General features: G+C 64.6%; 28 protein-coding genes (2 of these 28 cut by a window edge). 9 read left to right on the top strand and 19 right to left on the bottom strand.

All coding sequences use genetic code 11. The annotated features are described in order from the left end of the window. The 7 genes from KF688_16215 to KF688_16245 all read right to left on the bottom strand — a co-directional run. A protein-coding gene (locus KF688_16215; protein MBX3427224.1) for a metallophosphoesterase crosses the window boundary here: on the bottom strand, positions 1 to 264 show its start. Its footprint begins 777 nt before the window's first position; 264 of the gene's 1,041 nt are visible here — the first part of the coding sequence; the start codon lies at positions 262 to 264; its stop codon lies beyond the left edge, outside the window. Between the two features lie 142 nt (positions 265 to 406). Next, on the bottom strand, positions 407 to 835 hold the full coding sequence (locus tag KF688_16220; protein ID MBX3427225.1) for a hypothetical protein: 429 nt from the start codon (positions 833 to 835) through the stop codon (positions 407 to 409). Between the two features lie 47 nt (positions 836 to 882). Then, the gene (locus KF688_16225; GenBank protein MBX3427226.1) at positions 883 to 1,986 is read right to left on the bottom strand and encodes a DUF1559 domain-containing protein; all 1,104 of its coding nucleotides are present in this window, start codon (positions 1,984 to 1,986) and stop codon (positions 883 to 885) included. 102 nt (positions 1,987 to 2,088) lie between these two features. Next, positions 2,089 to 3,729, bottom strand: coding sequence for a hypothetical protein (locus KF688_16230; protein ID MBX3427227.1), 1,641 nt, complete (start codon positions 3,727 to 3,729; stop codon positions 2,089 to 2,091). 256 nt (positions 3,730 to 3,985) lie between these two features. Beyond that, positions 3,986 to 4,759: a PEP-CTERM sorting domain-containing protein gene (locus tag KF688_16235; GenBank protein ID MBX3427228.1), complete on the bottom strand. Its 774-nt coding sequence runs from the start codon at positions 4,757 to 4,759 to the stop codon at positions 3,986 to 3,988. Between the two features lie 829 nt (positions 4,760 to 5,588). Continuing rightward, the gene (locus tag KF688_16240; GenBank protein ID MBX3427229.1) at positions 5,589 to 9,635 is read right to left on the bottom strand and encodes a lamin tail domain-containing protein; all 4,047 of its coding nucleotides are present in this window, start codon (positions 9,633 to 9,635) and stop codon (positions 5,589 to 5,591) included. A gap of 334 nt (positions 9,636 to 9,969) precedes the next feature. Next, positions 9,970 to 11,559 (bottom strand): undecaprenyl/decaprenyl-phosphate alpha-N-acetylglucosaminyl 1-phosphate transferase, encoded by a 1,590-nt coding sequence (locus tag KF688_16245; GenBank protein MBX3427230.1) that lies wholly within the window; start codon positions 11,557 to 11,559, stop codon positions 9,970 to 9,972. A gap of 615 nt (positions 11,560 to 12,174) precedes the next feature. Here KF688_16245 and KF688_16250 point away from each other — a divergent pair. Together KF688_16250 and KF688_16255 are read left to right on the top strand one after the other, a co-directional pair. Next, positions 12,175 to 13,080, top strand: coding sequence for a hypothetical protein (locus tag KF688_16250; protein MBX3427231.1), 906 nt, complete (start codon positions 12,175 to 12,177; stop codon positions 13,078 to 13,080). Between the two features lie 93 nt (positions 13,081 to 13,173). After that, the gene (locus tag KF688_16255; protein MBX3427232.1) at positions 13,174 to 13,641 is read left to right on the top strand and encodes a hypothetical protein; all 468 of its coding nucleotides are present in this window, start codon (positions 13,174 to 13,176) and stop codon (positions 13,639 to 13,641) included. 155 nt (positions 13,642 to 13,796) lie between these two features. Here KF688_16255 and KF688_16260 read toward each other — a convergent pair whose 3' ends face one another. From KF688_16260 to KF688_16270, 3 genes are all read right to left on the bottom strand, one after another. After that, a complete protein-coding gene (locus KF688_16260; GenBank protein ID MBX3427233.1) occupies positions 13,797 to 15,188 on the bottom strand; it encodes a BNR-4 repeat-containing protein in 1,392 nt (463 codons plus the stop codon). 241 nt (positions 15,189 to 15,429) lie between these two features. Next, entirely contained in the window at positions 15,430 to 16,017 is a 588-nt protein-coding gene (locus KF688_16265; protein ID MBX3427234.1) for a hypothetical protein, read from the bottom strand. Next, a complete protein-coding gene (locus tag KF688_16270; protein MBX3427235.1) occupies positions 16,014 to 17,207 on the bottom strand; it encodes a hypothetical protein in 1,194 nt (397 codons plus the stop codon). The genes KF688_16265 and KF688_16270 overlap by 4 nt, the downstream gene beginning before the upstream one ends. A 1,364-nt stretch (positions 17,208 to 18,571) precedes the next feature. On the opposite strand from KF688_16270, the gene KF688_16275 reads away from it, so the two are divergent. Further along, the gene (locus tag KF688_16275; GenBank protein ID MBX3427236.1) at positions 18,572 to 20,467 is read left to right on the top strand and encodes a TonB-dependent receptor; all 1,896 of its coding nucleotides are present in this window, start codon (positions 18,572 to 18,574) and stop codon (positions 20,465 to 20,467) included. Between the two features lie 231 nt (positions 20,468 to 20,698). Here KF688_16275 and KF688_16280 read toward each other — a convergent pair whose 3' ends face one another. Both KF688_16280 and KF688_16285 read right to left on the bottom strand, forming a co-directional pair. Continuing rightward, positions 20,699 to 20,836 (bottom strand): hypothetical protein, encoded by a 138-nt coding sequence (locus KF688_16280; protein ID MBX3427237.1) that lies wholly within the window; start codon positions 20,834 to 20,836, stop codon positions 20,699 to 20,701. 11 nt (positions 20,837 to 20,847) lie between these two features. Then, a complete protein-coding gene (locus KF688_16285; GenBank protein ID MBX3427238.1) occupies positions 20,848 to 23,973 on the bottom strand; it encodes a serine/threonine protein kinase in 3,126 nt (1,041 codons plus the stop codon). A gap of 1,044 nt (positions 23,974 to 25,017) precedes the next feature. Here KF688_16285 and KF688_16290 point away from each other — a divergent pair. Then, the gene (locus KF688_16290) at positions 25,018 to 34,158 is read left to right on the top strand and encodes a S8 family serine peptidase (protein ID MBX3427239.1); all 9,141 of its coding nucleotides are present in this window, start codon (positions 25,018 to 25,020) and stop codon (positions 34,156 to 34,158) included. Between the two features lie 102 nt (positions 34,159 to 34,260). Here KF688_16290 and KF688_16295 read toward each other — a convergent pair whose 3' ends face one another. The 5 genes from KF688_16295 to KF688_16315 form a co-directional block, all read right to left on the bottom strand. Continuing rightward, a complete protein-coding gene (locus KF688_16295) occupies positions 34,261 to 38,073 on the bottom strand; it encodes a hypothetical protein (protein ID MBX3427240.1) in 3,813 nt (1,270 codons plus the stop codon). Positions 38,074 to 39,101: 1,028 nt separating this feature from the next. Then, a complete protein-coding gene (locus KF688_16300; protein MBX3427241.1) occupies positions 39,102 to 39,920 on the bottom strand; it encodes a sulfite exporter TauE/SafE family protein in 819 nt (272 codons plus the stop codon). A gap of 56 nt (positions 39,921 to 39,976) precedes the next feature. Continuing rightward, positions 39,977 to 41,398, bottom strand: coding sequence for an MBL fold metallo-hydrolase (locus KF688_16305; GenBank protein MBX3427242.1), 1,422 nt, complete (start codon positions 41,396 to 41,398; stop codon positions 39,977 to 39,979). A 710-nt stretch (positions 41,399 to 42,108) separates the two neighbouring features. Next, positions 42,109 to 43,203 (bottom strand): DUF1559 domain-containing protein, encoded by a 1,095-nt coding sequence (locus KF688_16310; protein MBX3427243.1) that lies wholly within the window; start codon positions 43,201 to 43,203, stop codon positions 42,109 to 42,111. A 404-nt stretch (positions 43,204 to 43,607) separates the two neighbouring features. After that, entirely contained in the window at positions 43,608 to 46,319 is a 2,712-nt protein-coding gene (locus KF688_16315; GenBank protein MBX3427244.1) for a DEAD/DEAH box helicase, read from the bottom strand. 126 nt (positions 46,320 to 46,445) lie between these two features. Between KF688_16315 and KF688_16320 the strand changes: the two genes are divergently transcribed. Together KF688_16320 and gyrA are read left to right on the top strand one after the other, a co-directional pair. After that, positions 46,446 to 48,260, top strand: a complete 1,815-nt coding sequence (locus KF688_16320) for an ATP-binding protein (GenBank protein ID MBX3427245.1) — start codon at positions 46,446 to 46,448, stop codon at positions 48,258 to 48,260. 552 nt (positions 48,261 to 48,812) lie between these two features. Continuing rightward, the gene (gene gyrA, locus KF688_16325; protein ID MBX3427246.1) at positions 48,813 to 51,419 is read left to right on the top strand and encodes a DNA gyrase subunit A; all 2,607 of its coding nucleotides are present in this window, start codon (positions 48,813 to 48,815) and stop codon (positions 51,417 to 51,419) included. Between the two features lie 47 nt (positions 51,420 to 51,466). Here gyrA and KF688_16330 read toward each other — a convergent pair whose 3' ends face one another. Beyond that, positions 51,467 to 53,341: a hypothetical protein gene (locus tag KF688_16330; GenBank protein ID MBX3427247.1), complete on the bottom strand. Its 1,875-nt coding sequence runs from the start codon at positions 53,339 to 53,341 to the stop codon at positions 51,467 to 51,469. A 115-nt stretch (positions 53,342 to 53,456) separates the two neighbouring features. Continuing rightward, on the bottom strand, positions 53,457 to 54,650 hold the full coding sequence (locus KF688_16335) for a DNA-binding transcriptional regulator (protein ID MBX3427248.1): 1,194 nt from the start codon (positions 54,648 to 54,650) through the stop codon (positions 53,457 to 53,459). A 311-nt stretch (positions 54,651 to 54,961) separates the two neighbouring features. Between KF688_16335 and KF688_16340 the strand changes: the two genes are divergently transcribed. The 3 genes in view from KF688_16340 to KF688_16350 are tightly spaced (at most 34 nt apart) and all read left to right on the top strand, a layout consistent with a single transcriptional unit that may run on beyond the window. Beyond that, complete coding sequence (locus KF688_16340) at positions 54,962 to 56,044, top strand: anhydro-N-acetylmuramic acid kinase (GenBank protein ID MBX3427249.1); 1,083 nt, start codon at positions 54,962 to 54,964, stop codon at positions 56,042 to 56,044. A gap of 34 nt (positions 56,045 to 56,078) precedes the next feature. Then, entirely contained in the window at positions 56,079 to 56,972 is an 894-nt protein-coding gene (locus tag KF688_16345; GenBank protein MBX3427250.1) for a hypothetical protein, read from the top strand. Positions 56,973 to 57,003: 31 nt separating this feature from the next. Then, positions 57,004 to 57,671, top strand: partial view of a Gfo/Idh/MocA family oxidoreductase gene (locus KF688_16350; GenBank protein MBX3427251.1) — the 5' portion only. The gene runs 382 nt beyond the window's last position; 668 of the gene's 1,050 nt are visible here — the first part of the coding sequence; the start codon lies at positions 57,004 to 57,006; the stop codon falls past the right edge of the window.

Genomic DNA, 57,671 nt, shown 5'->3' on the forward strand with positions numbered 1-57,671 from the left:
CTCGTGAATCACGTACTTGATGTTCAGCCGCTCGGCGTTCTCGGCGATCCACCGGGTTTGATTGAAGAAGTGCCGATGCCACTCGGGCCGCGTCGTGTAGATCTGCGTGTCCGGCAACACGGCCAGCATGAACGAATCGGGATGCGTAAGCTCGACGGTCTCGCCGCGATCCGCCGCGTCGGACTCGCCGCGACAGATTCCGCCGACCAGCGGGGCCGCCAGAGGGACGGTCGCCGCGTAGCCGAGAAAGCGCCTGCGATTCATGGTCGTTTCTCCGTCGTTGCGAGTATTCGAACCAAGACGAAACGCCCGACCTGCGGTCGCAACTCGACGACGGCCATTCTGGCGCGGCGGCCGGTCGACGCCAATCGCTGTTCGACGACGTCGAGTCGCGAGCGAGCCGGTCTTATTCGCCCGGCGCTTGCTTTTCCGTCGGCCGGGGCACCTTGATTTCAATCGGCAGGACGTCGGTCGAGACGACCAGCGGCGTGGTCGACGCGTGGGCGTAATCCTTGGGAACGAGCAGCTTACCCTGGGCGTCGGTCGCGTAGTAAATGGCGACTTTGTGTTTTCCCGGGATGAGGCCGTCGCCGGGGCGGTAACTGGTGGCGCTCGAAAAGTCGCCCGCAGCGTTGACCACGGCCTCGGCCGGCCGCGGATGGGCGCCGTTCCGCGGTTCGACGTCCTGAACGGCAAACCCCAGGCGAATGCCGCTGGCGGGGATCGGCTGCCCGTCCTCGTAAGTCAGCCGACCGCTGACCGGGATGTATTGGAACGGCGCCTGGGGACCGCAGCCCAGGGCGGCCAGAACGCACACAAGACTCAAACGATGCATCACGCCTTCCAGACGAGTAGCGGGGCGGAGCGCGGAGCGGCTCACGATCAGGGGACTTCGAACGTCATGCCGTCGGCGGAGATGTTCAGCCGCTGCCAAACTCCCAACGAGCTGGGGGACGGGGGGGCCGTTCTGCCGACGAAGGCTTCGTACACGATCGGCCCCGAGTCGACGAAGTCAGTGATGAAGCGTACGCTTGCGTCGGCCAATGCGACGAAAGCCCCGCCCACGTGGACGCTGCGAATCACCGACTGGCCGCTGTCGACGGAGGCGGCGTCCATGCATTCGTTGATCAAAGTCGCGGCGCCCAGCTCGTCTTTCACGGCCTGGATTCCGTACGTGTCGTCGACGCCGGTCTTGCAGTCGTTGGGCTGAGTGGCGCCGTTCCAAGCATGCCGGCAGTGGAAATTCGAGCCGCACATTCCCATCGCCCAGACGCCGCGGCGGTCGAATCGGTGCAAGCCGACGCGCATTTCGCCGAGCATGATCGTGTTGGTGGTCCCGTCGGAGATCCGCCTCAGGCTCCACTTGGTCGTCGTCGGGCTGGAGACGATTCCCATGCCGACGTTGAAGTCGATCATCGTCGGCAGATCGTTCCCGCCGGAGCCCGCCCGCACGCCGGCGGCCTGCCGGTTCAGGTCCGAGTTCGGCCAGAACTGGAAGCCGTTGAGTCCGTAGTTGCCCCGGGCCCAATTCGTCCCTTCGATCGCGCCCTCGAACGGTTCGTTGAACCCCGCGTCGCTCGGGCATCGCATCACCGCCAGCGGCGTGCCGCGCGGCACGGCGTTCACCGCGTCCGAAAGGCGGGTCGTCGCGTTGATCATGAACGAGTCGAACAGGGCCTGTTGCTCCAGGTACGGCAAGACGTCGACGGCCCAGGAGCCGAAGAGCCGCTGCGGATAGAGGGGCTCCATCGCCAAGTCAGGCAACGTCACCGGCGGAGGGAGATGCCCCTTGGCGTCGTTGAAATGGACGACCGCCAGGGCGACGTTCTTCAAGTTGACCATGCACTGGGAACGCCGCGCCGCCTCGCGGGCCGATTGAATCGCCGGCAGGAGCAACGCCACCAGCGTGCCGATGATCGCGATGACGACCAGCAGTTCCACAAGCGTAAATCCGGCACGCTTCTTTCTCGACCCACGGCAGGTCATGATCGGCGTCCTCGCAGTCCGTTGATTTGTTGGGTCCGTCGTTTTCATGCCGGCAAGCAGCCAGGCCGACCTCCACGGAACATCGCCGTGGGAGCCGACTCGTCATTGTCGGCGTCGCTTGCGTCGCGCGAGGATCGCCGCCGTCCCCGCGGCGGCGATCGCCCAGGCGCTCGGCTCAGGCACGGCAGACGCCGCTGCGACCGACAGGGCGCTGTTGCCGAATTGGCGTTGCCAGACGAGGAAGTCGCTGCCGTTAGTCAGGAGATCGTCGTCGGCGTCGCCCGCGCCGGTCGTTCCGTACGCGCTCTGCCAAATCGCCAAGTCGTCGCCGTCGACGGCCAGGTCTCCGTTGAAGTCGGCGTCCAGCGCGATGCGGGTCAGCAAGCGAAAGTTGTCGATCTGATAGACGGCGCCCGCGTCAGTGCTGGTGCTAATGCCGATTTCCAGCTCCGTCGTTCCCACAAGCAATCCGTCGACGGCAAGGTTCTTCGTGCCTCCGCCCGGGGCCTCGTTGAACGCCGAGAGGGGGATCTGCATCGTTCGCCGCGTGCCGGGGAGAGCGCCGTTGATGTTGAAGTTCGGCGCGGCCGCTTGGTAGAACGCTCCCGTGCTGTCGGCAAAATGGACGGCGAAATTCGTAAACGAGGGATTGAGCGGAAACTGATCCTCGTACGTAACGTCGAACGCCACGAACTCGGCGCCGTTGATCTTTGCGACCAAGTCGTCAATCTGACCTTGAACTCCCGGCGTCAGCGTTTCGGACAGGCCGAACTGGCTTCCCCAGGTGAATCCGCTCGGCAACGATCGCCGGTCGATCTGCAACGCGTACGAGCCGTCGCTGGCTCCGGTCGTCGTGATCGAATGGACGTGTCCTGGCTGCAGCGTCGCGCCCGGGGGAGGCGAAGGAACGTCGACGGTCGTCACCCACCCCTCAAAGCGTTCGTCGACCCCAGGGGTCGCGGGATTGTCGGGCGTTTCCCAGGAGAACAACGTGTCGGACTTGTAGGTCGGCACGCCGAGCATGCGAAAGTTGTCAAACGCGTAGCTCAGGGAACCGGTGACGCCGCTGCTCGACTGAAACCCGAAGCTGAAGAAGGTCGAGGCGTTGGAGAGCGTCAGTCCGCGGGGAGTTCCCTCGGGCGTGGCGGCCAAATCGGCGCCCATGGGAATCACGGCGCGATACGTCCCTCCCCCCAGCGAGGTCAAGGTCACCCCGTCTTCAAGAGACGACACGTCCAAGGACGGATACGTGGAGCCGACGTTGCCCACGATGAACCGCCCCGTCCCGTATTGCCGAAAACCGCCTCCCCCGGCCGTGCTGCTGTTGACCCACACGCCGATCTGCAAGTAGGGGTTCGTTTCGGCGTTCGTGACGCCAGACAGGTCGGGCGTGAAGTCGAATTGGATCTTAGGATGCTTGCCTTGCGCGATCATCGCGGCGGCTTGCTGGAAAACGAGGAACGTCTCCTGAAAGCCCGCGGTTGCGGAATTGAAGGTGGGAACGATTGCGATATTGTTGACGAAGCCGCCCGGAATATTGCCGACCAGCAGCGCGTGCGACCCGTCGGTCGCGCCGACGGTCGTCTGAGACAAGGTCACTCCCGCGACCGTGTTCGCGGTCCAGCCGTCCGTGCCGTCTTCAAAGGACCACAGAACGACGCCGTGGGCGACGCCGGAGACGCTTGCGCCGCAAACCGCCAGGACGATCGTTGCGAGGCCAAACGTGCGCCGCCGGAGACTCATGGCCTCTCGTCGCTGTGCTTTCTTGCCCTCTCGCATCACGGTGATTCCTCTGTTCGTGTTGGGCGATCGATGGGGGAGACGTCGGAGGACGAGTCGACTGTCCGGCGGGAGCATGCAACATCGCTCGGGCAGGCGACGTTGAACGGCAAACAGCGTCTCGTCGACGAGGAATGAATCGAATCTTGCGCCGACGTTGGCGGGAGTTCCGCGAACGTCGGCGCTCGGCGATTCGACGAGCTCGAACGGGACGTCTGGCTCAGGCCTGGAACCGACGCCGCACGATCGCGATCCCGGCCAGCGACGCGAACGTCAAGACCAGTGCGCTCGGTTCGGGGATGTTGTTGAATTGAATGTTGTCGATGGCGACGTCCACCGTGCCTTGCCAACCGCCGTTGGTCTGAAACGCCAGGGTGTAGAACGTCGACGCGGGGCTGAGCGACAGCGACTTGCCGATGCCGGTCGGGATTTCGAAACGATATTGGTTCGGCCCGAGCGTCGTCATCGTGACGCCGTCGTTGGTCGCCGCGACGCCGAGACCGAGCGGGGAGTTCGTGTTGCCGGTGACGAAGGCGCCCGTTCCATACTGCCGAAATCCGCCGACGGAGCCGACCGTATTGCTGTTGAACAGCGGGCTGATTTGGAAAAACCCGTTGGCCGTCACGTTCGAGAAGTCGAAGGTCAGGTCGAACTGGAGCGTCGGGTGGAGTCCCGCCGCCATCGCCGACCCGGCTTGGCTGAAGATCGGGTAGACCGCCGTGAATTCCGCCGTCGCCGCGTTGAACTGCGGCGTCCGGGCGGGGTACTGCTTGGTCCCCGGCGTCAAGTTGTCGATGAGCAGAGCCTGCGTCCCGCCGGTTGCGCCGAACGCCGAAGTCGTCGTCGTGGCGACTCCCGCAGTCGCAAACCACCCTTCCAGTCCTGTTTCAAACGAGGCGATCAGCGCACCGCTGGCGCTGAACGGTAAGCACCCGATCGCCCACGCCGTCAGCGCAGAGCGAATCGCCGAGTTGCCGCCAAACCACAGTTTCATGAGACGCCTCCGTCAATCAGGGGTGAAAAGCCAATCGCCAGAATCGAAGAGCTCGATGCAACCCCGGCGGCTTTCCGCGGGCAGAAGACGATTGCTGTCGCCGTCAAACCAGACAGTCCGGTCGTTGCATCCGGTCGTGAAAGGTCGTAATCGTCCCGCGATGTCGCACAGAATCGAGAAGTCGTTGACTTAGCCGATCGGTTTGCCGCTTGCTTGAAACTGTGCACGAGCATGACGCCGCATCAGCCGCAAACACGCAATCGCCGACATGCCGCAAACAAATCACTCCGCCCGAGGGTTGCACTGGACAGGCACGGCCGGACGGCTGCACGCAAGACTGCCTGAATCTCGTGCAGCGGGCGCGGACGCCAGTTTCCCTCGCCTTATTGCTGCTACTGTTCGTGGCACGGCGCCGTGATCGCGCAGCAACGTTTCGGCAGAGAAGGCCCTTTCTAGTGCGTTCCCGAGGAGAAGTGAGACAAGCGCCGCAGCAAGATTCGTTGGTCGCCGGACTGTTCGAAAATCCGCACGACTTTCCCCATTCTTGTTTCAAAAACGGCTAAGTCAAGTACTTTCGCAAGGCGTTTTAAGCGTTTATGTGAAAAGTCTGGCTGTCGTGAGAAAAAGAGCAGAATCTCCTAAAAGCGCAAATCGCTAGCGCCGGCACGCATTGGGTGCCCCCTGAAAGTCGCGTTCCCAGAGAACAACGCGCGGGAAGCGGGCCGTCGAAGGCCGCGCCGCAGGCAATGCGCCCCCGGCGCTTTGGCGGCGATCGCGATTCAAGTTGGATTCGTCGCGTGGTCGGGCTTCGCCTTGCCGCGGCGAACGCTCACCAAGTTTCCCAAAACGCTTCAGACAAGATATCGGACTTGAGACTCGACGAAGCGTGTACCTTGCGAGCTGCGCGAATCGAGAGGACTTCGTCATGGTCCGACAGGGACGCGTCCTGATCATCCCATCGCGGTCGCGGGGCGGTCGCCCAGGAGGTGCGCTCCAGGCGGTTGACCGCGAAGGCCGCGTCGACGTGCTCGACTTGGAACTGTCGGCGGGGTCGTTCGTGCGTCGGCTGCTCTGAGGACTCCGCGACGAGGAACCAGCGCGGGGAGGTCGCCGAGTCGCCGGCGTCGGCGAGCAGCAGCGGCTCGTTCGCAGGTTCGACCAGCGCCGCCGCGATCGCCAGCGAAACGCTCTCGCCGTAGTTGGCCGCCCAGAGCCCGCGATCGGCGGCGTCGACGTTGCGGTCGCCGTCGGCGTCTCCCGCGGCGGCGGAGCCTTGCAAGGCGGGCGTGCCGAAGCCTCGTTGCCATGCCAGGAAATCGCCGCCGTCGACGCGTCCGTCGCCGGTGAAGTCGCCGACGATTGCGGGCGCCTCGCCGGAGGTTCCGGGCGAGCCGCCGACGTAGTAGCTCGCCCGCCAGTTCGCGGGGTCGGAGGGGTCCCCCAAGGGATCGATGATTTCCAGCGACTTGCCGCCGCCGTCGGCCTCGAGCGGCCAGTCGGCGGCGTCGTCGTAAACGAAGTCCTGCAGCACCTCGCCGAGCGGCCCCAGCAGCGCGATCCGCTCCCCGCCGTTGCTCAGGTTCTGGTCGAAGTATCCCGTGACCGCGACGTTGAGCCCGGGGCCGTAGGCTTGCAGGAAGACGCTCGGCGAGCGGGCGACGACGATCCGCTCGCCGGCTGCGAGCGTGAGTCCCGTCGGGAACGTATAGCCCGTATTCGAGAACTCAGTGATCCGCACCCCGTCGAGACTGATCGGGGACGCGCCGGTGTTTTGCAACTCAATGAACTCGAGATTCTGCGTGTCGGTCACGCCGGGCAGCGACGCCGGGTTGTAGTGGAGCTCGGTGATCCGCAGCGGGAAGGGAACGTCGAGGAGGAACGTCGCGTCGATTTCCGCGCTCCAGTCGTTGGCGACTCCCGCTTGGGCGGCGTCGAACACGCGGGCCCGCACGCGCACCCCTGCGTTGATCGCGAGCGTGGTCGAACCGCCGGGCGCCGCGATCGCGCCGGGCGCCACGCCCCCGCCGGCCGTGCGCGGGTCGCTGCCGTCGAGGGTGTAGTAGAGGATGCCGCCGGCCGGCGAGCCCGCCGGCTTGGCGATCGTCACTTGCGTTTCCGCTGCCACCGTGCCGCCGTAGTTGGTGAAGGTCGGCGCCCCGAGCGTCGTTCTCCATCCGCGATTTGAGAACTGATTGAGGACAATCCCCGTGCGAGCGGGGAAGTAGCTGGTCAGCAGCGAGTTCTGACGAGCGAGCCATTCGGCGCGGGTGTAGGGATTCCCCGCGCCGACCGGGTCGGATGCCGTCGTGTGATTGTCGCCCCAGCGGGCGCTCTCGCCGACGATCGCCCGATCGATTTCGTCCATGCGGGCCTGATAGACGCTTGCCGCACCGGCGGGAGTCAGCAGGCCGCCGTTAAAGAAGTGCTTCTGGGCAAGATCGTTGAACCGCAGGCGGAATTCCGTGTTCGCGATCAGGCGCTGGAAGACCTCCGTCGGGCCCCCGGAGTTGTTGAGGTTCGTGCTGTCGCGGTTAACGTCTTTGAGGACGTTCTCGGCGTCCCAACTGTGGTACCGCCATTTCCCCTCGGGGTCGACCCGATTGAACGAGGCGTACCAGTTCTGGTGGGCCCAATCGTCGTTGCCGACGTAGTAGTTGACGAGCATGTAAGCGATGAAATCGTCGACGTCGATCTTCGCGGCGGCGGCCAAGTAGTTGGCGTGGACCGACATGTCCTGCCGCACCAGATTGAGCATCGCCGCGTAGTTCGTCAGCGCCGAACTGGGGTTGTTCACGTCGGTCGAGACGACGGTCGCAGCGTTGTGTTTGATGACGTCGTAATCGTCGTCGTCGCCGCCGAGGTAGGATTCCGCGAAGTGCTCGTCGGGCCGCTCGTGCATGTCGTACAGCCCCCAGTAGAGGCCGTTGACGTAGAGATGCACGAACCGGCTGTGGGGCGCGGCGCCCCCGGCGAGGTTCTGCAGATCGGCGACGTAGGCGTCCTGGACGTACATCGCGCGGGACCGCTGGTCGACGGCGTTGATCGTGCCGCCGTAGGCCCAGGTGTAGCCCATGTGGGCGTCGAGCACGAACGTGTTGAACTGGACCGCAGCGCCGGCGTCCCGCTCGCCGTTCGTGTAGACCGTCGCGTCCAGTTTTTCGGGGCCGTAGGGCTCGGTGAACTTCACGCGCATCGACAGCTTGTCCATCTTCCAGCGGTCGTCGCTCGTGCCGCCTTGGATCTCGATCCCCGCGTTGATCTGGAACTGATTCGTCCCGTCGGCGGTGATGTACTCCATCGAGACGGCCCGCTCGATCTCCGAGGCCGTCGGGTAGATGCCCTGGCCCCCGCCGCCGAACCAGTCGTTCCACGGCATGACGAGCGAGACCGTGGGGACGGCCTGAAGATCGTTCTTGATCGTGCCGGAGTAGAGCGGATTGTTGACGACGTCGGGGTCCATGGCCCAATCGGGGCCGGCGTACCCCCAGTTGGCCACCGGCGGCAGCCCCGCCCCCGATTGTTGAATCACGTCGTCGAGAAAAATGTACGTCTGGGTGTCGACGTTCGTCGGGGTGAAGCCGGTCTTGAAGGCGGCGGCCCGCAGCGTGGTGGTCTTGTTGATCAGCGGCGGATTGGCCGGGTTGTAGATCAAGCCCGTGGTCGCCGTCGGGACGCTGCCGTCGGTCGTGTAGCGGATCTCGGCGCCTGAGGTGGCTGACGTGATCGCGACCGTGAACGGGGCGGAGTAGAAGCCGCGGTCGACCGAGAATTTCGTGTCGGCCACGATCCCCAGCGTCCCCTCTTGGTTGGCCCCGCCCGGGGACGGCGCGACCATGTAACCGGTCACAGCCGTGCTGAATCGCGTGGCCACCAACAGCGGCGCAATCAAGAAGTCGCTGCTCGAGGCCGGGCGGTTCAGGCCGTGAATGGCCAGCATGTTCTCGCCGGCGACCAGCAGGTGGCGATACGCGCTCAGGTCGAGTTCTTCGTAGACAACGGCCAGATTGTCGGAGTGAAATTGCGTAGCGATCGAATCGTAGCTTAAGGTCGCCGGGGCGTTCCGCTGCCCCGCCGCCGCCGGAAGCAGCGTTCCGTTGAGATAGACGGCGAACCCGTCGTCGTACCTCATCCGCAGGACGAGCGCCGTGACGTCGTCCGGATTGACGACCGGAAACCCGTACCGGAGATACGCCGACCCCCGCACGTTGTACATCTGCGGGCCGACGTCGACATTGAAGTACGGCAGATACGTCGTGTCGTTGTCGTAACCGACCCCTCCGACGCCGCTCAGCCAGCTCGAGTCGTCGAAGCCGGGGACGTACCACGTCGTCGATGTGCCGGCGTCGGGGACGAGCGCCTTGACCGGCGCCTGATCGCCCACCAGATTTTCGTTGATCAGCGCCTGTCCCCCGCGACCGTACGAAATGTCGGCGAGTTGGGCGGGGAACGGATCGAACGCGTCCACGACGGTGACGCCGTCGGGCTGCACAAGCGCGAGATACTCGCCCTCCGAGCTGAGCGCGAAGTTCGTATGGAGATTCTGTCCGGGGACGGCGCGGTCTTTGCCCGAGGCGAACACGACCAAGTATCCGTTCGCCGGAATCTCGACCGCCGGGAAGGTCCACCTCGTCAGATTGTCCTCGTTGTCGGTGAGATGCCAGCCGGCCAAGTCGATCGCCGCGTCGGTCGTATTGCGCAGCTCGATCCAGTCGGCCCGGAAGCCGTCCTCGTCCTGGAGCCCCGACTGGTTGACCGCCAGGAATTCGTTAATCACCACGCCGGTCAGCGCCAGGCGCGGTTCGAGCCGCTCGATGCTGAGCGTGAGGGGAGTCGCGGAGCGCGCCCCGGACGGGCGTCGTGTCAGGCGGTCGATCATCGTGGGTACGTTTAGCGTTTGCAGAGCAGTGTGAGAAGCTGCGAGGTCGTCAGCAGTCGCGGAGGTCGGCCGGCGGAACGGAATGTGAGCGTCGAACCTCGATCAACCTCTTACTATGACTGCCCCCTGCGCGTTCGTCGAGCCGACGGCGCGGGGGCGAGGTCGCTCGGCGAGTTCGCACGCAGCTAGGGTCCCTAGAAGCGCCCCCCTGCAGGATGCTGGAGGATTCGCTGTACGACGCCCTAGGGGCGGCTATGGGCAGCACAGTGCGATATCGCAATCGCGTCAGAAGGGGATGCGTGCGAGATTGCAGCGCGACCCGCGCCGGGAGCGATCAGGCGCCGACGGCGGCAGGGTCTTTGGCGGGGAGCGTCGCAGGGCCCGATGCGCCGGCGGCCGCGACGGACGCCGGCGATCCGGATTCGGCGACCGAAGACATGAAGGAGGCGACAGACTCCCCGGTCGGCGCCAGTTCTCGCACGATCCGATCGATCTCGTCGCTGAGCGGCTCCAAGAACAGGGCAAGCAGTTCCGGATCGAAGTGCTCGCCGGTCGGCGTCGGCGCGCCGAGAATCGTGAGTTTGCCGATCGGCTCGGCGCCATGCCGCAGCGGAAGAACCATCCGCCATGGTTCGTCGGCGGCCGCGGAGTAGTCGTCGCGAACCCGCCAGTTTCCGTAGAACGATTCGTGGAGCCGCGGGATGTTGATGTTCAGCCGCAGGCCGCAGAGGCCATGCTTGGGGGCCGTCTCGCGGAGCGCGGTCCACAGATCGTTCCAGGCCCGGCGACCTTGGATGTTGATCTCGTGGTTCGTGTCGGCGGCGACCACGGCGTTGCGGCGGACGCGCCGCCAGAGCCCGGCCCACCCGGACCGGGCGTGAGAGGCGACCAACTGGGCCTCGGCATGTCCGAAGACCCGCAACGTCGCCAGCCCGACCACGACCAAGGCCACGGCGACCAATCCCGGCCAGTCGTGCCCCGTCGCGTAGCTGGCCGCGGCGCCGGCGCAGGTGACGGCGGTCAGCCCCGCGGCCGCCAGCGCGGTTTGCCGGACCGACAGGCCCCGCAGCAGCAGGGCGTGGTGCAAGTGCCCGCGATCGGGGGCGAAGACGCTCTGCCCCGTCGTGATCCGGCGCACCAACGCGGCGGCCGCATCGAGGATCGGGATCGCACAACCGGCGATCGGCACGATCAGCGCCGCGGCGGCCTGCGTCTTGATCGAGGCGTCGACTGCAACGAACGCCACCACGAGCCCGATCAGCATGCTGCCGGTGTCGCCGAGGTAGATCTTGGCCGGGGCCCAGTTGTAGGGCAAGAAACCCAGCAAGGCCCCCGTCAACGCGAAGCCGACCACGGCCGCTCCCGGGGCGTGCTGGGCGGCGGCGATTCCGGCGACGGTCGCCAAGACGACGCAACCGACCGCGCCCGCGAGGCCGTCGGAACCGTCGATCAGATTGAAGGCATTGATCGCCCCGAGGATGAAGAAGACCGAGAACGGCAGCGCGAGGCTCCCCAGGTCGAAGTCGGCCCCTCCCAGAGAGAAGCTATGGAACTGCGCCCCCCCCGCCGCGAGCAGCGTGGCCGCCAACATTTGGCCGATCAATTTGTAGATGCCCGTGAGCCCGACGAAGTCGTCGATCATCCCCACCAGGATCAACACCGCCGCGGCGGGAAGGAGCCCGCGGGTGAGCGTCGGGCTAAAGCTCGCGCTGCCTTGGCCGATGGCCCACAGCGCGACCGCGCCGGCGGCCAGAGCGATCGCCAACCCGCCCCCCAAGGGGACGGCGCGGGTTTGGTGCTTGCGACAACCGTCCGGCTGGTCGAGGGCGTTCAACCGCGTCGCGACGCGAATAACGACCGGCGTGGCGACCAGCGCAAGGGCGCCGGCGGCGAGCAGGATCGTGAAGTAAGTGGCAAAATCCATAGCCCGGGGAATGCCGGAAACCGTTCGAGGCGAGGGCGACAATCACCGAGCGGAACCTTGGGTCGAAGCCGAGCACGGGGCTCGGCGCCCAGATTCTGCACGCGATCGTGCGCGGGGAGGCGGGGGGTGTCCTGGGTTCGCAACGTCCGCAGTCGCGGCAGAACCGGGGAGAGGCGGGACCGCCGGCAAGGGACGGGCCTCAAGCAGGCTCGTTGCCACTATTGAACTCGAAATCCAGGCCCCGTCAAGCAATTCGCCTTGAACACCCCCAAATCTGCGGGGAGCGTGCCGTTTCGCCCACCGCTCACCGTCCGATCGCTCAACTCCCCCGGTTACTGGGACGCAAGAACGGGGGATTCTCCCCACCTCCCTCAGGGTGGAAATCCTTGAGGCGTCACAGAGTCCACGTAATATTTCAGAAAAATAATTGACCCGGGCGGTGTGAGCGCTTAGGCTCGCATCGGAGTCCGGAAAGTAGGCATTCTGCGCGTAGCGCTGGGTGGACGGTCTTGATCCCCAAGGGGGGCGTCTGCAGCGGCTTTCCTCGGCAGAATTTCGAGCGTTTGTCTTTCCCTGCTACTGTCATAGTTCTCGCAACGATTGAGGGGTCCGCTAATGATCCGTACCAAATTCGTGCCTGCTGCGCTCCGTGCGTGCGCGGCGTTCGCCCTGGTCGCCTTGGCGACTCGCGGCAGTGCACAGACGATCGTCGACGTCGGCGGCTTCGAAGCGGCCTCCGGTTACAGCACAGCGTTCAACCCGATGTTGCCCGGCACTTACGTCGGCCAACTCGAAGGTCAAGTGCCGTTCGCGTCCTATCCGAACGGCACGTGGCAGGTCCCGGTCGGCGGGACCGGCACGAGCACGGCCACGGTGGTCGGCGGGGTCAACTCGCCTCTCGGCCCGGCCGGCACGCAGGCCATCGAGCTTGTGAAGGGCAACGCCGACGCGCGATGGGGCGTTCACAACAGCACGTTCCCCAGCCCGGGCCGCACCCAGATTTGCATCGATTGGGACATGATGGTCCTCGGCCCGGCCGGAACCCCGGGCACGGACTTCGGTCCGTTTTTCGGCGTCGAGAGCTACTACGATCAAGGGGGGCTCCCCTATCCCGTGCACGGCTGGTTGGGGGTCGACGGGACCACCGGCGCCGTGCTGATCGGCGAGGCGGGGACCGGAAACTTCAAGTCGCCCGACGGACTCACGGCCGTCGCTTTCGGCGACTGGAACAGCTTCCGCATCGTCCTGGACTTCCCGACCAACTCGTACGTGTCGTTCCTGAACGGCGTTCAACTCGGCCCGGCCGAGGGCTTTGTCGACGGCGTGATTCCGTTTTTCACGGACGCCCCGCTGGCGGTCCTCGCGGAAGGCACGCCGTGGGCCAACCTGACGGGAACGGCCTACGTCGACAATTTTTCGATCCACGAAGGACTGTTTTGCATCATTCCGGAACCGGGGACGATCGTGCTGGCCGTGTTGGGCCTGACCGGGATCGCCGCCGGGCGACGTCGCTGGGCATAACCCCCGCGACCTGCTACAATGACGCTTGCGAACCGGGAGCGGGTTTCCCCCCGCTCCCGGGCCTCGCATCTTACATCTTCGCAGAGGACACCGATGGTTCACACCACGAAACTCTTGCTCGCCGCGACTTGCATCGCGACCTGCCTGCCGCTCTCGTCCGCGGTCGGTCAGACGCGGGGCCAAGGCCAGCTTTGGCAGTCGATGGTCCCCGGGCGCGCCAAAATCGCCGGCAAGTCGACCGCCCCAGCGCGACGGCTGCTCGCCAATCCGTTTCAGTTGTCGACGATGAGTCAGCTCAGCGCTAACCCGTTTGGGCTCCCGACGCTCGGCGAGCGAAGCATCGGCGGGTTGAGCCTCGACACGGCCGACGCGCCGGTCGCGGCCCCCATCGTCGACTCGGCCGCGCCGATTGTCGCAGCCGAAGCGCCAGTCACAATGAGCACGACGGTCGCCCCGACGACGGGCCCGACGATCGCCCCTGCGTCGGTGATCATCGCCCCCCCGCCGTACCGTCCCCCGCCGCGGAGCCCCTACCGCCCCGCCCCGCGCCCGCCGTTTTAGGCGTTCCCGGAGTCAATGGAATCAAAACACCCAAGGGCCGACGCGAACGCGTCGGCCCTTGGTCGTTTCGGAGTTTTCAACCGCCGGCGAACACGACCAACGGGCTGGCGGCGCATCCGCTCGCAGGCTGGCGCCCGTCGGCGCAGGACGAGCGATCATTCCAGCGTCGCCGCGACGACCTTGGTCGTCCACTCGCGATTGTTGCTGAAGTAACGCCCGCGCATCCAGACGAGCACCGTCCGCCCGTCGCTTCCTTTGGGAACGATCGGTCGCAAGTTGTCGACGGTCGAGTTCGCTGTGAGCGGGGTCCATGACCATGTGGCGCCCCCGTCTGAAGTGACGCCGCGATACAACTCGTAGTGGCGCCGGCCGTCGGCGCGACTTTTCAGCGGGACGCCGGTCGCCGGGTCGGCGCTCGTCGAAACGTACATCACGTTCGGGTCGCGGGGATCGAGAGCCGCAAGCCCCGTGTAGTCGTCCTCTCCCGGGTAAAGCCGGTGACCGGCGTACGCCGCTTCGTACTGCCGCCACTCCCGGCCGTCGAATCGGGCGTAGTGATAGCGATGATCGAAGCCCCCTTGCTTCCGCGGCAGGCCGCGGCCGTCGCGCTGCACGGAGAACGCCGTGTAGGGTCGGCCGTCGGCGTCAAGTTCGACGTCGCACATCCAGGCCACGCGATCAGGATCGCCTGGGAAGATCTTCGTGAAGTCCCACGCGTTGATCGCGACTTCGCGCGACTGGCTGAGCGGGCCGACTTCCGCGCCGTCGGAACGATGAAGCTTGCCGCCGCGCAAAAAGCCGTGGTACAGAGAATTGTCGAAGTTTCGCGGGTGGTCCTCGGTGACGACGAAATGCAGCGTTCCCGCCCCGTCGTAGGCATACTTGAGGTACGGGCTGTAGCCGTCGCGACCGTGCAGCACTCGCCCGCCGTAGCGCCAGGTCGAACCGTCGTCGTCGGAGACGAGGTAGTTGGGGTCGTGATCGACGCCGCGATGAAAATCGTACGTGCGGCCGTCCGGCAACCGGAACAAATTCGAGTAGGTGACGCTGTCGCCGCCGAACCGCACCGTCTCGCCCGGCGTTTCGAAGTCGACGACAGGTCCCCAGGCGAGCGGATTGCCCGGTTCGGAGACGCGGGTGCGAATCGTCCGGTCGGCGCCGTGCCGCGTGTAGACGGCTAAGTAGCGTCCGTCAGGTCGGACCAGCAAGGCCGGACCGTCGTGATCGTCAGGCTCCAGATTCGGGTGGAGGACGACGTGTTCGACTTCGCCCGAGGCGAGGTCGAGCACGTCGAGTTGAATGTCGCCTCCGTGCGGGTCTCGCTCCCCGCGTCCGCCGTCCTTGCGCAATTCGCCCAGTGCCCGGACCGATCCGACGAGAAGTTTCCCCCGATCGACGATCGCCCGCTCGTCCATGAACCAGGACCACGCGCCATTGTCGTTGAGGACGCGGAACGCATGCGCCGCATAGTTGTCGGGAAGTTCCGCGGAGTGCGCCGTCGCGACGACGGCGCAGCACAAGACGAAGGAGGCGACGCGAACGAGCATGGCAGTGCGGCGAAGGAAAAGCGTCGTCGCTCCGCCGGGACCCGCGGTTCCGATCAATCGGCTTCGACGCGACGCCGCCAGTGTAGGCCAGATCGCCCGGCCTAGTCCAGCGAAGCGATCGATCGCCGGGAGCCGTCGGCCTGCGTCCGTTCTCAGTCGTCGAGCGGAGCGCCTCGTGACTGACCGGTTGGGTCGAACGTGTCATCCGGCGGCGGTTGGTTGGAATCGCTCCAGGCAGACCTCAGGGGCGGACCTCGACGACCGGTCGTCGATCGATTCGACACAACCGCTGGAACTTCGCGAAAGCCTCGTCGAAAGTCGCCTCAGGTGCGCGTTCGAGGATGATCTCGACGTCGACGTAGTTCGCGCCGTAGCGACGGCAATAGGCGCGGACGGCCGTCTCGCTCGCAGGGACGCCTCGGCGGCTGAGATGGCGGGCGATCTTCGTCCAATCGCGATCAAGCACGAACGAGCGGCGTCGCCAGAAGATCCCCAGCGGCGCCGACCACGCCGGCCGCAGATGCGACGCAACAAGTACCGTGGCGCCGCGGCGGAGCAGCGCGACGACGATGGCCAAGTCGCTCGGCCGGCGAAGTTCCTCGACGATCGCCAAACCGCCGAGGTTCGCCGCGGGGAGCGGTCGATTCGGATCAATCACCGTCGGGGTCCGGCTGCAGAATTCTCTGTGCCGCTCGCAAAGGAAGGCGAGCGCGGTCGACTTGCCGGAGCCGCTGACGCCGAAAAATTCGACGAGCCGGACGTCGCGAAAATCGGCGTCGGCCAGCCGACAATGGTCGTCGAACGCTCGGCGGATTGGAACTCGATTCATTGAAAATCGTCGGGAAGCGGAGCGTCGATCGGCATGGGAAGCGAAGGTTCCGGGGGAGTCGAAACGGGCTCGACTGCGGCTGAACGGGGAGCGTGGAAGTCGGCCACCGCCAGCCCCGACACGTCGCCGACCAGTTCCTGATCGACGTACTCGTCGTGGAGGAGTTGGATCTCCCAGTAGACGTCGACGCCGTGGTCGTTCGTCACCGACAACGGCGGATAGAGCGAATCGAACAGCGGCGCGAACGACACCGTGTCCGGAAAGAACGACTCGACCGGGACGCCGGCAGGGATCTCGGCCGTCTGCTTTTCATACAAGACGAGCCCTCGCACCGGCTCCTTGAACGAGACGGTGCGTCGGCTCGAGCCGCTGCCGCGGACGTACTGCCCCCGCTCCATGTTGCAGGCGACGATCCGCAGGACGACGTTCCGGAGCGGGACGCGCGCCACGCCGTGAAACAACTCGCCGACGACCGCCTCGGTGTCGCGCCCTAGCCGCGCCACGGGACGTGAATCAGCTTGGAACGTCATGTAGGTCCGCAGTTGCCGCCGCAACGCGAACCAGACGACCAGAGCGGCGCCTCCGGTGACGGCCCCGGAACTCAGCAAGGGAGACTGCGCGTCGCCGTCGCTGTCCCGATGGCTGTAGAGATAGGTCTGTCCCTCGGGCGCAAACTGATCGTGAACGCCCAGCGCCGTGTTGACGGCGCCGACGATCGCCCCGACGAGCCCCAGGACGAGCGCCGCCGCCTTGTTTCGCGCCGGAATCGCGAGCCAATTCGCCCAAAAGCGGTAGCGGTCCGGGGGCTCGACGACATGTTTGGCGCACAGGGTCGCGCCGGGCCGGGCCGGCGGCTCGACTTCAATCTGGGCCTTGATCTTCGTGTCGAACAGGACGCCGTCGTCGATCCGCAACTCGGCCTTGAGGACGACGTCGACGTGTCGGCCGTCGTAGGAGTACGGCATGGAGCGACTCCTTGGAATCGCAATCACCTGCCGCTCGCCGGAGATGCGGAAGGCGTGCGTAAACGCCTCCCGCTTGCCATGGACCGGCCGGCTGTCGTTGACGACGGCCTCGGCGGTGATCGCCAACCGAGCAGTGCACCCGACGACTCCCGGATCGAGGCCCTCGACGATCGCCAGTACGGCCTCGGGGTCCGAGACCACGTCGAACGCGAGCTTGGCTTTCATGTTGCGCCTCCGGCAGTCGGTTGCTCGTCGAATCACTCCGTCTGCGATTGCCGAGATTGGCGTCTCCTTAAAATTGTCACGGTTTACCAGCGACTTGGAGATCGGCTGCCAACTCTCAGAGACCGGCTGCGAACTCAATTGTAGCAATTCCTTACGCATTTGCTTTTGGGCAGGTTGCAACAGGATGATCACGGGCGTTGGAACTCATTCTTCGGCGAGAAACGCGGCCGTTGATTACGCTTGGAACTTCCTGTGCTCGGCAGACCCACTGGAGCCTCGCGGCGGCCTGCAAGTCGACCGTGAGGCATACGCTGCTCAGTTCAGCGGGGTTTGTCGACGCTCGAGCAAAACGTCGACCTTGAGAAGTTCAAGCGGGGGAGCCGAAGGACCTTCTCATCGAATCGGGAGGTAGGCAGCCAGTTCTCGTCGTCACGACAGGTAGCAGGCATAACCGAGCGTCTCATCGAGGACGAATGCTGCAGAACGGGGCCAATTCATCCTCTCTGGATTGGAGTCCGGGAGTCAAAGCGACGCATTCTGAGCCTCCGCCGTTCATTCCGTTCAATTGCACGCAGGTTTCCTGCATAGCCGCAGACGCCCGGCGACCAATGGCTGCCATTGCTAGCAAATCGTCAGGGTGCAGGAAAGCCGAGACGAGCGAACTTCAATGATGACATACAGGTTTGTATGGGTTGCTTTGACTGGAGCGGCCATAACGATTATGTCGATTGCAGCGATAACGCCCATCTGTTGGCGTGAGGTGTTCGCATTTCAACTCGTCTCCGACGGACGCCGTGCAAACAGGCTGAGGAGTCGTCGTGGTTTCCAATTTGGCCCACCTATTCGAGGCAGTGCTTCAATCTGGCGAAGCTCCAATTGTCACGGCTAGACTGCGTGCCCTGGCGATTGCTACGGCCTTCATTGGCGTGTCGCTTTTGACTCAAAGCACTTTCGCTGGAAGCCACCGACCGATCAGCGGATTGAGCGACTACGTCTGGATTGAAGATGAACTCGCTGCCCGAGCGCAGTTTCAACAACCGCTCGCCCCTCGCGTCGAATCGTCGTTCGCGGCCGCGGGATCGCCTGCATCGCAAGCCGCCAGCCAGCGATTTTGGACTTCCTTCGGCTCGACGACGCCTCGTCCTCTGGGCTTAGCCGACAATGTGCCGTTTGCTTCGGGAATCACCGGAAGAAGCGAGTCGGCGATCCGCGCCGCTTCCGATGCGGGGGATCTTCTCGGGACGTCTCCGGTTATGCTTGATCTGGGCGTACAGCGTCGCAATCCCATCGTCAACGACCCTCGCATCCATGGGAGCCAAGTCGGTTCGTTGGCAGCGTCCGGGTCCTACTGGGTTCCCGCGCGCATGGATCTCGACACGGCCGTCAGCAAGCTTGACGCTCGATTGGTCGAGCAGGCGATCGTGGTCGCCGGACCCTATTCGGCGCTGTACGGACCAGGCCGGCAATTCATCGACCTTCAGTTGATCGCCACGCCTCGTTTCGAGGGAGGGTTCGCGCTCGGAGGAGCTTCGACCGTGGATTATCGTACGAACGGAGCCCAGGTCAGCGGTCGCCAAGCGTTGTGGGGAGGTGACGATGTATGGGGCTTTCGAGCCGGCTACGGACACCGCACCGGCTCGGACTACTCAAGCGGCGACGGCTCGCTCATCCCGAGCAGTTACAAGTCGCGCGACATCGATCTGGGCTTGGGAGCGCAACTGACTCCAAACTCTTCGCTGGAAGGTATGGCGCTGCGTCTCGATCAAACGGACGTTGAACTGGCCGGTCAGGCGTTCGACATCGATTGGCTTAAGACTGATGGATATGAGATTCGCTTCATACAAGAATCGCCGGTCTGGGCCGATCGCGTCGACGTCGACGGATGGTACAACCAGACGAGTTTCGCCGGCAGTGCGCAGCGTGCGGGCAAGCGCGCCCAGTTTCCAATTCTCGATCGAATAGCCTTCACGGGCAATACGTGGGTCGACAGTCTGTCGACAGGCATCCGAGCGATTGCCAACTGGGAAACCTCCGTCGGGGAAGTGCGAGCCGGCGCCGACTGCCGATACGTGAAGCAACAACTGACGGAGATCACTTCAGGAACCGACGTGTTCCAGTGGATCGATCAGAATTCGCCGATCCCGAAATCCGATTGGGTGAATCCAGGGCTGTTCCTGGAGACGGCCGTCCCGCTCGCCGATGCCGTGCAAGTCAAGGCCGGCGGCCGGATTGACTATTCCCGGACCAACGTTCTCGCCTCAGCGACGGATCTCTACGGACTGGGGGTCAATTCCGCGCTTTCCCCGCTGTCCGCTCAGGACATCTGGGGTAACGGGGACTTGACCCAAAACGACCTGCTCGGTCTCGGCTACGCAGGCCTCGACGTCGAGTTGACCGAAGAATGGATCGCCGGGAGCAGCGTGGGCTATTCCGAGCGTGCACCCAACTTGACGGAGCGCTACGCGGTAGAAACGTTCATGTTCATCCTGCAAAACGGATTGAACACGGTGACCGGCGATCCTAGCCTCGACAAAGAGCGGGCCATCCAGACCGATCTGCGAATCGCCAAGGTCGGCGAACAATGGCGAGGGTCTGCGACCGCCTTCTACAGTTGGGTGCGCGACTACGTGACCTACGAAACGCTCAGTGCGAACTACTTCAACGACGTCGTCGAGCAGGTGAATTACAAGTTTGTCAACACCGACCTTGCCACGCTATGGGGGTGTCACGCTCAATTCGAGTACGATTGGAACGACCATCTCGTTCCTTTCGCAACCGTCAAGTACGTGCAAGGCGTTGATCGCACACGCAACGGATCCTTTGACACAGTACCCTCTCAGCCTGGGACGGCGAGCACCATCAATCCGCACGCCGATCGCGGAACTTACGTCAATCAACGTGTCATTGGCGGGGAGCGTGAATCGTTGCCGAACATACTCCCCCTGGAGTCCCGCATCGGGTTCCGTCTGGAGGATCAACGCGCCGAGACGCCTTGGGGGATCGAACTCTATGCGCGAGTCGTCGATCGACAGAATCGTGTGGCTGCAAGTCTCCTCGAATCGACGACCCCAGGATTCACAGTCTGGGACCTTCGCACATATTGCCGACCCCGCGACAATTTGCAGCTTATCGCCGGAGTCGAGAACTTTACCGACAAGCAGTATCGCGAGCACCTCGACTATCGCTCCGACAATCCGGCAGCTCTCTCGACTTTCCGGCCCGGCATCAGCTTCTACTTCGGCGCCGACCTGAGCTACTGATGCGGGACGTGCGGGAGGTCGAGTCTAGGGTTTGTCGCAATACTTAAAGATGAGTCGCCTGTGCTTGCCCAGCGGCTGTTGAACGGCCATCGCTCGCATTTGACTCGCGGCTGACGTCGAGGCAGATCCTGACCGACGAGGATCTGCGGGCGGCGACGCCGCCGAATCTCACCTGCTTGCGTCAAGTCGAAGCAGCGGTCCCCGAAGGGGGATCTGCCGCTTGAGGCGTCCTTAAGAACCGCCGAGCAAGCGCAACTCGGCAAAAGGAGGTTGTTGTGCGAATGTTCCCAGCCGCGCAAGCTCGCTGGCCGTGAACTCGTCAAACTGAATTGCACAGTTTCCCGAGCAGCGATCGGCATCGAGGTTCACGACGGTCTCGATCAGGGAGACGACGGATTCGTTGTCGATTCTTCGAGTCGCGAGGCCGAAAGGCGGCTTAGGGCGCGAAGATCCCGATTGCCGGGGAAGCTTGTTGCCAACCAAGCGTCGGCGGCGTCCCAACTCATGCGACCAGCCGCGCGGACCGAATCGTTCGTCTCGTCCGCGGCCGCAATTGCCTCGACGAATCCACGGGCCGGGGCGATCGGCGACTGCGAGAGGATCGGATTGTCAAGCGTACGGCGCGCGGCTTCCGGTCGTCGAGCCACGGCTTGCGCCACAGCGGCGGTCAATTGGTAGCGGATGTTAAACGGTGCTTCCGCTACGGCGATTCCCGCCAGATCGCAAGCCCGGGCAGGATCGCGATGCACCTTGGCTGGACAAACGGCGAAAAACCAAGCGGCTCCATGGCAGAATTCAGGGTCTTGGCTTCGTTCCAGCAACTGGCTCCAAGCGGCAGCGGCTGCGGCAAAATCCTCGTTAGCCCCGGCTTCGTCGGAGTCCGCCCGCATTTCGCCGCGACGCAACCGGAGTACAGCGGCAATTCGTAGCGACTCGACGGCAGGATCGGGCGAGGCGAGGAGGAGTTCCAACTCATTGACGGCATACTGGAACCTCTCGGAGGCGCCTTTGAAATCCGACGTAGCCCAACGGACTTGAGCAGAGGTGGAACTGGCGACAACCAGCCTTTGCCGATAAGGGGCGACTTCGGGAAAAGCCCGGACCAGAGCCTCCAGTTCCGCCGTCGCCTGATCGGCCGCCGTCGCAGCCAGTTCGGCTCGCCCCGCGGTCAGAAGCGATTGGGCCAACGTATCGAGCGCAACGGCCAGCACCTCGCGGTATTCCGGAATGGAAGGATACTCGTCGACCAAGGGAGTCATGATTTCGACAGTGTCTCGCAGCGGCGCTTCGGCGGCCGCGAAATCAAACTCTTCCATGAGGAGTTGTCCCAGGTCCGTCTTGATCATGGCGAGGTTGACTCGAAAGGCGGGGACGTCCGGTTGCATTCGGACCAACTGCGCGCCGGCGTCGGCGGCGCGATCGTAAGCGGTCCGCTCTCCGGCTAGGTCGCCGAGGCGGCGCTTGGCCGCCGCCAAGTGAGAATTAGCGGTGACGACAAGCCGTAGATAGCTCGCGTCCAGTTCGGTGAGTTGCGTTGCAGCGTCGAAGAAGCCGGCCGCCAACTCGAGGTTGCGGCTGGCGCCGGCGGCGTCTCCCAACGCGAGTTGGACTTGCGCCGCCCCGATCCGCGCCGTTGCTGCAGCGGAGCGATACGACAAGTCCTGGGGGGCTAGCCGCACGAGTGACTCGCTGAGGCCGAGCGCGCGACCAAAGGCTTCCTGGGCTGCAGCATACTGCCCAGCTTGGGCCAAGACGCCGCCGCGATTCGTCCAGAGCGTCGCCAGAGCGGCTTGCTCGTCGATATCTGGAATTTGGTCAGGGCCTCCGTTCGAGAGTGCAGCGATCGCCGCCTCGAAACTCGCGTCCGCGTCTGCAGCGCGACCCTGGTCGGCGTGGACTAAGTAGGCGATCCCCAAGGCCTGCGCTCGGGCGACGACCGCCTCACGGCCGACGGTCGGATCGTTCTCCATCGCGGCCAACAACTCGCCAGCTTCGGCAAGTCTTGCAGCGGCATCGGCGGACCTTCCCAACATCCGATAGATGGAACCGAGTCGCGCAAGAGTTCTTCCTTGCTCCAGTCTTAGTGAAGCGTCGTCGCTTTTTTCGGCGGCAAAGGCTTCGTACTCTTCAGCGGCGAGTTCGAGCATCCTTATGCGCACCGACTGGACGCCGGCGACAGGTATCGACTGAAGCGCTTCGCTGAATCCCGATAACCAAGTGTCGACGGTTTCGCGAGCCTTGAGGAATCGTTCGTCGGCTTTCGCTCGCGCTGCGGCCTCGGACTCGGCCAGCGCCAAGTTCGAAACGGCCAGTTCTTGTTGCTTCTCGCGGGCGCGATTTACGGCCAGGGCTGCAATTGTCGAAACGGCAGACACGAGAACCATTGCCGCTGTTCCGGCCAGAAACCACGTGCGATTCTTGCGAGCCCATCTCGCGGCTCGTTCAACCGGGCGGGGAGGGCTCGCACTGACCGGTTCATCGGCTAGCCATCGGTCAATGTCGGCCGCCAAGTCCCGCGCTGATCGATAGCGCTCCTCCGGGGACGTCGCGAGCGCCTTGGCGGCGATGGCCGCGAGCGCTCGCGAGGCACGCGGATTGATTTTCGTCGCGGGCGGGAAATCGCCCTTGCAGACGCGCGACTTGAAGTCCAAAAACGAAGAGCCGACAACGGGGGGCTGGTTCGAGAGGATGTAGTACAGAATCGCACCGAGACTATAAACGTCGGTGGCCGGCGTGAGTTCGGCAAGTCTGCCGTCGACCTGTTCCGGACTCATGAACCCCGGGGTCCCCAGGGCGACCCCCAGTTGAGTCGCCGACGCGGGGTCGCTCCAAACGGGACGCACCGCCTCGCCAGTGATGAAGGAATAATCGTCGGTCGCGGCGCCAAGAGCTCGAGCCAACCCCCAGTCGACGACGTAGGTCTCGCCGAATTCGCCCAGCATTATGTTGTCGGGCTTCAGGTCTCGATGCAGCACTCCCCGGCTGTGAGCGTAGGCGACGGTATCGCATACGTCGATAAACCGTCGCAACAACTCGCGGAAGCGCGAGTCGTAGCGAGCCATCTGGCATTCGGAACTCAGATCGTCGTGAAAAGCCTTGATGGCGGCCCGCAGCGTTTCGCCGCGAATGAGGCGCATGGCGTAGTACGGCGATTGATTCTCGTCAATTCCCAATGCGTGCACCGGGACGACTCCGGGATGCTCCAAGGCCCCGGTGATCTGACCTTCGACCAAGAACCGATCGACCTTGGACTTATGGCCGTGGTGGCGAAGTTGAAGCTCCTTGAGCGCCACTTCGCGCTGCAATTGCAGGTCGAGAGCGATCCAGACCGCGCCCATTCCGCCGGCGTCGTGGGGTCGCAACTTTCGAAACCGTCCGCTCGAACTGCGGTCCGCTTCGCCGTACCAGGCTTCCCCGCTCAAACGGACGTGTCCGCCGGTCCCGCTCGTGGCGTGATCGATTGTGTCGTTGAGCTTGTCAGTCGTATGGAGGCGTACGGTTTGCATGTCCTCAGACGACGCCGAGCCAGATGTCTGGAGAAGTTCGGCAAGCCTGTCCTGCAGGAGCGACTCCAGGTCAGGATGGGCCGCGAGGATTTCTGCGTATGAAAGCCTTTCCCCGAGGGCACGCCGCCGCGCCACGTCAGCCAGGACAGCCCTCGCTCGGGCGGATGGGTCAGGCGAGTCTTGCTCGTGAGGGGGCATCGGGCGGCTCGATAACGGCGAGACGGGGCGCCGGCGATCTGTGCATGCACGGCTCCGCCGGCAAAGGCGCCTCTAATATACCTGCTTTGTGTACTGCCGTCGAAATCTCCGGCCGGTGAGGAGCCGCCCCCTTCCGAGGGCTTTCGCAGGGACGAACCGAATCGTAGCAGGCTCCTGGGCTCAAATGTTTGCAACGGGTGCGAGAGGGCAACTATAATCCGACCCGTGCAAACCCTGGCGAAATACGAGCAAGGCGAGACTTTCGGCGAGTTGCTAGAGCGCACTCTCCAAACGCTTCGAAACGCCTTGCAAGAGAGTCGCTTGCGGCAGTTGCTGTAGCAAGGTCGCCCGGCTGATGCTTCTCCGCCGTCAAGGATGCGCCAACGAACCACGCGAAAACGAGGTGCGCCCAGGGATGATCACCACGATCACCTCCTTGCCGTCATCGCCCAATGCGGGACGAGCCTTGAGTTAACGACTTGCCGAATCTCATGAGACGACCTCAACACTGCTTGTGCGCAGACGTTTCCGATCTTGCCTCGCGCTGTGCTTCCAGCCACTGGGAAACATAAAATGGCTTTTGGTTTCCGATTCCGCCTGCCTGCCAATTCCGCCGCTCGCTGCCGCACGACGAATTGCTCTGACCGACAGTCGGCCGCGCTCGGCTTCGAGACCTTGGAAGCGAGGCTGCCTCTGGTCGCTAACCTTGCCGCGGCAAGTTTCGCATACGACGAGGTCAGCGAGGCTTGGTTCGGCGGACCTGGACCGCTCGTCGAAGCGCCGTTCATGCTAACTGCGGATCTCGGTCTAGAGCAACCGACGGAATCATCTCAGTGGATCGTCCGATTGACCCCGACTGCTGCCGAGGAAGCCGGCGGCGTCGCTGGAGTCAGTGCGGCGATCGGATCGCTCGGTTTCTCCTACGAGGTGCAAGCCGGGCTCGGCTTGCCGGGCATGGTCCGGCTGGCGACCCTCGGCGCCTCGCCTCAAGCAACTCTGGCCGAATTGGTCGCCCACCCTGCGATCGCGCTGGCGAGTCCGAATCTCCCCGTCAACGGATCGGCGACTAATCCCGACGATCCCTTTTACGCTCAAGGGCTCCAATTCGGCCTGCGGCTGAGTCAGTCTTCGGGCGTCGGCAACCTTGCCGTTCGGGACTCGGACATTTCGGCTCCGGAGGCATGGGACCTGACGCAAGGATCGTCAGACGTGGTCGTCGCCGTGCTTGATTCGGGGATCGATTACAACCATGTCGATTTGAATCCGAACATATGGACCGATTTCGACGGCCGCCACGGCTACGACTTCTACGACGACGACGACGACCCGTTCGACCTGCATGGACACGGCACGCACGTGGCGGGCATCATCGGCGCAGCGGGAAACAACGCCACGGGCGTGACCGGAGTCAATTGGGAAGTTTCCCTCATGGGGATTCGCGTGCTCGGTCCGCAGAACACAGGTACGATCGACGACGTTATCGCGGGCGTCAACTACGTCACGATGCTGGCGAGTCGGTCGACGAACCCCGTGAATGTGCGCGTGATCAACGCGAGCTTCGCCATCGCAGGACAGTTCGTCAACCAAGGCGCCAAGTCCATGCTGCGCTCCGCAATCGAGTCAGCCGCGACGCGAGAGATTCTCGTGGTGGTCGCTGCCGGCAACGGGGACGTCTTCGGCCAGGGGATCGACCTCAACACTTCGCAATACTACCCGGCGACGATCGAACGCGATCAAGCCGTGAATCTCGAGAACCTGATTGTCGTCGCCGCAAGCGATCCGTACGACCGGCTTGCTTCGTTCAGCAACTACGGCAGCACTGCGGTTGATCTGGCCGCCCCTGGCGACGACATCATCAGCACGCTTCCTGGAGATCAGTACGGCTATCGCGACGGCACCAGCATGGCGACCCCGCATGTATCGGGGGTCGCCGCACTTGTACTGGCGCGCTCGCCCGACCTTTCGGCGAGCGAAGTGCGCGAAGCGATTCTCAATACGGTCGATCCGCTCGCCACGCCCGAAGATCGCGCCAAAGTGGCGACCGGCGGCCGCTTGAACGCTCACGGCGCCGTTGCTTACGACGCCTTCGCCCCGCGGGCGACGATTGTGAGCGCTCCCGACGTGATCACGGCCGGCAGTGCGGTGCGGCATGTGACAATCCGCTATTCGGCTCGGACTCCGATTGACCAAACGACCATCGGAATCGACGACATCATCGTCCGTCGGGGTGCTGAAGACGCCCCGGTGACGGTCCAGAGCGTCACCTCCGCTTCCGTTCCGGGCAATCCGAACGCTCTCGACGCGACCTATGCGTTGATCGGCCCGGGGGAAGGGATTTGGAATGCGCTTGACAACGGTCTCTATACGGTGGAAGTCATCGCTGGCGCCGTCGCCGACACTGCGGGTTCGAATCGGCCCGCCCAGAAGAACGAGTATCGGAGGTTCGCCGACGAATTTGCCGTCAACGTCACGGCCGGAGCGTTGTACGTCAACCGAGCCGACGACTCGCTGGACGGTTCCGGCGGGTTGACTCTGCGGGCGGCAGTCCAACAGGCGAACGCGAGTCCGGGTTCGGTGATTTTTCTTGCCCCGAACAACTACGTACTTTCGCTGGCCGGAGCCGGCGAAGACTCCGGCCTGACGGGCGATCTCGACGTCACAGGAACGTTCACGATCGCCGTCCAGGGGAGCGGCTCCGTCACGATCGACGGGGGACTGCTCGATCGGGTGTTCGACGTTCACCCTGAGGCTCACCTGACGCTGGAAGGCATCGCCGTCACCCGGGGCGCGCTGACCGGCGGCGACGGGGCAGGGATTCGCAATCGCGGGACGCTGACGTTGATTCGATCCGTGGTGGCTGACAATCATTCCATGGGCAACGGCGGAGGAATCGGCAACTTCGGCGAGTTGACCGTGACGGACAGCACTGTGACCGGCAATTTCGCAGCGCTCAACGGGGGGGGCGTTTACAATAGTTCTACCGGCGTCGCCTCGTTCGCTTCGTCGACGATCGACACGAACGTGGCCGCGGGACAGGGCTCGGTCGGGTACAACTTGGTCGGAACTCCCATACGAGCGAATTCTCCCGCGGCAGGCTATCAGCGGCAGCCTCGCGTTTCGATCAACGAAGCGGGACAGTTGGCAATTGCTTGGATCGACTACGTCAGCGACTTCGATCAGCGCGTCGACGTCCGCCGGTTCCTGTTCGACGGCACGGCCGTCGACTCGGTCAATATCAACGTCACCGGGCAGACTCCTGGCGGCCTGTCGACCGTGCGTCGCTTCGCGGACGTCGCCATCGCCCCAGACGGAAGCTTCCTTGTCGCGGGACCGGCGACGATAAATTCCAACTGGGACGTTCAGTATCGAGTCTATCCGGCCGAAGGAACGCCGACGTCGCTCGCGAACGCCAATGCGCTGACGACGGGCAATCAGTTTGAAACTCGAGTCGCCGTGGCTCCTGACGGGACCTACTCCGTCGTTTTTTGGACCAACTCCGAGTCGGGGGGCAATGGCGACGGTGCGTTGCTGCGACGGTTCGACGCCGCTGGAGCCAACCTCGGCGTCGAATCGTCGATCCCTCAGATTGTCGGCGGCCATCAGAACTATCCGGCGATCGCCCATTTCGACAACGGGGAGGCAATCGCCGTCTTCTCCGACACGGGCCTGGACGGCGTCGGCAACGGGGTTGGCGTGTACGCGCGGTTCGTCAATGCGTCAGGAGTTCCGTACGGCAATCAATTCCAGGTCAATTCCACGCTGCCAGGAAATCAGACCTACGCCGATGTCGCAGCCGGCCCCGAAGGATTCGTCGTCGCTTGGCTCGACGAAGGGCGAGGCGTGGTTGCCCAGCGATTCAATCGCGCGGGCCAAAAGCTCGCCTCCAACGGAGTCAATGAGATCGAGATCGCCTCGATTGCAGGCGTCACGTACCCGTCGGTCGCCATGCTTCCCGGCGGGGGCTTCGTCGTCGCTTGGGGAGAATCACGGGCTAACCCCGCGCTCTACGACATCTTCGTGCAGGCCTACGACGGCGCCGGCGAAGCGATTGGCGCCAAGACGAGGGTTTCGGCGGCAGCAGTCACGGGATACGCCGAGGACCGCCCGTCCGTGGCCTCGAACTCTGCGGGGCAAGTCGTCGTTGCTTGGGGCGGGTTCGACGCCGGCTCGGACGGTCGTGACATCTTCGTGCAGCGGCTGCAGTTCACGGGGACGACCGTCGGAGGCCAAGGAGGCGGCGTCTACAACGCAGGCAGTCTCTCTGCCGTCAACGCGACGATTTCGGCGAACGTCGCCAAGACCCGGGGAGGAGGACTTTCCAATGCCGACGACGCGGATTCGACCCTCGTGAACGTCACTGTCGCCGACAATTCCATCTCCGGCCCCGCGATTGGAACGACGTTGATCCGAAGCGGCGCCGAGGCGCTTGTCAACGACGTGACGAGCGGCGTTCAAGACCGAGTTCGCGTTGCGACGGCGACTTCGGGCGCCGGCGTCATCCTGTGGACCGATGCCGGAACCTCGCTACGGGCTCAACGATTCAACTCTTCGGGAGGGCTCGTCGGGAGCGACTTTCAACCCAACGACGTCGCAGCGGACGCCGGGGACGTTGCGGTCGGTGCAAACGGCGACGCAGCGTTCGTCTATCGCGTGAATTCGGGAGGCTCCGCCGGGTGGGACGTTCGCGCGAAGCTCTACAACGCCCAGGGGGTCGTCATTCGCTCCGAATTCGTCGTCAACTCCGGGGGAGCGGGCGCCGAACCGGGCGACCAGTTGAACCCGCGAATCAAGGCCCTGCCGGGCGGGGGCTATCTCGTCGCGTGGTATGACTTGCAAAGCGGCTCCGCCGTGTTGCACGGTCGGTTTCTTGATGCTGCGGGCAACGTGCAGGGCGCCGAGTTTTCGATCAGCACGACTGCACCCGGCTATGCGTTTGACGCTTTGACCGAAGTCGACTTCCATCCCCTGGCCGACGGGACGGCGTGGGCCGTGTACCGCGCCTCGTCGCCACTGGGGGACAACATCGTCGGGCAACGGTTGAGTGCCGCCGGAGCAAAGCTCGGAGGCGAGGTGCCGATCAGCGGCAACTTGACAGGCGCCGATCGCAAGCCGGTGATTCTAGGCGACGACGACGGCTTCGTCGTCCTCTGGCGAAACGCCGCCAGCGGGATCCTGATGCGACGCTTTGATCCGACAGGGGCGCCTCTGGGCGACCCAATCCCTGTGGCGGCGAGCGTTCACGACACGTCGAACGTCGGGGTGACGCAGCTGCCCAACGGAGCGCTCCTTGCCGTCTGGGACGACTACTCGTCGGGGGGGGCGACGGGGGGGCCGGCTCAAGGTCGGCTCATCGGTCGTGACGGAGCCTTCCTAAGCGACGCCTTCGCGCTGTCGACCACGAGCGGTTGGCAAACGAACCCCGGGATCGCGCGTCTTGCCGGCCGTCAGTTGCTGCTCGCATGGGCCGGCCCGACCGCCGGCGACGCCGCCGGAGTCGTCGCCCAGATTTTCGTCCTACCGGAGTTTCCTGGCAGCGGCGTCGCCAATGCAGCGGCAGGGTCCGTCACGTTGCAGAATACAATCGTCGCGGCCAACAACTCGGCCGACGGCCGCATCGACGTCAGCGGCGACTTGTTCGCAATTGGCGGCAACGTCGTCGGGCGCATCGGCGTCGCCACAGGGGCGATTGGCGGAGTCAACTCAAATCGGGTTGGTGACGCTTCCTACCCGCTTGACCCGCTGCTGGGACCGTTGGCTCTCAACAACGGTACGACCCGCAGCCATGCGCTGCTCCCGGGCAGTCCGGCCCTCGATGCGGGCTTGCTGGCAGGTGCGCCCGCGAACGACCAGCGCGGCGTGGAACGAAAGGACTCCCTTGGCGTAGCGCTCGTGGACGGCGACGGCGACGGCATGCCTGCCGTGGACGCCGGAGCGGTGGAGAGTTTTTATGCCTCGATCAGCGGCGTCATGTACCACGATCGCAACGGCAACGGCGTGCGGGACCCCGCCAACAACGAAACGCCCCTGGCCGACTGGATCGTCTATCTCGACCTCGACGAGGATGGACGGCTTGACGACAACGAACCGCGTACAATCGCCGGCGCCGACGGTTCCTACCACTTTGTCGGATTGAATCCGGGAAAATATGTCGTCGCCGCCGTGAACAAAGCCGGGTGGCAACCGACATACGTGAGCGCTACGATCATCGATCAGGAGGTCGACAACAGCAACGGCGGACAGGCTGACGGGCTGCTCGGAGCAAGCTCACTGGCGGCTGCGCCGGACGGGAAGTGGGTGTACGTCGCCGGCGCAGCCGAATCGGAGAGCGCGATCGCCCGTTTCAGTCGCAATGCGACGACGGGAGCGCTTGACTTTCTTGACGCGAAGACGACGAGCGAACTCGTCGGAGGCTTCAATGTCCTCAGCTCCGTCGTCAAGATCGTCGTCGCCGAGTCGAACTTCAGCGGGGTCAAGACCTGGCATCTCTATGCACTGTCGTCGCACGGCGCTTTGACGGTATTCGCAGTGAATCAACTGACGGGGGAACTGACGTTTGTCGAGTCGATACGCGAGGCGCACCTCAACATCGCTGCGACCCCGAAGCAGTTCGTCGGCTCGACGTCGCTCACGGTCAGTCCCGACGGCAGGCAGATCTACGTTTCCAACAACAGCGCAACCGCTCTCAGCGGCGGAGCGATCTTTGTCTTCGATCGCACTGCTCCGCAGGCGTTCTTGACGTTCCGGCGACGCCTGGTCAACGATCCTCCCAACGCCCTCGACGGTCTGGGCGGGGAGAGCATGGTCGTCTCACCGGACAACAAGTTCGTCTACATTCTCGGCGACTCGCCCTCTCGGCCCGGCAGCATTGCCGTTTACGAGCGATTGACGACAGGGTCGCCTTACTTGGCGCTGCGGTCGATCGTCAAGACTGGCGGCTCCGACGTCGAGAACAACGTCGTCATCGGCCTGGAAGGCGCCCGCGAGATCGTCATGAGTCCGGTGACTCCTGAAGCCCCGGCCGGGCGATTCGTCTATGTGACGGCGGAATCCGACGACGCCGTCACTGTGTTTGAGCGGAATGCCGCGACCGGCGCACTGACATTCGTACAGTCGCTTGCAAACGGGGCCTACGACGACGTCGGCAAGCTGGTGAGTCGGCTGGAACGTCCTGTCGCGCTCGCAATCTCTCCCGACGGCGACCGAGTCTATGTCGGGGCCTCTGAAACGATTCTGCCGGGCACTCCCAACGAAGAGCTGGTCGGTTCCATCGTTGTCTTCGCCCGCAATTCTTCCACCGGTCGGTTGACGTACGTCGATTCCATCAAGGACTCCACGGCCGACGCCTACGGGAACGGTATCGAGTACATCGATCAAGTCACGGGGCTGTTGGCGGCAGGGAACGCGACGTTCTACGCCGCAGCCAGCAGCGGATTCTTCAATAACGCGATCACAGCGTTTCAGCGCGACAGCGTCGGGGCCCGAGTCGTTGTTGTAGGCGTCGGAGAGCGACGCTTGAACGTCGATCTTTCGAGCATCGCGCTGCCTGGTTCGATTAGCGGAATCGTCTACGAGAACCGCAACGGCAATCAGACGCCTGACGTCGGCGAGCCGGGTTTGTTCAACTGGCAGGTCTTTCTCGACGTGAACGGCAACGGCGTCTGGGATTCGCAATTGCCTGGACAGTTCAACGTCGGCGAACCCATCGTTTCGACCGACGTGTCAGGGTTCTACGTGTTCGCCGAGGTCGAGGCGGGTACGGCCTATACGGTCAGGCCGGTGCTGCAAAGCGGCTGGCAGGCGACGGCGCCAAGCGCCGGATCGTACGCGGTGAATCTTGAGCCCGGCGAGGGCGTCTTACGACACGATTTTGGACTTGTGTTGCAGAACGTGATCGGCGCGGGGCAAAACAGTCTGGAGGGAATCGTGTTCGAGGACGTCGATGGCGACGGCGTTCAAGCTCCGACCGGAGAACGCGGACTCGGAGGGGTGCGAGTCTTTCTCGATCTCAATGAAAACGGAGTCCGAGACGTCGGAGAACCGACGACCGTGACGAATGCCGCGACGGGCGTCGGACTGCAGGTGGGCAAGTACAGTTTCGCCAACGTGCCGCAGGTCCCCTTCACGGTCCGTATCGACCCGGTCGACGTAGGAACCAATCGACGGGTCGTCTCGCCCGTGGGGAACGTGCTGTTAGAGCAAACATACGATCTGGGAACTAGCGTCAATCCTGTCGCGTTGATCGCAACAGATTTCGATGACGACGGCGACGACGATCTGGCGACGCTCACTTTGGACGGAGTCGTCACGATCTTCTTCAACGACGGATCGGGAGGATTCAGCGGGCCGACTCTGCGTCTCCCGAACGTGCTCGACGCGACGTCGATGACTGTCGGCGACTTCAACAACGACGGTCTGCCCGATATCGCCCTGGCGAGTCGTACGTCCAGCAAGGTTTGGATTGCCATGAATCGCACGACGCCGGGCGGAGTGCCGACGTTTGATCCCTACAACGTCTCGGCGTTGGTGGTCAGTCGACCAAATCGGGACATTTTCGCTGCCGACCTGAACGGAGACGGGTTTGACGACTTGGCGTTGGCCCCGGTTATGCCGTCGCTCAACGTACAGAGCGAAGTTCTGGTGGTGCACAGCACGACATTGCAAGGCTCGATGACGCCGACCTTTGCGCCTCCGCCGGGGGGCGGCGTGACGCTTGTGGGGCTGAAGACGACCGACGTCGTCAAGGCGGTTGACGTCGACGGCTCGGGAGGGCTCGATCTCGTCGTGCTCCATCGATCGAGTCGCACCCTTCAGGTCCTGTTGAAGAGCGGGAACTCCTATCTTCCGCAAACCGAAATCGTTTTGCCCACGGGAAAGAACGTCGATGCTCCGTTCTCTCTCGCGTTCGGCGAGTTCAACGGGGATTCGAAAACCGACTTCGTGATCGGGAACTCGCACACTTCGATCGTGTCGCTGCTGCTCAGCGAGCCGAACGCCAACTACGGTTCGCAAGGGTGGAGTCTTCTCGACGGCGTTCCGCTTGACGCCAAGAGCATTCCCCGCGATGTAGCAACGGTCGACGTCGACGGCGACGGCGACCTTGACATCCTCGTCGGAGCCGTCGAGCCGGCGGGAGTGGTCGTCCTCCGCAATATCGGCACGTTGACCGCTCCGGCGTTTGCGCCGGCGGAGACGACGGGCGTCGCCGTCCTGCAGACGAACGACTTGCCCGGCGTCAAGGCGATTGCCGTCGTCGACGTCGGCCAGGGCTTGCCCGTCATCGCTGCGGTCAACGGGAAGGCAGACGCGGGGTCGCTGATCGTCTTTGCCAATCAGCGCCTCAACGGGGGACATCGCACCATCCCTTCCGGTGGGTCGGAAGTCGCACTTCTCAATTACGCGCTGCAGGTCGTTCTGCCTGGAGACTATGTGCCCGACGGGGCGGTCGACGGCGGCGACTTCTTGCTCTGGCAGCGACAACGCGGGCAAAGCTCCGGAGTCGCCGGATTGGGAGCCGACGGGGTTGCCGACGGCATTGTGGACGGACAGGATCTCGACGTGTGGAGAGCGAACTACGGTTCAGCTTACGCTTCCCAAATGGAATTCCAGGTCGCTGCCGCGTCGACCGAGTTCGAGAACGTTCGTACGGACGCGATCGGAGCAGCCTTGCCCAGTGACTTGGAGCTTGAACTTGCCGCCAGGAATCTATGGCGACATCCTAACGACGCCGTGTTCAGTCGGCTTCTGCCAAAGCACGAGTCGGACGAATTGGGGATTGCGCGGGCGCCCGACAAGAGATCGTCGTTTTATCGAACTCGCACGCTGGCAAGCAGCGAATCGTTGGTCGTCCCTCGCCCGGAATCGACTCGCAGGGACGTCAGGAACGTGCTTCTAGTCAAGGCGTTCGACGAGTCGTTCGGCGAGGACATGTTGGAGTCAATGTGGTCAGACCTTGGCGAACGGAAACTGAGCCTTCGACGTTTCCGCTGACCGGCAGCGGGGCCTGTCGTCTTGACTGCCAGGCTACCCTGTCCGTCGGATTCGTAAAGGGATGAGTTTGGCGCCGCTCGTGGATCCCGAGCGTGCCGGCCTTTACCAACCCCGGAAGAGCCGCCAACCTCGCCGTTTTCCGGGCAAGATATCGTCAGCCGCATCGCGCAAGGCGATCTCGCGGGCCAACGCAATGCCGGCCAGGGTCTTGGCGTCGCGACGAGAGCGATCGTCCGTCGGCGCTCCGTCGAACATCGGAGCGGCGGCGACGATCTGCGGCGAGTCCGTCGTCTGGCCGAAGGCGGCGCTCCATCTTCCCAAGTCGACCGCATCGACGGTCCCGTTGCCGTCGGCGTCTCCGTCGGCGCGCCCGGCGTTCGTCCTCCCGTACCCCCGTTGCCAGGCGAGAAAATCTCCCCCTTCGACCTTGCCGTCGCTATTGAAGTCGGCCGGGTGCAGCGGGCTTTCAACGACGGCCTTCATTCCGAACCTGTTCGGAACGAACGACTCGACGGGCAAGTTTCCGCCGCCGAACCACACCGAATGATCTTGCCACAACTGCGAGTTCGTTTTCCCCAAGTAGGCAGTCGGCAGTCCGGGGATTTGCGGCGCGGCGCCTGTCGGAAGAGGGATGGCGTCGGCTGCTTGGGCAGGGAAGTACAACCGGAGTATCGTTCCGTTGGACAGGACGATTCGCAATTCTTCGGGGCTGAACAACGATTCGACCTTTCGATCCAGGTTCTCGAAGAGCGCAAGCTTCTCCTTGGCTCCGACGTCGTACCACTCACGTCCGTTGATTTGCGCTGAGGTCAAGGGCACGAACTCGACGGCGCTCGGCACGTTTAGCGACCGAAGCGTGTCATGACCCTTGCCGATCACCACGTTTCGGATATTCGCAAACTGTCCTCCAAAAATCGTCGTGTCTCGGCGGACGGGCACGACCAAGCCTTCGACGAACGCCTCGACTCGCACGTTATCAAAGGTAATGTCATGGACGATTCGATTCGTGCCGATTCCCGTCGGTGAGGCTAGCGCCAGATCGGGCAACAGATTGTAGCGACCAATGATCGTTGCGTTGCGGATCGCAATCTGACCGGAGTAGAACAACTGCACGCCGAATTTCGTGTTCCACACCGTGAAGTCGTCGATGAACGACTGGCCATCGTTCAAGAACGTCTGATGGAACCAGATTTCCAGGCCCTGATTGACGCCGTAGGCCAGATTGTCCTCGAACCGCTTGATGGGGGCGGTTCCGATCGGAATCGCTGGGCGGCCATAGGCGATGGACGGGTCGTCGAGATTGGCCGTGTCGAACATCGCCAAGGAGGAAGACGTGAAATAGCCGTACGCCCCGCTTCGCGTTCCGGCGACGATGTTGCCGACGACCTCGATCCCGGGGCCTTGAAACCAGAACCCATGGCCGTTGTGGCCGAAGTCATGAATTGCACGACGCGTCAAAGGTCCGCCGCTGCCGGAGCCGACGGAGTTCATCGCGAGGTTGTACCGCATGGCGCCGATTTCGTTGCCGTCTTCACCGACGAACGACGCCCCGAGCACGTCGATCGCCACGTTGTACTCCATGACCACGTTGCCCTGATGATTCACGAATCCCCAACCGGGACTGCCGACGACCACGTTGCCTCGCAAAATCCCGGGCGGGATCGCGGCATAGGTGCCGGTGTGGTGAAAGTGAACCGCGTACCGGGCGCGCGGGTTTGCACCCCCCGATTGGAGCACCCCGTTGACGACGACCGGGTCGGTGACCAACTGCGTCTTGTCGGTGCGGCCGAAGCCCTTGACCAAGACGTTTTCCATCCAGGCGTTCGGGCTCTCCGCGAACGCAATATGCGGTCGTTCCTGCGCGTTTGATTCCTCTTCGCCCAGAAACTGCACGTTGCGATTCGTATTGGCGACTTGAATTGCGTACCCGTCCGGAGCGTCGTGGTTATAGGTGAGCCCGCGATTGAGAGTAATCGTCGTGCCGTTGACGGCAGTGATCGTCGCCCGCTCGGAATCGAAGTAATCGCCGATCGGATTCACCCCCGCAATGACCAATTCGTCTCCGACGCGCCACCCGGTCGGGGCCTGTGTCAAATGCAGCACCGAATGATTCTGCATCGGATCAACGGCGAGGGTCGCATACGGGGTCACGACTCGGCCAAACATCCGAACTTCGCCGCGACTGATCAGCCCTCGACTGGCCAGCCCCGGGTCCCACGCAGTGTCGATCGGCCCGCCGTCCGGGAAGATCACCTTCGCCGTGACATGATCGGCGATTGGCGCCGTCGGCGTCCCCACGTGGAATTTTCCCGTTGATCCGACCACGATCGTATCAACTCGCATGACGGTGTCGACGTTCGTTCGGAAAACGAGCGTTCCGTCAACTCGCAGGGTCTTGATCGCCGTCGTCATGATCGCATCGAACGTGATCACGACGTTGCCGGGAATAAAAACCTTCTCGCCGGCGCGCGGCACGACCCCGGCCGACCAGACGCTCGGGGTCGACCAGTTGCCGCTCGACAAGGCCCGATTTGTCGCGTCCGCTTCTTTCGTGATCCAATAGGCGTCGTAGGCCAACGTGCCAGGAAACGGAGGCGCGTTCGTATTGTGTGCATGGCTGCCGGGCGTATAGTTCACAGGCGGATACTGTTCGATTTCAACCGCCATGTAGTTCGAAAGTACGTTGAGCGGCAAAGCCATAAGCTGAGCCCGCGTCAGTTGCGCCCTCACGGCGTCGGACCAGCCGTTGATGACGAACAAGTCCTGCATCAACGCGAACTGGGCGGGAGTCACCAACGGAATCTGATGGTCCAGCAGGTGAGGGAGGTCGTAAACCGTCAGCGATCCGATTTGCGACGGAGTCAGCCACCCGCGTTGCTGCACAGTCATCCACAAGATGAGCGTCTTATCGACCTGCACCGCCTGAATCTGTTGCTGCGTCAACGCGGCCCGCTGGTCGGCGCTGAATTGCACGTTGAAGGTATAATCCTGATCAACCGCGGCAATCTGGGCCAGCGTGAGGTAGGGAATCTGGCTCACCGGCAAAACATGGTAATCACCCAGAATCACGTTCTGGATTTGAGCCGGAGTCAGCCAACCGGCTTGAACCTGCGTGAGCCAAGAGATCCGGACGTCGCCGCTGGGATGCACCGACAACGCCTGAATTTGCGATTGCACCAGCGCCCCGCGCTGCGCACTCGAGAACTGCATGCGAAACGTAAAGTCGTTCGTGACGCCGGCAATTTGAGCCGGCGAGATCAGCGGGATTTGGCTGACCTCCAAATGCCTCCATTCATGAACCGGCAAAGTATGGATCTGGGCTGTGCTCAACCACAGCTTCTGCGGCGTGGTCAGCAGGCTGATCGTGATCGTCGCTGCATTCAGCGCCGGGATCTGAGAGACGGTCAGCGCCGCTCGAGCCGTCGCCTCCCATTGGTTGAACGCAAAGGTGTCGGGGATCGTCGAGATCTGCGTCGGAGTCAGCAACGGGATCTGACTCGGGTCGAGAAATCGGAAGTCCGTGTACGGGAGCGACCTGACTTGTGCCGGCAAGAGAGCCAGGCGCTGCGCCTCCGTCAACAAGCTGATCGTGATCGTGGACACCTGGAGCGACTGGACTTGAATCGAAGTCAACGCCGCCCGGTTGACAGAAGGCCAGGTGTTGAGCGAAGTCGTGTCCGGGATCGTCGCGATCTGCGACGGAAGCAGCAACGGCACTTGCGCCGGCGTCAATTCGTAGAACCGCCAGTAAGGGAGGCTTGTCACGTCGTCGTCGGGGACGTTGGCCGGGATCGGGTCGAACCACTCGACGAGCGAGACGTATTCCGCGTCGCACGTCAGAGCTTCCGCCGCCAGCATACGACGACCTTCGAGGGACTCAAACCGCAGCTTTCTCAGATACGAACGAGAACGCATATTGCCTCAACTCGCCAGCGCGGCAGGGTGAACTCAGATGTTTGTCAATGGGACAGTCCGACTATTCGACATGCGACAGCAGTTGCAGCAATCGAGAAGCGGCGTGCTGCAAGCGGAGACGACGAACGTGCCGACTGAGAGGTCGACTTCGTACCGATGACCAGCGGTCTGCGCCCAACCTGGATATCGGCCTGCGTTGCGAGACGGAGAACGCGATTCTTCGTCGTACTCGACTTCGTCCGAACCGACTAAGCACGTTCCAGGCGAGGCAGACCAGTCACTGCGCCCCCGAACAATGTACTGGCGGCGAAGCCACGCGTCAAAAGAGATCTGAGCGGGCAGAATGAGGAAACTATACCCAAATTGCCGCAAAAGAAGCGATTGCTCCCGAATGGGCGAGCGTAAGCGATTGAAGCAAGAACCTGGCGTGGTGTTTGATTGCGGCAGACCGCGACGTCGGGCCGGCGACAGGGCCTGCTGCCCTTCCTGTTTACGACGGCCAGAGGTACTTGAAGTGAATGGCTTGGCGGAGCGGCCTGGTGGTCTGGTCCGCCGCGAGAGGCGTGGGAGATCGCCAAGCTAGCTCTTAGCTGACAACGGCCTTGCGGAACATCTGGCATCGCTCGCTGCCAGAATGCTCGGGGTCGCTTGGAGAGACGACTACAGCCACAACCGGTCGCACAGTTCTCTGGGGTGCGTCGCTCCACGGAGTTCGCAGCCCGTTGCCCCACGCCGCTCCGCAGCCGCATTCGGCTACGCCTACAGCGACGGCTTCGCTACACGGGGGCGCCTGATGACCCAAACCGTACTCTCATACATATACCTGTGCGGCTCAAGTCTTTGGGGCAGGCCATATGACCTCGTGGAATCCATCGATCGCTGCACCGCCTTTCGATCGAACTTCCTTGAGAAAACCAGCAGGATGGATTCGGCTTTGCTCAGGTTCCCCAGACAAAACGTCTTGTCGAGACTTGCGGGTGGGAGGCTGACATCTGGAATCTCCAGAGGGGCCATGCGCGCCAGGATCGTCAGAAGGGCATCGTCGTCCTGACGGCCACGAAGAGCGCCACGGCGACAATGGCTCCGGCGAACCCGCGCTGCAGCGCAGGGCCGGAGATTCGTCTGCCCAGGGCCGAGCCGGCGCGCATGCCGCCGAGGCCGCCCAGGACGAACAGCGCCGTCGTTTCCAGCGGGATCGCGCGGCCGGCCCAACAGTGCGAGACGACGCCGGCCCCGCTCACCAGCGCGATCACCAACAGCGACGTACCGACCGCTCGATGGATCGCCATGCCGCTGAACATCACCAGCGCAGGGACGATGACGAATCCCCCTCCCACGCCGTAGAGACCGGAGAGAACGCCGCTCAGAACGCCGACCGTCGTCAGCAAGGCGGCGCAGGGGGACGTCAAACGAAGCGTCCCCGCGGCGTCGCGGCGACACGTCGGTCCGTCGTCGTCGGCGGCGGCTAGGCGCGTCGCTCCCGCGCTTCGCATTCCCGCCGCGCGCCACATTCGCGCGGCGACGACGAGCATCAGGAGGGCGAACGACGACAGCAACCAAGTCTCCGGAATCATGCCCGAGATCCACGATCCGATCGGCGCGCCGACCATTCCGGCGCCGGCGAAGAGCAGGCCGGTGGGGAGTTCCGCCTGACCGATTCGCCGCCGCCCCAAAAATCCGATTGCCGCGGTCGTCCCCACCGCCGCCAGGGACACGCCGACCGCCTGGCGCGGTTCGACTCCCAGGCCGTAGACGAGCAAGGGGACGGCGAAGATCGCTCCGCCCCCCCCGGTCAGCCCGAGCGAGAGCCCCACGATGGCGCCAAACGCCAAGGCAGACAGGGTCATCGTTATGGCTCGCCTTGTGTTGCGGTTTCGGTCCGCACGCGGACGGGGGGCGACAATTACGCGACGACGGCGACCTCGTCGCGGACGACGGGCAGCCCGGCGGCGACCCACGCGCGGTAACCCCCTTGCATGTTGACCACGTCGAAGCCGGCGCGCTGCAGGATGCTGACGGCGATCGCCGAGCGGCCGCCGCCGAGACATTGCGCGACGACCGGGCGGTCGCGGGGGAGCGCGTCCAGACTCCGCAGGAGGGTTCCCAGGAAGCGGTGCTCGGCTCCCGGGATCCGACCCTCGCGGAACTCCGTCGCCGCCCGCACGTCGAGGAGCGCGACGTCACCGGCGTCGATCGCGGCCGCCAGGTCGCGCGGCGCCGCCGTGCGATAGTCTTGCGTTCGCAGGCCGCCCGCCTTGACGGCCGCCGCCTCGAAATAGCCGACGACGTTGTCGATGCCGATCGAACGGAGGCTGCGAAGGCGGTTGGGGAGCGACGCCTCGCTCGTGATCAGGTACGTGGGCTGGTCGTAGTCGACGAAGAACCCGGCCCATTGAACGAGACTCGCCGCCGGCACGTTGATCGTGTGCGGGACGTGCCCCGCGCCGAACTCGGCGGCCGTCGAATCGTCGATCACCAAGCGTTCCGCGGCCGTCGGGATCAGTTGCTGCGGGTCGACGGCGGGCACGGGAGGCAGGTTCTTCGTCAGTTCCGGACCGAGTTTGTTGACCCGCTTCATGACTGCGAAGTAGAAGGGGGTCTCCGGTTGGTCGGCGAGGATGTAGTCGACGAATTCCTGCTCGTCGTCGAACTGCAGGGCGGGATTGAAGAGCTTCTCGTAGCCGACGGTGCTGGAGGGGATCGCGCCCAACCCCTTGCCGCAGGCGCTCCCGGCGCCGTGGGCGGGCCAGACTTGCAGGTGATCCGGCAACTCGCGAAATCGCCGCATCGAGCGGTACAGTTGTCGCGCGCCCGCCTCGGCGCTGCCGACGACCCCCGCGGCCGTCTCCAACAAATCGGGCCGGCCGATCGACCCGACGAACACGAAGTCGCCGGTGAAGATCCCCATCGGCGCGGTCGCCCCGCCCCCTTCGTCGGTCAGCAGGAACGAAATGCTCTCAGGCGTGTGTCCCGGCGTGCTGAGTACGGCGAGCTTCACGTTTCCCACGAAGATCGCATCCCCCTCCTTTACGAGCTTGGCGTCGTACTGAGAGGCGTAGGCGTACTTCCAATCCGCCGGGCCTTCGTCCGAGAGGTAGAGCCGAGCGCCGACGCGGTCGGCGAGTTCTCGCGAGCCGGAGACGAAGTCGGCGTGAATGTGCGTTTCCGTCGCGGCGACGATCCGCAGGCCCTCCGCTTGGGCGGCTTGCAGGTAGGGTTCGACGTCGCGACCCGGATCGACGACGATCGCTTCGCCGGTCTTTTGACAGCCCACCAGGTAAGAGGCGTGGGCGAGGGCCTGATCGTAGAAGTACTTCAGCAACATGGCGTGGTTCCTTGGAAGGGCTCCCATGCGGATCTACGGGATCGGGAGAGGGACGAAACGAAGGGACTGGCGGCGGAAGCACGAGCGAGTTGCATCCCTGACGCCGCACCGAGTCTCGACGCAGCGCAGGCGCTCGGAAGGTGCGCATCGGCGACGCGAAAGCACGACCTCCGCCCCGCTCTCTCGCTGACGAGGCGGCCGCCGTGGTGCATCAACCGCAAGCGCTTCGAGGACATAGGCCCCGGCGACGCGCACGCCTCGGCCAGTTCGCCGACGCTGCAGCAACGCCGCAGGACCATTTGACCCATCCGCAGGCGATGCGGCTGGGTCAACGTCCGCAAGCGCTCCGCCGCTTGATCGAGGTCGTTCAGGTCAGTGAGTCGGACCATGGTCGCAACCACGGGCGTCCTCTATTACTCAAATATATCGCAACATTGCGACATGTCAATTGAATAATTCTGGGATTCTCTTTGCCGCCTGGACTGATTCCTCGTCCGCCGCCGAGTTCGCGGGGCGCGGTTGCCGCTCGGCGAGGTCGCCGTGCCGTCGGCGTGGAGATGCTCGATCGTGGCGACCCCGCCCGGACCGAGCCAGCATGTGCCCGTCGGCGTCGTCAAGACGAGCACTAAGCGGTCGATGGCCCGACGCGCTGAAGCCCCTTGAGCGCCGACTGGGCCCGCCCCGCCGGCTCAATGAGGGCCGTTCGCCCGCTAGCGCGGCAGGGCGAACGTTTCTCCCGAGTTGCGACTCGCCATCGGGCGGAACACCCCCGCGACGTCGACGTCGTTCGAGACGAACAGCGTCGATCCGTCGCACATGGCCACGTGCACGCCGCCCGGATGATTGCTCCCCAGGCTCATGTTCGAGTTGAGCGCCTCGACCTTGTCGAACGCGTCGAGGAAGCGCCGCTCGTTGGGGGCGTAACGAACGTTCTTCGCGTTGTACAGCACGCCGTGCGAACTGGAGACGGCGTCGCGATTGCGACTGGTGCTGCCGACGATCCACGGTTCCTGCGGTCCGGCGTCCCACGACAGCTCTCCGAACAGGAGCGTGTTGCTCGTGCCGTCGGCGATCTTCCCGAGCGGCAGCTTGCTGATGGGAAAGATCGTGCCGTTGACGGCGCAGCCGCCGCTTCCCGGGGCGGCGCCCGGGTCCGTCACGGGGGGCGGCGAGGTCGTCCCCGGCGCCGGATCGTCGTGGCAACTGTAGAATTCATACGTCGAGTCCGGATACGGGAGGGCCACCGGCGTCCGTCCCCCTCCCCCGCCGCTGCAGCGCGCGGGCAAGGCGCCGAGATTGCCGACGTAGTGCGACATGAGCGCCGTCTCCTCGACGGCCCCCGTATCGCGTCCGTTGATGTAGGTCTTTTGCAGTTCAGGACCGCTGGGGCAGCGGAGGAACGGCAGCGGGGTGCGCAGCGCCGTGCGGTTGGTCGGCGACCGCCAGTGAGCGTTCTGATCGACCAAGTCGTGGACCGCCTTGTTCTCCATGTAGGGGAGAATCCGCGCCAAAGCGCTGAGCGCCCCGACGTCCTCGTTGTTGACCAACCGGACGTCGCCATGCGGCGGCAACACGCCCAACGCCGACTCGTAGTTGTGCGCGGCGAGGGCGAGCTGGCGCAGGCGATTGATGCAATCAGTCCGCCGCGCGGCCTCGCGCGCCGCCTGGATCGCCGGCAGCAAGAGGGCCACCAGCACGCCGATGATCGCAATGACGACCAACAGCTCGACGAGCGTAAACGCCCGCCGGCGGTCGGGTCCGGACGTGCGCGACTTGCGACTCGGGGCCGTCTCGATGGATCGCATTTCAGGATTCCTGAGGAGAGAAGAGCGGCGTGCATGGCGACCGCGACGCCCCGTTCGCCGGGCAGGCGACGGGGCGGCTCCCAGCCTGCGGTCGCGCGCAGCCCGGCCCGTTCGCCGCGAGGCGGGGCTGTTAAGCAGCGAATACTGCATTGTACCGGGCGAAGAACGTCGTAATGCAAGAGACATGCGGCCGTCTAGCGAAAACAAGTCACTGATTTGCGGGTTTTGGTCCGTTGAATCCGCCCCCCTCGGTCGTCGTTGCCGGGGGCGTTGGCGCGGAGCCGCCGAGCGACGCTTCGCTCGGGGCTGCGAGGTCACGATTGTTGCTGAACCAACCGGGCCCAGATTGCGGGTGTTGCGGGAAACTGTCTCCCCCAGGGCGCGTCCCTCGCGCCCTGGCCGCACTATTCCTCGACGGACGTCGCCAGGAGTTTCGCCAGCGTGCCGGCGAGTTGGTCGAGCGCATCTCGGTTGGGCAGAGTGACGGTCAGCCGCTGTCGGCCCGCGTCGTCCTCCTCGACGCAACCGGCCAAGCGATTGCGGAGTTCGTCGACCATGCGAGGAGGCGCCGCGGCGGCGCGCTCGTCCTGGGCGACCAGCTCGCCGAGAAACTGCAGCGCCGCCCCGAGCAGTTCGCCCCCGGCGGCGGCGACGCGATTGCGTCGGGCCTCGCTGATCGTTGCGAGCGACTCCCGAGACGCGGACGCCGGCGAGGCCGCGACGGACGACCATTGGCTCGCGTCGAGGCCAGCCTCGGCCTTTGCGCCCAACAGCACCTCCAACCGGCTGCGCAGCTCTTCCGCCCCGCTGACCAGCGAGACTTCGCTGACGTCGGACTCGATATCGAGCGCCGCCAGGGCGAGATCCTTCTTGGCCGACAACGTCTGCAAAAGTTGCTCCTCGATCGTGCCTTCGGTGACCAGCAAGTACGCTTCGACAGGGTGCTTTTGTCCCATGCGATGGGCGCGGGCGATTCGTTGTTCGAGGACGGCCGGGTTCCAGGGCAAGTCGACGTTGATCACCGTATTGGCGGCCTGCAGATTCAGACCCGTAGAACCCGCGTTGGTGGTGATGAACAGCCGGCACCGGGGGTCGGTCTGAAACTCCTCGACCAAGCCCTGACGTTGTTTTTGCGGCACGCTGCCGTCGAGTCGCACGTAGCGCAGCTTCTGCGGCTTCAGGACGTGCTTCTCGATCAGCGACAGCATGGTCGTCCATTCCGAAAACAGAACGGCCTTGCGGGCGGGTTCGGCGAACAGTTGCGAGCACAGCTCCTCGAGCCGCTCCAACTTGCTCGAATAGCCGGGGGGATCCTTCGTGCAGAGACAGGTGCTGTCGGCCGCCATGCGGCACATGAGCAGGGCCTGTCGCAGGCGCAACAGATCCATCTCGCTGATGAACGACTTGGCGACGATCGAGGCGACGATCTGCATCTGCCCGCGATGAATGTCCGATTGTTCGTCGGTGGGGGCGACGCGGACGATTTCCGTCGTCCGTTCGGGAAGTTGCGTCAGGACGTCGGCGCGGGTCCGTCGCAACAGGATCGGCGCCAGCGTCCGCCGCAGATGGTCGAGGTGCTTGTAGCCGAGGACCTTGCCCTTCTCGTCGACGACGCGATGACGGTTGAAAAAGCGGAACGCCGGCCCGAGTCGCCGGTCGTCGACGAACTGGACGATGCTGTACAGGTCGTCGAGCCGGTTCTCCAGCGGCGTGCCCGACAGCACCAGGGCGAACGTGCTCTGCAGCCGTTTGACGACGTTGGTCGTCTTGGCTTCCCAGTTCTTGATCCGCTGGCCTTCGTCGAGGATGACGAGGTCCCATGCGACGGACTCGATCGTCGGCATGTCGCGGACGACCTGTTCGTAGTTGCAGATCGTAAAGAACGCGTTCCCCCGGTACTGGGCGGGCCGCTCGGCCGCGGCGCCCGACACGAGCTGGCACGAGCGGTCGGAAAAGCGGCCGATCTCGGCCCGCCATTGCGACTTCACCGACGTGGGGCACACGACCAACACGCGACGCACGTCCGCTTCGCGGGCCAAGAATTCCGCGACGCCGACCCCCTGAATCGTTTTGCCGAGCCCCATGTCGTCGGCGAGGATCGCTCGACCGGCGCCCGCCGCGAACGCGACGCCGTCGAGTTGGTAGGGGAGCAGCTCGACTTTCAGCAAGTCGCGCCGCAAGGGATGACGCGCCGGGTCGCGACGAATCTCCGCCACGAGCGTTTCCATTCGCGACTGGAACAACCGGCGTTGGATGAACTCCTCGGCGTCGGGATAGACGACCACGGGCTGCCCGAGCCGCTCCAGCCGCGTCAGCCGCCGCACGACGTCGTGGACGTCCGTCAGCTCGCGGTCGGTCACGGGCCCGACGATCCGCGCCGCCTCCGCCTCAAGTTTGTGCGGGGCGTCCATTCGCAACGCCAGCGTTTCGCCGCACACGAGGCGGACCGTCAATTCGCGACGTTGGCAGGGGCGCCGCAGCGCCGCGGCCGAAAACTTGGCCTTGGCCTTTCGCAGCACGTGCAGGATGTGCTTGCACGTGCCGAGCGTGTTCGTCCGAAAGTCGGGGCAGGAGCAGTACGACGTCCCCCGTTCGCCCCCGCGAAGGACGACCCGATACGTCCGACCGGAGGCGGCGCTGGTGACGACGTAGTCGCTCCACGGCCGTGCCGGGGCGCTGGACTTCACCCGAAACTTCTCTTTGCGAGCCCGTTCGTCCCGTTCTCCCAGCGCGCGGGCGATGAGCGCCTCCTCGCTCAGGCTCTCGACCGGAATTCGCTCTTTGGGGGGCGCGGCCAGACCGAGGGCCGTCTTCTCTTCCAGGATCAGCGAGAACGACGCCCCCGCATGTTCGCATGGCGCGTCGCAGGCGGTGCAGTTCCAGTGCAACCGCTGCCGGGCGTCGGCCATAAGCGTGATCGTGACGGTCGCGTCGGGAAAGCTGACGCGAAACAGGTCGCCCGCAAGCAGGACGTGCTCGTCGAGCGGAATCTCGTACTGGCCGCCGCGCTGAATCAGCCGTCGGCCTTGGGGCCCGAGCAGCTTGCAGGCCGTCGTGAAATCGAGCCGCGACAAACGATCCCGCAATGTGAGCCGGTGGCTCGGCTTGGTGGTCATGGTCAGGGCCTCCGTGCGACGGGGGATGCAATCCGGCGAGTCACCGGTTAGCTTAGCCGTTGGCCCCGGCCAGACAATCGCGTTCCGCCAATCCGTGCGCCGGCGCCCCCCCGTAGGGTCACCGCCATGTCCGCCTCTTCCAAACGCTCGACCCGGCGCGACGGCACGGGCCGGTTGCGCATCGGCGACGATTGGAACGCCATCCATATCATCGCGTTGTCGCAGTCGAACCCGCTCAAGGCGGTCGCCGAGCTGATCGAAAACTCGATCGACGCCGGCGCCCGGACGATTACAGTCGTCCGCGGCCGCGAGCGGGGGCAGGCTTACCTCAAGGTCATCGACGACGGCGAAGGCGTGCCGCTCGACGACGACGGCCGGCCCAATTTCAAGCACGTTGCCACGCACATTTGCGACTCGCTCAAGCGGCGGCTCAAGGCCCGCGGCATCCAAGGGGTGCAGGGCGAGTTCGGCATCGGGCTGTTGAGTTTCTGGACGGTCGGCGAGACGCTCAGCATGATCTCGGCCGGCGACGACGCACAGACCTACGAAATGCGAATGGCCCGGGACGATCCGAACTACACGGTGACCAAGCTGCGCCGTCTCGTCCCGCAAGTCGGAGTTGAATTGACGATCCGGCCGCTGCTGGCCGGCATCCGGCAATTCAGCGGCGAAAAACTGCAGTGGTACTTGGCCTCCGAGTTGCGCGACCGCATCCGCCGCAGCGGCGTCGAGATCGTCATCGTCGACCGGCAGGCGCGGGCCGAGTACCGCGTCCAGTCTCGCGAGTTCTCAGGGCAGTTGCTCCACCAACTGCCCAGTCCCGTCGCGCAGTTCGGCGACGTGTACGTCGAACTCTATCTGGCTGATTCCGACGTCGGAAACCGCGTCGGCTTGTACCGCTCCGGGACGCGCGTCGTGGAGAGCCTCGCCGAGTTCCCGGAACTGGACCGCCCGCCGTGGACGAGCGGCGTCGTGCAAGGGGTTCTCGACGCTCCGTTTCTGAATCTCACGCCGGGCACACGGTTGGGCGTCATTCGGGACGAGCGGTTTGCGGCGCTCATCGAGGCGCTCGCGCCGTTGGAACACGCGCTCGGGGAGTTGATTGAACAACAACGCCGCGCCGCGGAAGAGCGGACCAATCGCACTACGCTGCAAGCCATCCAGCGGGCGTTCCGGGAGGCCCTGTTGGCGTTGCCGCGCGAGGACTACGACTGGTTCGACGTCGACCGTGAACGCGCAGGCCGCGGGTCGCGCACCGGGCGCGGCGGTTCCAACGACTTGGCGGACGACGCGGCCTCGGTCGACGGCGCCGCCATCGACGACAATCCCCCCGTCCAACGCGAGTTCTTCGAGCATCCCGGCCCGCTCCACAAGGTGCAGATCGCCCCCGCGGCGTGCGTCGTCTCGATCGGCCAGTCGAAGCGTCTTCACGCGCTCGCCCGGGATGGCGGCGGTCGCCAAGTCGACGCTGATCTGACGTTTGCGTGGCGGATCGTCGAGGGGGAAGCCGCGCTGAGCGAAACGGAGGGGGAGTTCGTCACGCTCGCCGCACCGCAGGAGCCGCAATTCGTTCGCGTCGCCGTCGTCGCGAGCCAAGCTGCGCGAACGGCCGAAGCGCAATCGCTCGTCACCGTCACCGATTCGTTGCTGCCGGAGCGGCCCAAGTCGGACACTCGCCGCGGCCTGCCGGAATACACGTTCGAGAAGCGACCCGGCGAGCTGTGGCGCTCGCGCTACGACGTCGCCCAAAACGTGGTCGTCGTCAACAACGGCCACCGCGACTTCGTCTACGCGTCCCGGGCCAAGTCGACCAAGCTCCGCTACCTTTGCCGGCTGTTTGCGAAGGAGTTGGTCCTCCATAACTTCCCCGGCTACGCCCCCGAAGAATTGCTCGAGCGGATGATCGAACTGTCGCTCTACACAGAAGAATCCCTGCGGTGAGTCGGGGCGTCGGAACGGGGCGACTTTGGCCGGTCCCCGCTGCCGCTGCTTGCGCGACGATCAGGCGGTTGGTGCGGAATCTGGCGCAGACGTCGGGCCTCGCCGCGGCGGACGAGTCGATCGCCAACGTCGACGGCGCGCCGGCGATTCGCAATCAACTCGAATCTCCATCAGACGGAAGCGGCCCGTGCAGCGTCGGACAACTGTCCCAAGCGAGTTGGACAGCATCCGGGGGGTTCGCTCCCGCCGGTAGCCGCGGGCTTGGGGGCCAGAGCAACACAATCGTAGGACACTGCCACGGTTTTCGACCCGTTGTGAGGGGGGGCTCGACCCGGTAAAATCAGGCGTTTTGCTGCTTCTGCTTGCGACCCTCCCGATGGTCGCGGCTGGCCGGGGCGTCTTCTTGCGGCGCCCTTCGCGGCGGGTCCGACAGGGCTGCCGCTCGCTTGAAAGGATTTTGCCGTGTCGACAGACGGTCCCAACGACCAAGGCGCCTCCGAAGTTCCGGGGCAGGACCCCGAGGTCGCGGCGATCGCCGCCCGGCTGATCGATCTGCCGATCGAGGACGAACTGAAGGACAGCTACCTCACGTACGCGATGAGCGTCATCGTGAGCCGGGCGCTGCCCGACGTACGCGACGGGCTTAAGCCGTCGCAGCGGCGAATCCTGGTCGCCATGAACGACCTGAACCTGTCGCCCGGGGCGGGACGGGTGAAGTGCGCCAAGATCTCCGGCGACACGAGCGGCAACTACCATCCGCACGGCGAAAGCGTCATTTATCCCACCCTGGTCCGCATGGCTCAGGAGTGGAACATGCGGGCCCTGCTGATTGACAAGCAGGGGAACTTCGGCTCGATCGCCGGCCTGCCCGCCGCGGCCATGCGGTATACCGAGGCTCGGCTGTCGCCGTTTGCGGCGCTGTTGCTCGAGGACCTCAAGCTCGACACGGTCGACTTCGTCCCCACGTACGACGAACGTCATCTGGAGCCGACGGTGCTGCCGTCGAAGTTCCCGAATCTCATGGTCAACGGTTCGGGGGGAATCGCGGTCGGCATGGCCACGAGCATCCCGCCGCACAACTTGGCCGAGGTTTGCCGCGGATTGATCGAACTGCTCGACAACCCCGAGGCGAGCGTCCACGACCTGATGCGTCACATCCCCGGGCCCGACTTTCCCACGGGGGGCGTCATCTGCGGCCGCTCGGGAATCTTGAAGGGCTACCAGACGGGGCGCAGCACGGTGGTCGTCCGCGCGCGGACCAGCATCGACGAGAGCGGCAAGCGCACGCGGATCATCGTTCACGAAATCCCGTACCAGCAGGCCCGCGACCCGGTGATCAAGAAGATCGCCGCCCTGGCGAGCGAAGGCAAGATCCCGGGAATCGCCGACGTTCGCGACGAGAGCGATCTCAAGGAGCCGGTGCGGATCGTCGTCGACCTGAAGCGCGACGCGGATCCCGACATCGTGCTCAACCAGCTCTACAAGTTCTCGACGCTGCAGGATTCGTTTTCGATCATCCTGCTGGCTTTGGTCGACGGCAAACCGCGGGTCCTGAATCTCAAGGAGATGCTGGCCGAGTTTCTGCGTCATCGCGTCACGGTCATTCGCCGGCGGACTCAGTTCCTGCTGGCCCGCGCCCGCAAGCGCAAGCATACCGTGCAGGGCCTGCTGCTGGCGCACGCGAACATCGACGAAGTGATCCGCGTCATCCGCGCCAGCAAGACGCAGGCCGAGGCCAAAGAGCGCCTCATGGAGATCAAGACCCCGGGGGCGATGCTGCAGCGTGCGTTGGGAGACGAGGGATACGCCCAGTTCCAGTCCGAGCGCGGCGTGGCCGAGGAGTACTCGCTGACCCCCGTGCAAGCCGACGCGATCCTGCGGATGACGCTGGGACAGCTCGTCAATCTCGAACAGGAGAAACTGGCGGACGAGCACAACAAGCTGCTCGTCGAGATCGGAGAATACCTGGCGATCCTCGCCGACCCCGCGAAGATCAACGCGATGATCCGCGAGGATTGCGAGGAGTTGATCCGCAAGCACGCCGACGCCCGCCGGACCGAAATCAGCGACGAGGAAGTGGGCGAGGTCGATCTTGAGGATCTGATCGAGGAGGAGACGATGGTCGTCTCGATCAGCCACCAGGGTTACGTCAAGCGCACCCCCGCGAGCGTCTATCAGGCCCAGCGCCGCGGCGGCAAGGGAATCAAGGGCGCCAAGGTCGACGACGACGATCCGGTCGAGCATCTGTTCGTCACCAGCACGCACGACTACCTGTTGTTCTTCACGAACAAGGGGAAGGTGTACTGGCAAAAGGTCTACAACCTGCCGGCCCTGGCTCGCGACGCCAAGGGCCGCGCGGTGGTCAATCTGCTCAACCTGGACGAGGGGGAAAAGATCGCCGACTGCCGAGCGATCCGCGACTTCTCGCTCCCCGACCATCACCTGATGATGGCTACCCGCAAGGGGCTCGTGAAGAAGACCCCGCTGGCCGCGTATGGTCGGCCGATGAAGACCGGCATCATCGCCATCAAGCTCAAGGACGACGATGAGTTGGTCGACGTCGTCGTGACTGGGCCCGGCGACGAGGTCGTGCTGGCCACGGCCCGCGGCATGGCGATCCGCTTCAACGAAAGCGACGCTCGCCCCATGGGCCGCAACACGAGCGGCGTCAAAGGGATCAATCTCGGCAAGGGGGATTCGCTCGTCGGCATGGTCGTGGCCGATCCTGACGCGACGTTGCTGACCGCTTGCGAAAACGGCTACGGCAAACGGACCCCCTTTGGCCCGAACGCCGTCCCGACAGCCGACGACGCGGCCGAGGCGGACGTTTCAGACACCGAGGGGGATGCGACCGACGAAGCGTCAAGCTCGTTCCGCTACCGCACCCAAAACCGCGGCGGCAAGGGCCTGCGCGACATCAAGACGACCGACCGCAACGGCCCGGTCGTCAGCATTGTGCGAGTCGACGACGCCGAGGAATTGTTGATGATGACCGCCCGCGGCAAGATCCAACGGATCCGCGTCGCCGACGTGAGCGTCATCGGCCGCAACACGCAGGGCGTGAAGATCATGACCCTCGACGAAGAGGACGCTCTGGCCGCGGTCGTCCGCGTGCCGAAGGAGGAAGGCGAAGGTGTGGCGGAAGCGACGGAGGAGTAGCGTGTCGGGGCGTCGCTGCCGACGCCAACGCTGATGCGGCGCGGGGACTACCGTGTCTCCTGCCTCTCCAAGCGTCTCACGTGCCAGCGGAACAGCGCGAGAAACGCGAGCGCCAACGGCACGGCCATTGCGGTGAGCGTCGCGGCCTTGCCGTACATCCCCGTCGTCAACGACGACAGGGCGAGCGTCGCCAGCGCGATCCACGCGGCGCCGAGGACGGCCACGCCGATCCCGGACACGATGGCCAGTCGCGGCGGCGCCGCGGTTGCTTCCGACGGAGCATTCTGCGCGCATTGCGCAGCCCATGCGAGCCGCACCGGCTTCCACAAACCCAGCGGCCGGGCCCGGCGATAGAACGCAAGAAGCGTCTCCATGCTCTCGGGCGGAGTCGCCAGCGCCACGCCGATCCACAAGAGCGTGGTCGTCCCCATGGCGAGCACGGCCAGCAGGATGTCGAGCCCTTGCTGGGCCGCGGGGCCGGCGGCCGTCTCGGTCTGCCACCACTCCGTCAGCGGCAGCAGGCGGCCGAGCGCGAAGTAGATGCCGGGGCCGCCGATCGTTGCGGCGCACCACGACCAGAAGTTGGCGCGCCACCACCACCACTGCCCCCAACTGAACGTGAGCGCCGACCCCGCCAGCCCCGTCACCACTACGGCGATCCCCACCAGCGAGTCGGAGAACGACGTCACCGCGATCGACAGTGCCAGAATCACGAGCGTCAGCAGTCGGCCCCACAGGACGGCGCGGCCGTCGGAGAGCTCCGGCCAGATCTGCCGGCAAACGTCGTTCAGCAGCGTCTGAGAGCCGTAGTTGATATGTCCCGCGACGGTCGACATGACGGCGGCCAGCAGTGCGGCCAACGCCAGCCCCAGAAAGCCCGCGGGCAGGTACTCCGCCAGCAGCAATCCGTACGCAGTCTCGCGGACCGCAGGGTCAGCCAGATACAGCTCGGGGTGATGAACAAGCACGCCGAGCGTGGGCAGCGTCAGCAGCGCGAGCATCGCGAACAGGGCGATTTCGCACCACACCCCCACGGTCGCCGCCTCGCGGGCCGATTTGCATGAGAAGATCCGCTGTCCCTCGAACGCCACGCTTCCCCCCACGCCGATTGTCGAGACGATCGCCCACGCGCCGACGATCAGCGGGCCGAACACGCGATGCCCGGGAACTGGGGTCAGCGAGAGGATCTCCGCGGCGTGTTCGGGAAGGCGCTGCTCGATTGCCGCGGCGAGCCCGGTCGGGCCGCCGAACTCCCACAGCACGGCGACGAGGATTCCCGCGTTTGCCGCCAGGATGACGCCGGTCTGCATGACGTCGGTCGCCAGCACTCCGGCGAAGCCCGAGATCCAGACGTAACTCACCATCACTGGCAGCACCAACAGCAACGTGACGGCCTTCGACTCGATTCCCAACAGCGGAGCGAAGATCATGTGGACCCCCAACAGCCCGGCGCCAATCCAAGGGATCGTGCCGATGCATACGCTGTAGATCGACGAGTACATGCGAACTCCGCGGGAACTGCGTCCGCCGAACCGCAGCGAGAAGAACTCGGGGCCCGTGCGAATGCCGAGTTGCCGCCACTTCACCGCGAACAACAGCGCCGCCAGCAAAAGCGCCAGCCCGAATCGCGACATATAAAACCACGCGACCGGCAGCCCGACGACGACGGCCATGCCGCAGTACGCCGGGGCGACGTCGGCGTTGACCAGCGTTACGGCGTAGGAGACGCCGTTGATCCACCCCGGCGCCTTGCGCCCCGCGAGGAAGTAGTCCTCCTCGTTGTCCGGCTTGCCGCGCAGCACGCGGGAGGCCCGCAGCCCCAGCCAGAACGTGGCGCCGAGATAGACCGACACCACGACCGCGTCGAGCCAACCGGCCGACCAAGCGACGGCGAAGAGATCGGCGGCGGCGATGCGATCCACGTGCGACTCGGCCTCGACAGACCTATGACAATTCAGGCGTCCGGAACACCTGCCGAACGGCGCTTATGATGACTGCGACGCTCGCCTTGGGGCTCGCGCCGCGGGGGGGCTCTTGTCACGCGCTTGCCGCGGCGCCTCCTTGCCGCAGGTGTTTCCGAAAGCCGAGCGGCGTCATCCCAAATCGTTTGCGAAACGCGACGCCGAACTGCGTGGCGCCCGCGTACCCGCACGCTTCGGCCACGGCGTCGACCGACATGTCGTTTTGGGCGAGCAGCTCCCGCCCCCGATCGAGCCGCAACCGGCGAATCTCCTCCGCAGGCAATCGGCCGAAGTAGCGCTTGAACTGCAGTTCCAGGTATCTACGCGACACCGGCACCTCGCGCAGCACGTCCTCGACGACGATCCCCTGGTAGGCGTGAACCTGGATGAACCGCACCGCGCGGACGATCAACTGGTCGTCGATCGCCAGCATGTCGGTCGACTGTTTGCCGGTGACGCAAATTGGCGGGATCCGCACCGCCACGGCCGGCGGCTGGCCCCCCTGCATCATCTCGGCCAGCATCGCCGCGGCATCGTGGCCGATGCGCTGGCTTGCCACCGAGATGCTCGACAGGGGCGGCGTGCTGAGTTGGCACAGAAATTCGTCCGTGTCGCCAGCGAGGATCGCCGCTTGGTCGGGAACGCTGATCCCTTCCAGCCAGCAGCTCTCGGCGAGCTGCCGACCGCGACTGGCGTCAACGGCCAGAATCCCCATCGGCCGCGGCAAATTGGCTAGCCACCGCTGGGTGCGGTTGTGCAACTCCTCGCGACTGATCCGTCGCCCGGCCCGATACCCGGGGCGATAGACGAAGCACCGGGACCCGATCGCTTCGACCGCGGCAATGAACGCCCGTTCGCGGGTGCGCGAGTACTCGTTGCTGGGAGGGCCGTAGTAGCCGAAGTAGTGAAACCCCCGTTGGCGAAAGTGAGCCAGCGCCATCTCGGCCCGAGCCGTTTCGTCGGTCAACACTTGGCCCATGCCGGGAACGTCGCTGAACAAATCGTCGACGTTGACCGCCGGCAGGCCGGTTTTCTGAATCTGCTCGAGCTGCAGCGGCGTGCTGATCCGGGCGACGATGCCGTCCCCTTGCCACTGATCGGGCAGCGACCATCCGTGGCCGTAGTCGCGGGGATCGATCAGCAGTTTCCACGGGCCGAACTTCGCGGCGTAGTCAGCCACCCCCTGGGCGACGCTGCGGCCCCAACTGTTGTCCGTCTCGACCAGAACGGCCACCTGCTTGATGCGGCGATCAGGGAGAGCGGGCTGCATAAAGTCGGGGTGATCGGAACGCTGGACTGAGGAACAGGAGAAGGAACTGCGGCAGAGTTCGCCGAGCGACTGACGGAGCGATGCGGACCCGAGCGTCAAGCCAACCTCCGACTCCGCGACCGCTTGGCTCCCTGAGCTTCGTTTGGCTCCGCTCGCTATCGATAACCCACGAAACCCCCATCATACCATCCGCTCTGCGCGTACGATGGAAAAATAATCGCACTTTGTCGACCGGAGCCGTTTCCCCGCCTGTACACTGCTGGATTCAGACGCGGCGAGACTGCTGCGACTTGCCCGCGAGGACTCCGGACGTGGCGGCGCCCCAACTTACTCGTGCCATCGGACTGATCAGCTCGTCGGCTGGAGATGCGGTCGAAGCGGCGGTCATCGACACCGACGGCCGTGACGAGATTTTCCCCCGCGGGGGCGTCTCGTTGCCGTACGACGAGAGTCTCCGTTGGCGGATTCTCGAGGCGACTCACAACGATCTGCCGACGACCGAAATGCTGCGGCTCGAGAAGCAACTCACCGCGTATCATGCCGCGGCGTTCGCCGAGCTGCGGCAGGCCTGCCCCGACGACGTCGCCGCGGCGCAGTTGATTGGGTTCCAGGGGCACACGATTCGCCACCTTCCTGCCGAGGGTCTCACCCTTCAGCTCGGCAACCCGTGGCAGTTGGCCGAGGCGACGGGGCTGCCGGTGGTGAGCGACTTTCGTCGGCACGACATGGCGACCGGGGGCCAGGGCGCCCCGCTGGCGGCGATGTTTCATTGGGCGCTCATGGCCCGGGAGCCGCGGCCGGCGCTCATGCTCAACCTGGCGTCGGTCGCCAGCGTCACTTGGCTAAGCAAGCAGAACGAAATCATCGCCGGCGATACGGGGCCCGGCATTGGTCTGCTCAACGAGTGGGTCGAGGAGATGGCCGGCCTGCCGCACGACATGGACGGCGTCCTCTCGTCAGCCGGACGAGTCGATGGCGAGGTCGTTCGGCAGGCGCTGGAGACTCCCTTCTTCGCTCGTCCGCTACCCAAGGCGGTCGGGCGATATGACTTCGATCACATTGACGTCTCGAACCTGAGCATCGAAGACGGCGCCGCGACGTTGTGCGCGATTAGCGTCGAAGCATTCGCCGCCGCGGCGAAGAAGCTTCCCGAGTTGTCCCCCCTGCTCTGGATCACCGGCGTCGGCAGCGAGCACCCGGTCCTGGTTCGCATGCTCGGCGAACACTTCCCGACGGTACGCAACGTCTCCGAGCGCGGACTCAACCCCCGCACCATGGCGGCCGAGTGCTTTGCTTGGATGGCCGTTCGGCACGTGCGGCGGCTCCCCGTCACCACGCCCGAAACCACCGGCTGTCGTTCGGCCGACTGCGCCGGTTTCATCACCCTGCCGTAGCCTCCTCGGCGTTGCCCCCAGGCGCTTCCCTCAGATGTCGTCACGTCGAATCGGATTCGTCGATTACCGGCTGGACAACTTCCACGCCGAGGTATATCGGAAGGCCCTGCGCGACCCGCTGGCGTCGCGGGGATATCGGCTCGCCGGGGCGACGGCCCTGCTCGCCGACGCGAGTCGCGACTGGTGCGCCGAGCGGGACGTGACCTACTATCCCACGGTTGCGGAACTGGCCCCGCACGTCGATTGCTTCATGGTGTTGGCTCCCTCGAACCCCGAGGTTCACCTCGAGCTCTGTCGACAGACCTTTCCGTTCGGCAAGCCGACGTTCGTCGACAAGACCTTCGCCCCCGACGCCGCGACCGCTGCCGAGATTTTCGATCTGGCCGACGCTTTCGGCACGCCCGTTCAATCGACCTCGGCGCTGCGGAGCACGCCGATTCAGCAGGCGCTCGCCGAGCTGCCGGGGCCGCTCCAGCATCTCGTCGTCTTCTCGTCGGGGACCTCGTTCGTCGAGTACGGGATTCACCCCGTCGAACTCGCCGTAAGCTGCCTGGGACCCGAGGTCCAGGAGATGATGCGGCTAGGGTCCGCGGATCATCCGCTGTTCGTGCTGAAGTTCTCGGGCGAGCGGACCGCGCTGATCGACTTCAATCTGCAGGCCGAGGTCCCGTTCAGCGCGATCCTGTCGAGCGCCTCGGGGAGCGAGCGGATCGCCGTCGACGGCGCCCGGCTGTTCATCGACGCGGCGGCGAGCATCCTCGACTTTTTCGACGCGCGGCGTCCGCTCGTCGATCGGCGCGAGACCCTTGCGGTGCGACGGATCCTCGACATGGCGCTCGACGAGGCGGCCTGGGAACGATTCGCCCCCCTCGACGGTCGGCGCGAACTCATCGCGGTCAAGCCTTCCGCTGCTCCCGGCGTCTTCTAATCTTGCCTACGGGCGCAAATGGGCGACCGCCATGTCGACGCATCTTGGAATCATCGGGGCCGGCGCGATCGGTCGGAAGCATGCCGAGGCGGCCCGCAAGGTCGGCGTCGCGGTGCGGTGGGTTGTCGACCCCTGTCGAGAACGCGCCGAAGATCTCGCTGCGACGTGCGGGGCCGAAGCGCTCGCGAGCCCCGAACCGTTGTGGGGCGATGCCGTCGTCGGCGCCGTGATCGTCGGCGCGCCGAACAAGTGGCACGCCGAGTTGGCCGTCGCCGCGCTCGAGGCGGGCAAGGACGTGCTCCTGGAAAAGCCGATGGGGACCTCCGTCGCCGAGTGCCGACGAATCAACGCCGCTGCGCAGGCCGGCGACCGTGTGTTGCAGCTCGGGTTCGTCCATCGCTACACCGGCGTCGGCCGTACGGCAGAGCGTCTCGCTCGCGCGGGAGCGTGCGGCGAGATCTACCACGCTCGGGCCCAACTGCGCCTCCGTCGCGGCGTGCCGGGCCTCGGCAAGTGGTTCACGACCAAGGAGATCGCCGGCGGCGGGGCCTTGATCGACGTCGGGGTTCACCTCGTCGATCTCGCTTTGCACGTGCTCGGTTATCCCGAGATTCGCGAGGTCATGGGACAGACCTACGCGACCTTCGGCAGGTGGATGCGCGACTACGTTTACCAGGACATGTGGGCCGGGCCGCCCGA

The sequence above is a fragment of the Pirellulales bacterium genome (genome assembly GCA_019636345.1).
Lineage (GTDB): Bacteria > Planctomycetota > Planctomycetia > Pirellulales > Lacipirellulaceae.

Excerpts from the sequence above, each read along its gene's own strand:
- KF688_16220 (MBX3427225.1), bottom strand. The coding sequence starts at position 835 with ATGCATCGTTTGAGTCTTGTGTGCGTTCTGGCCGCCCTGGGCTGCGGT.
- KF688_16270 (MBX3427235.1), bottom strand. The coding sequence starts at position 17,207 with ATGAAAGCCAAGCTCGCGTTCGACGTGGTCTCGGACCCCGAGGCCGTA.
- KF688_16235 (MBX3427228.1), bottom strand. The coding sequence starts at position 4,759 with ATGAAACTGTGGTTTGGCGGCAACTCGGCGATTCGCTCTGCGCTGACG.
- KF688_16250 (MBX3427231.1), top strand. The coding sequence starts at position 12,175 with ATGATCCGTACCAAATTCGTGCCTGCTGCGCTCCGTGCGTGCGCGGCG.
- KF688_16275 (MBX3427236.1), top strand. The coding sequence starts at position 18,572 with ATGGATCTCGACACGGCCGTCAGCAAGCTTGACGCTCGATTGGTCGAG.
- KF688_16315 (MBX3427244.1), bottom strand. The coding sequence starts at position 46,319 with ATGACCACCAAGCCGAGCCACCGGCTCACATTGCGGGATCGTTTGTCG.
- KF688_16245 (MBX3427230.1), bottom strand. The coding sequence starts at position 11,559 with ATGGATTTTGCCACTTACTTCACGATCCTGCTCGCCGCCGGCGCCCTT.
- KF688_16300 (MBX3427241.1), bottom strand. The coding sequence starts at position 39,920 with ATGACCCTGTCTGCCTTGGCGTTTGGCGCCATCGTGGGGCTCTCGCTC.
- KF688_16260 (MBX3427233.1), bottom strand. The coding sequence starts at position 15,188 with ATGCTCGTTCGCGTCGCCTCCTTCGTCTTGTGCTGCGCCGTCGTCGCG.
- KF688_16345 (MBX3427250.1), top strand. The coding sequence starts at position 56,079 with ATGTCGTCACGTCGAATCGGATTCGTCGATTACCGGCTGGACAACTTC.
- KF688_16225 (MBX3427226.1), bottom strand. The coding sequence starts at position 1,986 with ATGACCTGCCGTGGGTCGAGAAAGAAGCGTGCCGGATTTACGCTTGTG.
- KF688_16265 (MBX3427234.1), bottom strand. The coding sequence starts at position 16,017 with ATGAATCGAGTTCCAATCCGCCGAGCGTTCGACGACCATTGTCGGCTG.
- KF688_16320 (MBX3427245.1), top strand. The coding sequence starts at position 46,446 with ATGTCCGCCTCTTCCAAACGCTCGACCCGGCGCGACGGCACGGGCCGG.
- KF688_16285 (MBX3427238.1), bottom strand. The coding sequence starts at position 23,973 with ATGCAAACCGTACGCCTCCATACGACTGACAAGCTCAACGACACAATC.
- KF688_16335 (MBX3427248.1), bottom strand. The coding sequence starts at position 54,650 with ATGCAGCCCGCTCTCCCTGATCGCCGCATCAAGCAGGTGGCCGTTCTG.
- KF688_16255 (MBX3427232.1), top strand. The coding sequence starts at position 13,174 with ATGGTTCACACCACGAAACTCTTGCTCGCCGCGACTTGCATCGCGACC.
- KF688_16240 (MBX3427229.1), bottom strand. The coding sequence starts at position 9,635 with ATGATCGACCGCCTGACACGACGCCCGTCCGGGGCGCGCTCCGCGACT.
- KF688_16310 (MBX3427243.1), bottom strand. The coding sequence starts at position 43,203 with ATGCGATCCATCGAGACGGCCCCGAGTCGCAAGTCGCGCACGTCCGGA.
- KF688_16305 (MBX3427242.1), bottom strand. The coding sequence starts at position 41,398 with ATGTTGCTGAAGTACTTCTACGATCAGGCCCTCGCCCACGCCTCTTAC.
- KF688_16295 (MBX3427240.1), bottom strand. The coding sequence starts at position 38,073 with ATGCGTTCTCGTTCGTATCTGAGAAAGCTGCGGTTTGAGTCCCTCGAA.
- KF688_16230 (MBX3427227.1), bottom strand. The coding sequence starts at position 3,729 with ATGAGTCTCCGGCGGCGCACGTTTGGCCTCGCAACGATCGTCCTGGCG.